This is a genomic window from uncultured Ellagibacter sp. (assembly GCF_934617235.1).
Lineage (GTDB): Bacteria > Actinomycetota > Coriobacteriia > Coriobacteriales > Eggerthellaceae > Ellagibacter.
In genome coordinates, this window is record NZ_CAKTTZ010000015.1 from 1 (window position 1) to 46326 (window position 46326).

The window sequence follows — 46326 nt, forward strand, 5'->3', positions numbered from 1 at the left end:
CCAAGGACGAGGGTCCCGAGGCCGAGAAGTACACCATCAAGATGAACGGCTGCCACAGCTGCCCGATTCACTGCTACTCCGACATGCGCGTCCCGAACTCCAAGGCCAACGGCGGCTATGAGATCACGGGCAACACCTGCGTGCCGAACTTCCCGTTCTCCGTCTACATGACGAAGATCTTGGGCGACCACACGTCGGTCAAATCGGGCACCGAAGACGGCCTCATTTGGGACCAGGTTGTCGGCGGCACGATGGACGATCTGGGCATGTGGTGCAACTACGCGCAGATTTATCGCGACATCGCGCACTGCGTGTCTGCGGGTATCTTCGAGAAGAACCTGCCTGCCGATGAGTACAACATGTTCGACTGGAAGAAGTTCGAGAACAACGATCCGACCATCATGGTCGAGCTGCTCACGCACATCGCCAAGAACGACAACGAGATGTCCTACCTCGGCCATGGCCCGATCGTGTGGTGCAAGCGTTGGAACGACATGGAGTGGTTCGATACCACGGCGAGCTGTCTTATCAACTACCGCGGCTGGCCGGTTCACCACGCCATCGAGTCTTACGGCCAGGTCGGCGGCCTGCTGAACATGATCTTCAACCGCGACCCGATGATCCACTCGCATCAGAACATGCTGCAGTGCGGCCTCCCGCATGAGCTTAAGCAGGAAATCGCAGCCGAGCTGTGGGGCGGCGAGGACGCGCTTGACGCCGAGAAGAACTACACGCCCGTCAACGACCACAAGATCAACTTCTGCTGGTGGTCCATCGTCACCGACGTGCTGCATGACTCGCTCACGCTGTGCAACTGGGTGTGGCCGATGGCGCAGAGCCCGTCGAAGAGCCGTAACTACCGCGGCGACCTCGACCTCGAGGCGAAGTTCTACAAGGCAGCCACCGGCAAGGACGTCACCACCGACGACTTGTACAAGGCTGCTGCGAAGATAATCACGCTGCAGCGCGCTAACACCGCCCGCGGCATGAAGGACGCGAATGGCAACATGGGTTGCAACGACTTCCGCAACATCCATGACGTCATGACCCAGTGGCCGTTCACGAAGGACCCGGACAAGCAGCCCTTCACCGAAGGCACCGATAAGATGGAGAAGGAAGACTTCCAGAAGGGCCTCACGATGCTCTACGAGAAGTTCGGTTGGGACAGCCAGCTTGGTTGCCCGACGGCCGACTGCCTCGAGTACTATGGCATGAGCGACGTTGAGGAAGACCTCAAGAACCTGAACCTCCTTCCGTAAGCGATGCGACGAAAGTGGCGGCTTAGGGGCATCCTGACCTGAGCCGCCGTAAACCTCCCTTTATGAGTCGCATCCGACATACGGGGTAGCCCTACCCGCAAGAAGAGTCCCTGATGGGGCTCTTCTTGTTGTTGGGGTAAGATGTGGATATCGGGGCGGATCTTTGCTTGTCCGCCCTTTCCCGCTACGATCGAAGGCGAAACCACGAAGGCATCCGAGAGGCGAACGAATGAAGACCATCGACGTTGTAGCAGCCATCATCGAAAAAGATGGCGAAATCCTCGCAACCCAGCGAGGCTACGGGGAATTCGAAGGCGGCTGGGAATTCCCGGGCGGCAAAGTCGAGGCAGGCGAAGCCCCTGAGCAGGCGATTGTCCGAGAAATCAAGGAAGAGCTCAACGCCGACATTGCGGTCGGGAGCTTTCTTGTGCAGGTCGAACATGACTATCCCGCGTTCCACCTGAGCATGAAATGCTACCTCTGCACGCTCAAGGACCCGTCGTTCGAGCTGCTCGAACATCATGCCGCAAAGTGGCTCGACCTCGAGCACATCGAAAGCGTGGACTGGCTTCCCGCCGATGTGAAGGTGGTTTCCGCCTTGGAGAAGCGCGGCGAGCTCTAATCGCTGGCGCCGCCGAAAGGCTTCGACCGTCAAAATCCCAAAGCGCTTCAACCGCCAGGCTCCCGACGCGCTTTAACCGTCGAGGTTACTGATCAGGTAATCATACAAATCGGCACGAACAGGCTGTTCGAGAGCGTACGCGATCTCGACGACGTTCGTTTTGCCATCCTCCATCGTAGTCGCCTCGAATTCGCCCGTCGGGTGCATCTGACCTAAGAAATAGAATTCCTTGCCATCGCATTTACGCAGGCCACGGCCGAGTTGCTGCACGAAAACGATGGCGGACTCGGTCCTTCGCAACATGACGATCTGGTTGAGCGAGGGGATGTCGACGCCTTCGTTCACGATGTCGACGGAAAAGATGTAGTCGATCGACCCTTGTTCGAGTTCGCGGATGGCACGGTCGCGCTCCTCGATTGAAGACGCGCCGCTGATCGCCCTCGAGGGAAGGCCCCGCTCGCAAAATGCCTGCGCGAAATACGAAGCCTCGTCGTTGCGGCTGCAAAAGACCAGCCCACGGCGGCACGACTTCTGGATTACGAAAGGGAGGATAAGATCCCCCCATTATCGACGATCGCCCAGCGGAATGGGGCAACAACCCCGGCACCGATCGCCCGATTTTCGAGGTTGCGCAAAACGTCTGGTCCCCCATGTCTGCACGAGGGCCGAGCGGGGAAAAGAGACATCGAGCGCGCGGCGGCTAGCACGATATCGCCAGCCGCCGCGCAGTTGCTACACGTTCGAGAGGCGCTCCACCGATCGATATTCCGCCAAGGATTCGGCAAGCGTGCGGTCCATGTAGAGCGTCGAGAAGAAGTAGACATCGCCATTCGAGGCTTCGCAACGCTCAATGTCGGGGTACTCGCCCGACTTCTGGAGCTCGGCCCACGTGTCTTCGACTTTGCTCGCACTCATGTGGAAGGGAGGGTTAGCCAGGTCTTCCGCTGCGAAAGGACGCGGATAGACGCGCCCATCCTCACGCACGCAATCGACAAACGTTGCCAGTGGATTGTCCTCGGCTGCCAGAAAAGCCCAGTGCGCGTAGTTCTTCGTCATGAGGTCGGAGTCGTACAGGTAATAGCTGTGCTGCCCCACCAGCGTGACGATGTGCTCGCAGTGGATTTCCTTCTTCACCGGCGCCGCATCCTCGTCGGGAACCAGCACATATTCCCCTTCAAGTTCCACAAGCTTGTATCCTTCGGGAAGCTTCAAGCTGGAGAAGAGCCCGTCGTCTGCCGCGGCGTCGGGCTTCTCGGATGCGGATGCGCCCTCGGCAGGCGCGTCGGAAGCAGCCTCGCTCACATGGGGCGCAGGGGATTCCATGGCGTCGGTTCGCGCGGAAGCCCGAGCGCCCTCCGCGACTTCCACCTGGGCTTCAGAAGCATGCGAGGAAGGATCAGGGGCAGCCGCGTTCTTCGCGCCGAGAGCTGCAACCGCGCTTATATCGTCCGTTACCGCATCGCCCGAAGCCGCCTTTGCCTCGGAAGTCTCGCGCGCAGCTTTCTCCACAGCCGCCTTCTCATCTTCCTCAATCTGCCTTAAGCGGCGATTGGGGATCTTCGGGGGAACGCCCACAGCGCGCGTGGCAGAACGAACCGAGTTCGCCTTGCGCGCCCGCTCGGCCTTTTCCGCCGCGATTTCGTCTTTATGGTCGCGACGATAGTTCTCGAGGTACTCGTAGACGAGCATCTCAAACTCGTCAGCAGTCATATGGCCAGGGACTAACCCCAGGTCAACCCACCTGCTCGGCACGACAAGCTGGCTGTCGGACGATTGGCGGCGAACGTCGTCGAACACGTCGGCAAGAGCGTTGTTCTCGGCAAGCTCGCGCTCTTCGGGCGTCGGCCCTGCCTGCTGTGCCTGGGCTGCGCCGTCGGCATTGTCGGCAGACTCGCCCTCGCCCAGTGCGCCCGAAGCGTCGCCCAAGTCGGCTGCGCCCAAGCCAGCTGCGGCCGCATCAGGGGCACCTGTCGAGGCAACGCCGGGGGCACCGGCCTCGACCGCGGCAGAAGCACCGGCGTCGGCTGCGTCACCATCGACAAGCGCGCCTTCCCCGCAAGAAGTCACATCGACGCCTTCGCCGCCCGCCTTTTCCGTCAACGTTTCCTGCAAGGCTTCTTCCCTCGTCGGCACAGAGGCCTTCTGCACTTCTTCAGCAGCCATTACGCATTCGCCGCCTTCGCGCGCGCTTCGTCGACCATCATGTCGAGGCGCGTGCTGCGCAGCGAGCAATGCTCGCACAAAAGGCACGTCGGGGAGCTTGTGTCGCACGGCAGCTTCTCGTCAAGTTCGGCGAGCGTCACGCCGCTGCGGTAATACCAGTCGCCCACCAGGCCGCGCACGCCTTCGACCGCGAACATCGTGGTGTGCGCCTTGTCGTAGGGCACGCCGTCGACGGCGATCTTCACGTCGTCGGGCGTGATCGCAAGCGCCTCCGAGAACGTCTTGCCTTCGATCATCGTGCAGATGACGCTTGCGCAGGCGGTCATGGCAAGGCATCCGCGCGTCTTGAACCCGGCACGCAGGAAGCGCGGCTCGCCGCCATCCTCCGGCTCGCCGACGACAGCGAACAGCCGCAACGCCACCTCGCCGCGCTTCGACTTGCCCACCATAGATTCCGCATTAAAACCCTCCGGCTTGCCGGAGTTAGCGAAATTGGCAACGATCGACAGCAACGTGTCGGAATAGCCCGCGACGCCTTCGTCGAGATTCGTTTGGTACACATCGGCCGTGCGAATCAGCGCGCGCTCGGTCGGCTCATGGTAAATGTCTCGTCCGTCCCCCATAGCTTCCCCTCTCCCTCGAGCCGAAAATCTTGATTTACGGATAATCGTATCAAGACTCCGAATCGAAACAAATTGATGCTATCATGATGCCAGTTTTTGGGAAGGGGACATACCCTCTTTGGGGATAAAATGCAATCGTGCCTGTTCACAGGCTACCATGAAAGCAGGGGATAACATGGTTGGAAAGACGAACGCTTCGTCGCCTTCCTCTTCGTGCGCCCTCAAACAAAAGACTCCTTCCGAACAATCTAGCGCCTCCGCAGTCGAAAAATCGGAGAGCCTCGGCGCCGTGATTGTCCGTCACAAACCGCTCGCTTGGTCGATACTGGGCCTCGCCCTTTGCCGCGCAGGACTTATCGTCGGCAGTTACGACAGCTATCGGCACAGCGACGAGGGCATCTTATCGGACGGCGTCATGCTCGTCGCGCTTGCGTTTTTGGCCGTACTGCTGATTTTGATTGCCATCACGAAATGCCACCTCTCTCGGCGCGTTGTGAGAAGGATCGCGTTCGTCTCGATTCTCCTCGAGGCGTTTTCCCTCGTCATGATAGGTATGCTTGATCTGAAACCACCCGAAGCGGCGGCGGATGCGGGAGCAAGCTACTTCCTCGCAAGCACGCTCTGCACGCTCGGCGGTCTCTCCTGCATGTCGTATTGGTTGCGCCGCGCACGCGATTGCACCGCCATAACCGCAGTCATTTACGCATTTGGGGCGCTGTTTGTAAGCGAGCTGCTCATCTTCGCCTCGATATTCATGTCGAAGGGCGTCTCCTGTTTTTACGCCGTAGTGCTTGTGCTGCTGCAGTTTCCCTGCATAACGCTCGCCCGAAAGAAGCCCCTTGCCTGCGACATCAAGACGATTTCCAGCGAGAACGACTTCTTCAGTTTCACCAAGAACACGATGACGTCGAAGCTTTTCCTCGCAACGATGTCGGTGAGCATCGGCGTGCTCGCATGCGCCGACGGTTTCCTGCGCGGCTACCCCGACGGATCGTCAATCGCATTTCGAGCGACAACACGATTCGCCGATCTTGTGCTTATCCTTGCGCTTTGCGTCGCGATTATCGTGTTCACCTGCAAGCACCATCACCGCATCATGACCGTGGGCATCTTCGTCGCCATGGAAGCGCTCGCCTGCATCGCGCTTCTGTGCTACTCGGCTTGGCCCGACGCACTCGATATCGGCGCCATCTTCACGACCAACCTGAATGCGCTGCTCGTCGCCTTCTCGTGGTACATCATTCTCGCGTTCATGAGCTACGGCTGGCGCTGCCCGTACTATTATGCGATCGCTGGATGGATCGTCTGGCTCGGATGTCGAGGCGTCGCCCGCATCACGCTTATCAACGTAACGGCGGTGTCGCAGAACGACCTGCTGATGCTTGCCGCTGTGTTCACGATGATTGTGCTATCGACCCAGGTTGCATTCGTCAGTCTCCTGAACGTGCGCAAATTCGAGGCCACCCCCGAAGAGGAGCTGGCGCATCATCAGGAGGTCGCGCAGGCCAGCCCCGTCACGAAGATTCTGGGCCTCGACGAGCACCCCGAAAGCCTGGCCGACGTGCGACAGGTCACCATGCGCCACAACGCTGAAGAGGTCGGCAAACAGTTCCTGCTTTCCGAGCGAGAGATCGAGGTGCTTTCGCTTTACGCGCTTGGCTGGACGCAAAAGCGCGTGGCCGAAGAGCTGTTCATCAGCCCTGGGACCGCTCATGCCCACATCAAGCGCATCTACGCGAAAACCGGCTTGCATTCGCGCCAGGAAATCCTCGACTACATGGAGAAATACACGTCCTAGAATTTTCGCCCGGGGTCGGGGCCTGGACGCGGGGCGATGCCGCGGCCTGGGATCGCGGCCCGAAGTCGGGGTCTGCAAGAGCAACGGCCACCCCGATTCAGGATTGAGACGAGAGGTCGGGGCCCAGGAAGCGTCCGCTGCCGCCGCCCGACGTCTTGAATCGAGGCCTTCTCCTGGGAAGCATCGCGATATCGCGGCCCGAACCAGCGCTCTAGGGAGCACAACCCAAGTTCGTGGTCATTTGAGCGAGTTGTGCGACGTTTTTTCGCCCGATGGAGCCCTTTACAGCCGCTCGGAACACCTCCTGGAAATAAAACCCCAGGTCAGAGATAGACAGGTTTGAATTATTCTCAAAAAAGGCAGCGCATAACTCGTTCTTTTGACCACCAACTAAGGGTTCTACCCCACGAGAGCAACAGATTGCAGCGTCCTACGCACCTCGAGGCCGGGTATGTCGAGCACGCCCATGTCCCGATGCGTTCGACTCAACCCTACGACGCCAGCATCCCGAAGCATCGCAGCACAGCAAGCGAACTCAAGCGCGCGTCCGAAGCAAGCGAGCGCAATAAAAAGGCGGCTCGCAACGATTGGCCGCAAGCCGCCCCCGAAAGAAAGCCCGAACGCGCACTACTTGTATTCCTCCATGAGTGCCTTGAACGCAGGCATGGAGCGCTTGATGACGTCGGCGGACACGCAGTAGCTGATGCGCACCCAACCATGGGATTTGAAGCACGTGGCAGGCACAAGCAAAAGCTCGTGAGCCTTCGCCTTCTCGCAAAACGCCTCGTCATCGGGCTCGAGTGCGCGAACCCACAGGTAAAACGCCCCGTCAGGCTCGACAAACTCGTACCCCAACTCGGAGAGGCCCTTCGTAAGCAGCTCGCGGTTCGCGCGATACGCCTCGACGTCGGAGGGCTCGTTTACGCACTTCTCCATCACGCGCTGGAACAACACCGCCGTGCAGATGAAACCGAGCGCACGCCCCGCGCCGCTCACCGCCGTGTAGACTTCCTTCGCGTTGTCCATCAGGTTGGACACGTAGATGTAGCCGATGCGCTCGCCAGGAAGCGACAGCGACTTCGAGTACGAATAGCAAACGATGGTGTGCTTGTAGAGTGTGGGAACGTAAGGAACCTCAGCACCGTAGGTGATTTCGCGATATGGCTCGTCGCTGATCAGGTAAATCGGGTGCCCGTATTCCTCTTCCTTGCGAGAGAGCAGCGCGGCAAGCGCCTCGAGGTTCTCGCGCGTGTAGACAGCGCCCACGGGGTTGTTCGGCGAGTTGATGATGATGCCCGCGGTCTTCGGCGTGAAGGCGGTGTCGATGGCGTCGATGTCCATCTGGAAATCGGGCTCATGCGCCGGCACCTCGATCGTCGTGCAGCCGGCGGTCTCGGCCCACACGGCATACTCGGGGAAGTACGGGGCGATCACCATGATCTCGTCACCGGGATTGGTAATCGCATAGATGCTGATGGCAAGGCCAGCGGCGGCGCCAGCGGTGAGATAGACCTGGTCAGCCGTGGCTTCGATACCGAAGCGGCGGCTGATGTTGTCGGCCACAGCCTGACGCGGGCCGGCGGCGCCGGGAGACGGCGTGTAACCGTGGAGCGCGCAAGGCGGTTCCTTGATGAGCTCGGCGATGGACTCGGCCACGGCGTCTGGCGCTGGAACACTCGGGTTTCCGATGGAAAAGTCGAACACGTTCTCCTCGCCAATTTCTGCCTTGCGCTTAAGGCCGTAAGCGAAAAGCTCGCGGATTTTGTTGGGTGCGGAGCCGAGTTCGGTTGCGCGTTGGTTGAGCATGGAGGGCCTTTCTAACTACGCCTTAACGACATGGACGTCGCAGCGGACGGTGCGAATAAGGTACTTCGAGACGCTGCCGACGAATGCGTACTGCATATTGGACAGACCGCGTTCGCCGCAGATGACAAGATCGGGCTTGAACGGCTCGATGAGCTGCTCGGTCAGCGTATCGGTGATGCGGCCGGCACGAACCTGCAAATCGACCGACTTGATATCGGGGTTCTTCCTCGCTTCGGCCAGGATATCGGCAAGGTCGGCCTCGAGCTGTTGCTTGCGCGACTCGCACAGGGCATCGAAGTCGGCGCCGTTCGCCTCAAACGGAACGGAGTCGACAACGTGGCCGAAGAGCAGGTCGGCGTTATTGGCAGCGGCGATCGCAACAGCGCGGCGCGCGACGATATCCTGCGTAGATCCGCCGTCGAGCGATGCGAACACGCGCGGGAACAAGTGAATGGCAGACATGGCAGTCCCCTTTCGTTAGAGCCTTGAATCTAGTGGCCATTGTACGACTAAATGGCGTCTATCACAGAAAAGTTTCCCTAGCGAAATAATCGGGTTGGGACGTCGGAGCAATTGAGAATGCTGAGCGCACTCCTCTACCTGTCCAGCAGCCAGTCGATGACGTTTATTATGGCGATTCCCTCTTCGGTCACGCCGCATCGAAGATGATCGGCCGTCAAGATAACCTTCGGCCATGAATCGGCAATCGAGCGGAGGGGGGTTATCTCCCGTTCATATATCCCCTGATCGACAAGCGATTCCGTCACCTGGATATACATGCGCTTCTGTGCTCGTTCGGCAACGAAGTCAACTTCTCCAACGCGAAGCGAACCAACCGAAACCCTCCATCCGCGCCGCAGGAGCTCGTTGTGAACGACATTTTCGATCTGAAAACCAATATCGCCCGAGACAAATCCACTTGTCAGGTTTCGCAATCCCGTATCCACCGGGTAGAACTTACGCTGCGGACGCAAAATATCCTTACCCGACAGCCCGACCTGCTCGCATTCGTGAAGAATCAAGGCGTCGATCAACGCACGAAGGTACGACTCAACCGTTTCCACCCGAGTCTTGCGGCCGTAACTTGTCAGCGTATTCGCGATCTTATTCGCGGAGAAGAGAGAGCCCGAGGTTGTGAACACGTAACGAACGAGCTTCGAAAGCAAATCCACATCGCCTATTTTCGTGCGTTCCACCACGTCATTGAGAATAATCGTCTCATACACCGTCCGCAGCAGCTGGGCAATACGATCCTGGTCTTGGTCCTTCAGGTGGAACAAAGCCGGCATGCCCCCGTAACGCAAGTATTCGGCAAACGCCGAGTCCTCATTCGGAAAATGCACGTCGTAATAGGAAGAGAAGGAAAAGAACTCGGAAAACGAGAGGGGCTGCACCCTCATCTCCACATAGCGCCCCCCGATAAGCGTCGCAAGATCGGAAGAGAGGACATAGGCATTTGACCCCGTAATATACACATCGGTATTCGGCCTTGTGTGCAGCTGGCGAACAACGCGCTCCCAACCGTCTACGTCCTGAATCTCATCGAGAAGCACATAGAACGGCTTTTGGGGATCGCTTTTTTCAAGGGCCTCCGATATCTCGCCCACCAGCCATTCGGCGTTCGGATTCGCCGGCAGGCCGAATAAGTCCATGCGCCGATAGAACACGTTGCCCGCCCCGACACCGCTATCGAGTAGGTCGCCTTGGAGCCACTGCAGCAACGTTGACTTGCCGCAGTGACGAACGCCCATGAGAACCTTGATGTCCTCAGTATCGCGGAGCGATTTGAGCTCGTTTTCATAAGTGGGACGGGGTGCATATTCCATGATTCATATCTTCCGTTAAAATCTCTATTGCAACCGAGATTTTGTCTCCCCGCTAGGACGTGATGAGCAGAACGAGGCCGACCAGAAGCAACAAGACATAGGTGAGCTTGAGGAATTTCTCCTGGCTGATGCGCTTCTGGATGACCTGCCCTAGGATATTCGCCACGATGGCGATGGGGATACAGATGCCCACGGTGAGCACCACATCGCCCGTGAAATGCCCCTGCGTGAAGGCGAGCAGAGCATACAGGAAGTTCAGGATGGCCCACAGCGCGGAAAGCGTGGCGCGGAACTGCTGCTTGTCCTTCATCTTCTGCACGGCGTAGATGACAAGAAACGCCCCACCCGACACGAACATGCCCTGGATGAGCCCGGCCGCCGCGACGATGATCGCAAGCAGCCATTTCGGCAGGAACCGCTGCTCTTTGGACAGCAGATTGCGAATGCCGATGAACACGATGATTGCCCCGTAGATGCGCAGGAGCACCGGCAGGGGAAGCACCGTGTCAAGCCAGATGCCAAGCGCCAGGAAAGGAAGCATGCCGCAGGTCATTTTGACGAGCTCGCGCCAGTTGATGTACTTGAAGTTGAGCACGGCGAGCATGCCGCACGCGAAAAAGCCCATGGCGTTCAAGACGGCAACGGAGCTCGAAAGCCCCATCACGTGCGTGCCGACGGGCATCGCGAAGATGTTCCCCGCGAACCCCGTGACCGCTTGTATCGTATAGGCAACAAAGAACGCTGCTGCGAAAAGCACTTTCTCCATGTATGTTAAAATCCTTTGAAACTTCTCGGGCCTGCGACGGAAATGCCCTACATTTCCGTTGAGCAAGGCAATTGCGCTCATGGCGTGCATGGGCGTCGCCTAGGGTAGCGCATTGTCCGAACGCCTGATGTTAACAAATATGAACTATGCGCCAAACGCTGAGAAAAGCAGGGAATATGGCAGGTTTCAACATAACCGTGGCCGGTGATTCGGCCATCAACCTCGAGTTCGGCAACGTCATCTCGGAGAAAACGAACGGCATCATCCGCGCCGCCGCGCAAACGCTCGAGGCGGACCCGATCGACGGCGTGATCGAGCTCGTCCCCACGTTCTGCTCGCTCATGGTGGTCTACAACCCGTGCGTCGTCGGATACGACGAGCTCACCAGCCAAGTTCGCGGAAAGCTGCGCGGGCTTGTGGCAACTTCGGGCGGCATCCATCGCGTGGTGAAGATACCCGTCTGCTACGGAGGAGACTTCGGCCCTGACCTGGCCGATGTGGCCGAGCATGCAGGGATGAGCGCCGAAGAGGTCATCGCCATCCACTCGGGGCATGATTACCTCATCGACATGCTCGGCTTCCTGCCGGGCTTCGCCTACCTGGGCGGACTCGACGAGCGGCTCCACACGCCACGCCTCGCCACGCCGCGCACGCGCATCGAGTCGGGCGCCGTGGGAATCGGCGGCGCGCAAACGGGCATTTACCCGCTTGCCTCCCCCGGCGGCTGGCGCATCATCGGCCGCACCCCCGTGCGTCCCTACGACCCCGACCGCGAGACCCCCATTCTCTACGCCGCAGGCGACTACCTGCGCTTCGTTCCCGTCACGCCGCAAGAGTTCAGCCTGATAGAAGCACAGGTCGAAGCGGGAACCTACGAATGCGAGATCATCAAGGGACGAACAGCAGCCCCGCAGGCGGCGGGCTCGGCCGCATGGAGCGAAGGCTGCGAAGCTTCTGAGCGCAATGCGAGCGAGCACGCCGCCGCCCCACGGGTCGAAACCAACAACAGCCAGGCGAGCGCGCCGTCCGCGGGACGGAGCGAAGGCTGCGAAGCTTCTGAGCGAAGCTCGACCGCGGGGCCAGCCGTCCCGCAGGTGGACACCACCCCGCAGGTCAATCAAGAAGAGGAAGACGAGGACGCGCTATGGGTGTAACCGTCAACAAACCCGGCATCTGCACCACCGTCCAAGACCTCGGCCGCCGAGGGTATCTCGGCAGCGGGTTCTCGCCCTCGGGCGTGATGGACAAGCGGGCAGCACGCATCGCGAACCTGCTCGTCGACAACAACGAGAACGCGCCCGTTCTCGAGTTCTGCCTGGCGGGACCCACGCTGCGCTTCACCACCAACACATGCATCGCGCTCACGGGCGGCAACTTCTCGCCCACCGTAGACGACGCCGCCATCCCGATGTACGCCGCAATCATGGTGCATCGAGGGTCGGTGCTCGAATTCGGCGCGCCAAAGAGCGGCGTGTACGGCTACCTTGCCATTGCGGGCGGATCAATCGCGGCCCCAAAGGTCATGGGCAGCGCATCGACCAACCTGAAGTGCGGCATCGGAGGCTGGGAAGGCCGCGCGCTGTCGGCGGGCGACTACCTGCCCTTCGTCACCAAAAACGTGGAATTCCTGGACAATCTAGGCTCGCACGCACTCAAGGATGACGACTTCTACGAATTCTCGTCGGATGAAGTCGTGCTGCGCGTGGTGCCGGGCCCACAGGAGGGAATGTTCACTGAACAGGGTGTAAACACGTTTTACAACGAAACGTACACCACCACCGCGAAATGCGACCGCATGGGATTCCGCCTCGAGGGTCCCGAAATTGAGACAGTCAACGGGTCGGACATCATCTCCGATGGCATCGCGCTCGGCGCCGTGCAGGTTCCCAACCACGGACGCCCGATCATCATGCTCGCCGACCGCCAAACAACGGGCGGCTACGCCAAAATCGGCACGGTAGCCTCGGTCGATATCCCCAAGCTCGTACAATGCAAACCGGGGCGGGCGATTCGATTCAAGCCGATCAGCGTTCAAGAGGCTCAGGCCGCATGCCGCAGGGAGGCGCAGGAGATGAGATCGCTCGCGAAAGTGGTGAAACGCCCCTGCTACGGAGGGGTTTCCCCAAGAAGAACCGCGCGACGCCTCACGCCGATTCTGGAGGCGCAAGCTAAGAAAAGCGCTGGAAACAAGCTTTGGATAGAATTTGAAGACGGACAAAACGCCGCACGCGTCGGCGATCGGGCATAGGAGGAGCGAAATGGGCAAGGCAAACGACGAGAAAAAGCAGGTCAACATGGACGAATCGACCGCCGCACGCGAGGAGAGGGACCGCGATATCCGCGCCCTCATGGCGCTCATGGAAGAGGGCGACCTCTCGGCGCTGCGCTTCGACGACGGTAACGTGAAAATCGAGCTCGAGCGCAACCACGGCCCGTTCTCGCAAACCGCGCTTCCCCTCATGGCCGAGCGCGTGGGCAGGCTGCTCGACGCACGAAGCGAGCACGACGACGTGACCGCCGGCGCCCAGAGCATTCCCGTTGCCGGCAACGACAACTCAGTCGCGCTGGTGAAAAGCCCGCTCGTAGGCACGTTCTACGTTTCCCCCTCGCCTGACGAGGAGCCGTTCGTGAAGGTGGGCCAGGAAGTGCTCACCGGCCAGACGCTCGCCATCGTGGAGGCCATGAAGATGATGAACGAGATCACCGCGCCCGCGCCCGGCATCGTGACCGAAGTGCTCGCGGCGAACGGCACGCAAGTCGAATACGACCAGGTGCTCTTCCGCATCGCCACCCAGACGAACGCGTAAGGGGCCGCGATGTTCGAGAAAGTTCTCATCGCAAACCGTGGCGAAATCGCCGTGCGCGTGATCCGCGCCTGCCGCGCCATGGGGATCAAGACCGTCGCCGTGTACTCCACGGCCGACCGACAATCGCTCCATACCTACCTCGCCGACGAAGCCGTATGCATCGGCCCTGCTCAGGCGCGTGATTCCTACCTGAATATCCCCGCCATCATCACGGCGGCGAAGGGGACGGGCGCCGACGCCATCCATCCAGGCTACGGCTTTCTTTCCGAGAACTCCACGTTCGCGAAGATGTGCCGCGACAATGACATCGCCTTCATCGGGCCCACGCCCGAAGTGATCGACCGCATGGGCAACAAAAGCCAGGCCCGCCGCACCATGATGGACGCGGGCGTACCCGTAGTCCCTGGTACGAAAAAGGGACTCCACGACGTGGGCGATGCACTTGAGCAGGCCAGAAAGATCGGCTGGCCCATCATGATCAAGGCGTCGTCAGGCGGCGGCGGCAAGGGCATGCGCGTGTCGGAATCCGAGGAGGACTTCGCCGACATGTTCAGCATCGCGCAACGCGAAAGCGTGAACGCCTTCGCCGACAACACGATGTACCTCGAACGCGCCGTGCAGAACCCACGCCACGTGGAAGTGCAAATCATCGCCGACAACCACGGCAACGTGGTGGCGCTCGGCGAGCGCGACTGCTCGGTGCAGCGCAACCACCAGAAGATGATCGAGGAGAGCCCCTCCCCCGCGCTTGACGAGGAGCTGCGCGCCCGCATGATGGACGACGCCGTGAAGGCCGCGCGCGCCGTGGGCTACACCTCTGCAGGCACGATCGAGTTTCTCCTCGACGACGACCGCAACTACTACTTCATGGAGATGAACACCCGCATCCAGGTCGAACACTGCGTGACGGAGATGGTCACGCACACCGATCTCGTGGGCGAGATGATCCGTGTGGCGGCGGGCGAGACGCTCTCGTTTACCCAAGACGACATCCAGCTGCACGGACACGCCATCGAGTGCCGTATCAACGCCGAGATGCCAGAGAAGAATTTCATGCCCTCACCTGGCACGATATCACAAACCCACCTGCCGGGCGGCAACGGCGTGCGCGTGGACACCGCCGCCTACGACGGCTTCGAGATCACGCCGTATTACGACTCGATGATCGCGAAGGTCATCGTACTCGGCCGCGACCGCACCGAGGCGATCGCCAAAATGCGCACGGCCCTCGAAGAGATGGTCGTCGTCGGCGTGCGGACCAACCTCGATTTCCAATACTCCATCTTGGAGAACGAAACCTTCTGCGCAGGCGAGGCGAACACAAGCTTCATCGAGCGCTTCCTCGCAGGCGAGGTTTAACCAGGGGCTTGAGCCTTCGAGGCTTCAATCTATAGCATTGTTGAGACGTTGGGGTAGTGCGAATCCGCGAGAAGCGCACTACCCTAAATTATGAAGGAAAGGCGGAACTCATGACTATCGAAATGCCGGCACCCGCAAAACCGGAAGGCGTCGACGCCGCGGTTTGGGAAAAGATGCTCTCCGCCACGCCCGTCGAGGCGCGCCACCTCATCCGCGAGGGCAGCTTCACCGCGCCCACGAGCGGACTTTGCCCTGGGTACGCGCAGGCGAATCTCATCGTGCTGCCGAAAGAGCAGGCTTACGACTTCTTGCTGTTCGCCCAGCGCAACCCCAAGCCCTGCCCGCTTTTGGAAGTGACCGAGACCGGCGCGCGCGAGGCCACCATCTGCGCCACCGACTGCGACATCGCCACCGACTTCCCGCGCTACCGCATCTACGAGTACGGCAAGCTGGTCGACGAGGTCACGGACGTGTCGTCGTACTGGCGCGATGACCTGGTGTCGTTCGTCATCGGGTGCTCGTTCTCGTTCGAAAGCGAGCTCATCGAAGCCGGCATCGAGATGCGCCACAACACCCAGGGCCGCAACGTGTCGATGTACCTGACCAACGTCGCATGCACGCCCGCAGGGTCGATGTCGGGCAACACCGTCATGTCGATGCGCCCCATCCCCTACGACCAGGTGGTGAAAGCGGTGCAAATCTCGGGCGCCATCCCCAAGGTGCACGGCGCTCCGCTGCACATCGGCGACCCGTCGGTCATCGGCATCGAGGACATCTCGAAGCCCGACTTCGGTGACCCGGTCGACATCCGCGAGGGCGAGGTGCCCGTCTTTTGGGCATGCGGTGTAACGCCCCAGGCCGTGGTCATGAACTCCAAGCCGCCCTTTGCCATCACGCATGCGCCCGGATGCATGCTGATAACCGACACAAAGAACGTCGACCTCAAGGGATAGGAGGCCCCCATGCGCTGTCCACGCCGATTACCTAAAATGATGCTCGCCGCAATCCTCGCGGTGGGAATCGCCTTCCCCGCACCTGCGCTCGCCTTTGCCGACGATGCCGCCGATGCCGGCAAATCGGCTGGTGAAAGCGCTGTGGGCGCAACCGCAATCAGCGAGGGCGCGACACAAGGCAACGACCCTGCGCTCTTCGACGAGCTTGCCGAGGGCGTGGACTACCGAGGCCTTCTCGTGACCCTCGATGAGGACTCGAAGATCAACCTTCTTTCCGCAGAAGGTGGGGAAAGCGAGCTCGCGCAAGGGCTCGCCGACGCAGGCCTCGATGTCACCAATCAGATCGAATCCGCGGACGGATCGACGCTCGCCGTTGCCGATGTGGCTGACGGCCTGCGCGCGTCGGAGGCTGTTGCCGCCGCTCAGGAAGTCCCCGGCGTCGTCTCCGTGCAGCCGAACTTCGTGTACAGGCTGGTAGACGAGGTGCCCGCCAGCGCGCTGGACGAAAGCGCCGCAAGCATCGCCGACGAGCAGGCCGAAGGCGACGAGGACATCTCGGCGCAGGCACTTGGCATGCCGAACGACGATTACGTTTACACCCGCGATCCGAACGAACCCTTCAACCAATACTGGCTCTACACCACGCGCATCACAAGGGCGTGGAACCTCGCGCACACGGACAACACCGTCACCGTGGCCACACTCGACACGGGCGTGGATTTCGACCATGCGGATCTGGAAGACAACCTGCTTATGGACTACGCGTGGGATGCGTACAACGACAAGCCACTGACCGCGAGCGTGCCCAACGGCGACCGAATCGGACACGGCACGATGGTTGCGGGAATCATCTCTGCCAGGGCGAACAACGGGATCGGCTTGGCGGGCGCCTCATTCAACGCGACCATTCTCCCCGTGAAGGTCTTCAACGACACAGGCACCCCGGAGGCGACTACCGCGTCTGTTCTTTCCGGCTACAAATACGTGGTTGACCTGGCAACATCGAAGACCGTTCCCAACCTGCGCGTGATCAACGCGAGCTTCGGCTCCTACAACACCTACTCTTCAAGCGGCTATTGCCTGAAAGACGAGGCTCTTCGCAAAGCCATCGTCTCGGCGAAAAACGCCGGCATCGTCACGGTATGCTCTGGCGGCAACGGCAAAGACGGCGAGCCGCGAACCGACAACATCTACCCCGCCGATTTCGACGAATGCGTAGCGGTAACGGCGCTCAATACCGACAACACGAACTGCTACTGGTCCGACTACAACAAGAAGAAAAACATCAGCGCCCCCGGTTTGCTGATCACCACGACCAATACCACGGGGGGCTACTCCAAGGCCAGCGGCACCTCGATGGCGGCGCCGATTGTCTCGGGCGTTTTCGCGCTCCTATTCGCCGCCGAGCCTGTCGCTACAGTTGACGACGCCTGCAGGGCGATATACCTCACGGCAACCCCTATTCAGGATCCGGTAAACGACCGCACGAAAACAAGCGGCAGCAAGGGAGTCGTCGACGCCGAGAAGGCCGTCAATTACCTCTGGGGGCTCGGCAGAACCGCATATCCCGATGTGTCTCCTGGCGACTGGTTCTTCGATGCCGCGTACTTCATGAAGGCACGCGGCGCCATGACCGGCGACGGCGCGACGGGCATGTTCGACCCCTATAAGCCCATGACTCGCGCGATGATTGCCCAGGTAATCTACAAGGACAACGCGCCGTACGCTGTCTCACCCAGCTGCAACAAGCCCGACGTCGATCAAAACGAGTGGTATACGAGAGCCATTAACTGGTGCGTCGATCAAGGGATTATGACGGGATACGACGACGGGTCGAACCTCTTCGGGACCAACGACACGATCACCCGCGAGCAGATGTGCAAGGTGATTTTCGGCCTCAGTTATTCGAATTTGGCGGACGCGAGCCGGGAGAAGTACGACAAGCTCCTGGGAACCGAACAGACGAGCACCTGGGCAGTACCGTACGTCATCTGGGCTGTCGACAGAGGCGTCATCAACGGCATCGACAACCATGACGGAACGTATTCCCTCGACCCGCAAGGGGAACTTTCCCGCTGCCAGGCCGCACAGGTTTTCGCAAACGCCTTCAATGCTGGAATCTTGTAGGATAATCGAGACAAGCAACTGAAACGATGCGGCCCCGCAGGCGCCTTGCCGCGGGGCCGCATCTCTTAAGGGAAAGGAACGGCATGGCGCGCGTGGACTTGAACAGCGATTTGGGAGAAAGCTTCGGCCGATACACCTTAGGACTCGACGAGCAGGTGATTCCCCTGGTGACAAGCGTGAACGTGGCATGCGGCATGCATGCGGGCGACCCTGTGGTCATGCGCCGCACCGTGAAGCTCGCCGCCGAAGCGGGAATCGCCGTCGGCGCGCACCCAGGATACCCCGACCTGCAAGGGTTCGGGCGCCGCAACATGGCGCTCTCCCCCGACGAGGGATATGCCTATGTGCTGTACCAAGTGGGCGCGCTCGCGGCGTTCTGCCGCGCCGAAGGGGTTGAGCTCGCGCACGTGAAGCCTCATGGGCAGCTGTACAACCGCGCAGCAGTCGATGCGCCGTTCGCGCAGGCCGTCGCGCAGGCAGTGGCCGATTTCAACCCCGACATCACCCTGGTGGCGCTCGCAGGCGGCGAGCTCGCACGCGCAGGGAAGGCCGCGGGGCTTCATGTGGCGCAGGAATTCTTCGCCGACCGCAACTACACCGACGAGGGCACGCTCGTGTCGCGCACCCAGGACAACGCCACCATCACCGATGAGGAATTCGCCGTGGCGCGCGTCGTGCGCGTCATCCAGGAGGGCTCCATCGAGAGCGTCACGGGGAAAACGATCGACATCGCCGCGGACACCATCTGCGTGCATGGCGACAACGCCCACGCACTCGAGTTCGCCCGCGACATCCGTCGGGCGCTCACGGAGGCGGGCATCGAGATGCGCCCGGCAAGCGAGCGATAAGCGCGCCGAAAGGGGATTTTTTTCAACCTTGCGCACCTTGTTAACCTAGCTGTAAAACTCGCAATCACTACATTCTGCTAAAGTGGCTCGAGTACTCTTCATATCCGCTTGCCAGCGATTCCGAAAACGAGTCGCGGCAAGCGAACGAGACTCCCATGAAAGGAGTGGAAAATGGCAAGTTCGCTCAAGCAAAAGTTCAAGAACATCGGCCCTGGCGCACTTGTAGCAGCTGGCTTCGTCGGCCCCGGCACAGTTACCACGTGTACGGTTTCCGGTGCAAGCTATGGCTACACGATGCTGTGGTGCCTCCTGTTCGCCACCGTTGCGACCATCATCTTCCAGGAAATGGCTTCGCGCATCGGCATCGCTACCCAGGAAGGTCTGGGTGAGAACATCCGCGATCGCATTTCAAATCCGGTGCTTAAATGGATTGCAATCGTGATTGTTATCATCGCGATCTTCATCGGCAACACCGCGTATGAAACCGGCAATATCACGGGCGGCATCCTGGGCATCCAGGCGGTCTTCAACGTGCCGATGATCCCCATCGTCATCGTGCTCGGCATCCTCGCCTTCGCCTGCATGTGGGTCGGTTCCTACAAGCTGGTCGAGAAGATTCTCACGTGCATCGTCGTGCTCATGGGCGTTGTGTTCTTCGTGACTGCACTGTTCTCCCCCGTCGACTGGGGTGCGGTTGCCGCAGGCCTGTTCACGCCGCAGCTGCCAGCTGGCCAGGAAGCCTCCAAGGGCATCCTCACCGCCGTCGGCCTCATCGGCACCACGATCGTGCCGTACAACTTGTTCCTGCATGCCTCCGGCGCCGCTGAGCGCTTCAAGGATCCCGAGCAGATCTCCGATGCGCGCTTCGACACCGTGCTTTCCATCGGCCTTGGCGGCATCATCTCGATGGCCATCCTCATCTGCGCTGCCGCGAACATTTACGGCAACACCGGCATCACCGTTTCCAACGGCAAGGACATGGCAATGGCACTCGAGCCGCTGCTCGGCTCCTGGGCGACCTTCATGATCGGCGTCGGCCTGCTGGCTGCCGGCTTCTCCTCCGCCATCACGGCCCCGCTTTCCGCTGCTTACGCGGTGAACGGCGTGCTCGGCTGGGGCAAGACCCTCAAGGACATCAAGTTCAAGATCATCTGGATGATCGTGCTCGTGCTCGGCTGCGTCATGGCCGTCACGCTCGGCAAGAGCCCCACTCAGCTCATCTTGGTCGCACAGGCGGCAAATGCCATCCTGCTTCCGATTATGGCATTCTTCGTGATGTACGTCGCCAACGGCAAGAGTCTCGGCAAATGGCGCAATCATGCATTCGCGAACATCTGCGGCGTGGTGTTCATCGTGATCACGCTGTTCATGTGCTACCGCAACATGTCGAGCTTCATGACCTCGCTTGCCGCCCTGCTCGGCCTTTCGTAAGAACTTAAAGGCTGCAAGGAACGCGTTCGGCGCGAAACCACGCTCGACGCGCACCGCCGCGCAACAACTGAAGGGCTCCCGTCCACAAAACGGGAGCCCTTCTTTTTCGCCTGTTAACGCGCATGACTCGAGCTGCAGCGGGCCCTTCCAACCAGCAAAGCTCGCGGCATGCGCAAGCCTCCACTTGCGAAAATGTGAGCAGCTCGCGATTCCAATTCGGCAGCCTTCAGGCTCTTCAGAGCAAGATCCGCGCGAGACTTAACTTGCGCCCTCTATCGCTGGCGAACCTGCTTGCGAATCGCGTCCGCAATGACGAGGACCGCGCCAGTCCAGATGCACGCGAAGCATACCGCATGGGCGCTTGTGAACGGCTCACCGAGCACGAGCACGCCCGAAAGAAGGCTGAGGGTCGGGCTGATGTACTGAATGAACCCGATAAGCGAGAGCGGGGTCTTGTTCGCCGCAGTCGCAAACAGAATGAGCGGCACAGCGGTAACCGGACCGGTAAGCACCAAAAGGAGGCGCGTCTGCCATGCCGCAAGCGACATGTCCGGCGAGAAAAACGCGCTTTTACCAGCCACAGCAACCGCAACGAGAGCCACGATCGCAAAAGGCAGCGCAACGATTCCCTCGACCGCAATGGTAGGGACTGCCGGATAACCGCCGCGCTTCTTCACCGCTCCGTATATGCCGAACGTAAAGGCGAGGGACAGAGCTATCCAGGGAAAACTGCCATAGCTTACGGCGAAATAAATGACACCCGCCGCCGAGAGCGCCGTAGCCGCGACCTGTAGGGGCGTCAAACGCTCGCGGAACACCACGAGCCCCAGGACAATCGACACAAGCGGGTTGATATAGTAACCCAGCGATGCCTCCACCACATTGTTCGTCACCATAGCAACGATGTAGAGGCTCCAGTTCACCATGACAAGCAACCCCGAGGGGATGAGAAAACGCCGTGCGCGAGCGTCTCGCAGCAAGGCGATAAAATCGACTTTCAGGATGAATTTGCACGCGATAACGGTGAGGACAAGCGACCATGCGATTCGCTGTCCGATAAGCTCAACCGGGTCGACATCGTTGAGGAGGGCCCAAAACAGAGGGCACGAACCCCAGATAAGATAGCATCCCACCGCAGCAAGCGGCGCGCCGCGCGCCACGTCCGTCTGTTGCGTCTCAGCTTCAGTATCCATCTCGTTCGTCCTTCTTGGCGCGCCTTCCCTAACACCCCCAGCACCTCGGGATAGGCAGCTTTGTCCCAGCGAATCAAGCTCAGCGGACTCACTTCGACTCGACAACTTTGGCACGGCCACTTAGACGTCCGTCTTGGCACAATTATTTTAGCACGCAAAAGAAAACGGCGGCCTGCGCGAACTTTCGTCGCCCAAGCCGCCGCGCCTCGCCCTTTAGCGGATATGACCCAGGAAGTCCTTCGTGCGGTCGCTCTTGGGGTGATCGAACACCTCGTTGGGCGTACCCTGCTCGACGATAACGCCGCCATCCATGAAGATGACGCGGTCGGCCACGTCGCGGGCGAAGCCCATCTCGTGCGTGACCACGATCATCGTCATGCCGCCACGCGCGAGCTCCTTCATGACGCCCAAGACGTCGCGCACGAGCTCGGGGTCGAGTGCGCTCGTCGCCTCGTCGAACAGCATGACATGCGGGTCCATCGCAAGCGCACGGGCAATAGCCACGCGCTGCTGCTGGCCGCCAGAGAGCTGGCTCGGCTTGTAGTCGACGCGCTCGGCAAGCCCCACCTTCGTGAGCTGCTCGACCGCGATTTTGGCCGCTTCCTCCTTGGAGCGCTTGAGCACCTTCTGCTGTGCAAGCATGACGTTGCCCTTGGCAGTGAGATGCGGAAACAGGTTGAAGCTCTGGAACACCATGCCGACCTTCGCGCGTACGGCGTTGATGTCGGTGCCCTTGGCTGTGATCTCGGTGTCCTCGAAGAACACCTGGCCGCTCGTGGGCTGTTCGAGCAGGTTCACGCAGCGCAGAAGCGTGGATTTGCCGGAACCCGAAGGCCCTAAGATGACCACCACTTCGCCGCGCTTCACTTCCAGGTCGACGCCGCGCAAAACCACGAGGTCATCGTAGCTTTTATGCAGGTCGCAGATGCGGATGATGGGCTTGCCGTCGTCCGCCGCCTGCCCGTTGGCCGCCACGCGCGCCACACCCTCGTCCGCTCCGTCGGCAGTTTCGTTCGTCAGGTTCTTCATAGTCTCAGTCATTGCGCACACCCCTTACAGACTCGACATCTGCTCGGGCGTGATGCCCGTTCCCTCAACCGCATCGGGCCGTTTGGCAGCCGCAGCGTCGCCTGTCGCTCGCGCCTCGGCGGCAGCAGTGCCCGCGCCCGAGCCGAGCGCGCCCGCAGCCTCGCCAGTGCCGACCGCATGTTTCTTGTTCTTGCGCTTCTTCTTGCCGCCCTTGCCAGTGTCGTTGCTGGCCAGGCGCGACTCAAGGTTGCCTACCACCTTCGCAAGCGGCAGCGTGATGATCAGGTAGAAGCACGCGGCCACAACGTAGGGCGTGATGGAGCCCGTCGATGCGACGATCGTCTTCGCGTTCATGACGATTTCCATCGTGCCCACGGCGGCGAGCATGGACGTGTCCTTATACAGCAGGATGAATTCGCTCGTCATCGTTGGGATCACGCGGCGCACGGTCTGCGGGATGATGACGAAGAGCATCGTCTGCGCCCCGTTCATGCCGAGCGAGCGAGCAGCTTCGAACTGCCCCTTGCTGATCGACTGGATGCCCGCGCGGAAGATCTCGCACAGATACGCGCTCGAGTTCATCGCAAGCACAATCACGCCGAGCGGAAACGTGGGAATCTGGATACCCGCAAGCGGCAGGCCGAAGAAGGCGATGTAGATCTGCAGGAACAACGGCGTGCCGCGCACCACGTTCACGTAGGCGGTGGCGATGCCGCGCAGCACGCGCAACTTCGACATGCGCATGAGCGACAGCAGAAGGCCGAACGGGATGGCGAGCGGGAACGCGCAGGCCACGATGCCGATTGCCATCAAGAAGCCCCAGAAGACCACCGGCAGGCTCGACACGAACACCGACGGGTTCAAGAACAGCTTCAGGAAAAGCACACTGTTCCACGACTTCACCCAATCCTGCTGGGCGAGCGAATCGGAAAGCGACTCGAAGAAGGAATGGGATTTCACGGTGATTGCAGGCAGCGTGTCCATGGCGACCTCGGTGCCGTCCGCGAGCGTGTACGCGCCCGCGATCTGCATGTCGCCGCCCATTTCGGAGAACTTCACCTTGTAGATTTCCACACGGAAGTACCCGCCCGCTTGAGCCGGTTCGGAAAACTTAACTGTGAGCTTGCCGTCTTTGTAGTCGGCGGAGACATCGAGGTTCGTGCGCGTCATCAGGTCGTCGCCGGTGAGCATCGTCGCGCGCGTGTCGCCCGGCTCGCACGTTGTGCCCTCGGGCAAGGTGAACGTGACGCCCGCAATCTGCTCGTCGGGGTCGGCCTGGCCTTCCCAGGTGATGCGCGTCTCCACGCCGCCGAGCACGTCCGACGAGCCGCTGACGTTGGGTTTCGCCGTGCATTTGGCGGTATCGAGCGCATACGCGTTCGTCGGGGCGACGGCGACCTGCGCCGCACCGGCGAACACGAGCGCGAACGAGACGAGCAGTGCGCAAAACGCAGTGCGCACAGTATTCGCTTTCAAGTTCTGCATGTGCATGTACGTTCCTCTACGATTAAAAGGCCCTCCCCGCCAACGCGAAGAGGGCCTCATCCAGTTCACAGCCCTAGCGGCTTATTACAATGATAAAGGCCATGCAATTTTAGCACGTCCACAACCTGCGTTTTGGTATTTCCGATAACTCCAAAGGCTATTACAAAACCTATCCCTACGCCCTTTAAACGCCCTCGAGTGTTCGTAGCGAATTTTCTTTGCCAGGCAGCGCTCTATGCGTCTGATCTACACGCCCCGTCGCTCGGCTTGACGGCGCAACTCCTGTTGAGCCATCGAAAGATATTCTACGGGCACGCTTTTCGTCAACCAAACGCCATTTTGAGCTTAGTCTACATTTCGCAATATGCCAAGAACGCCTCTAGGGAAGCGCTGATTAATTCGCGGCCGACGGCGCGCCGCACGCCGCCCAATCCATCCCCCGACCTGCGGGAACGGCCTTGACTTGAGATAATATTCCCAGGTCAAAGCGATAAAACGGGAGGCGCGCCATGGACCGACAGACCACCATCGCCGATACCGAGGACTCCTCGCTCAGGCGCTCGACCAAGCGCGAGGCGTTCCTGGAGGCCATGGACGCGGCGATTCCCTGGGGCGAGCTGGTCGCCGCCGCCGTCGAGCCCTTCTACTATCCCGGCAAGCGCGGCCGCAGGCCCATGGGGGTCGAGAAGATGCTCAGGATGTACTTCCTGCAGCTGTGGTTCTGCTACACCGACTCGGGATACACCGACGTCGTCAAGAGGCCCGAGGTGGCCGGGGGCCCGGCGCTCGCCGAGGTGGAGTGGGTCGTCGCCGAGAAGCCGTCCAGGATCAGGGGCATGAGGGGCCTGGCTTGGGGGTTTGCTGGAACTAAATGCAAAGATCGCGGAAGGTCAGCGAAGGGTGGGAGACCAAGGAAGGCCTTAAAGAGGAAACTGCGGGCATAAGGCAACGCCGGCGTGCGGCAGTTCCAGAGCCGCCTCCTTGTGGATCCGCCCTGTTAATGGCATGCCGCTAATTCGCATCATCTATCATGCCGTAGATACCGCGCGTCGCCACGCAATCCATAAGTGCCATCTTCTCGGGAGGTGTCAACATGCCCTCTTCTGCCCATTGGATGACCATACTCGCGATTGCCTGCGCAGTGAAGCGGACGAAAAAATCGAGCGTCTCGGGGTCAAAGGTTTTCTCATCACCCATATAACCCTCGATAAGTAGTCGCCAGCTGTCGAGATTTCGTGCCTGCATGTAATCACGAAGCGAATTCTGCCCGCGGAAGCGTACTGCCTGACAATAGAAATCCCTGTCGGCATACATCTTTTGAAGGCATTCATAGGTGATGCCGGACCAGTTATCCGTATGGTTCCTGATGAAGTCTTGCAAAGGGACGATGACGTCGTTCTCGAAGGTCCAATTGATCAGGTCATAGATATCGAGATAGTGATTATAGAACGTTCCTCGGCTCACCCCGCAGGCATTTGAAATATCGGATACCGTTACGGACTCCAATGGCTTCTCGAGAATCAGGCTCTTAAGGGTGTTGGACAGCTCCCTTTTAACAAGATCATTGCGTTTCATGGAAAACACCCTTTCCCCAAAACCTGTCTAAGTATAAAACGAACAGGGGCATTAAGCTCGCCATCATCTTGAACATCAGGATAGGTGATGTTCAAACATTTAACAAACCCTACGCACCGTTCAGTTTTCGGACAGTCAGAGAGAGCTGTATAGGTTCTAAACAGGGTATCCCCATTGGTTATGGTACTTCGTGAGCGCTCGGCGTAAGTTCAATTCAGCAAAGGACGCAAGGGTGCCCATTTGACATCAGATTTTCGAAATACGTCGAAATATGCGTCCAAGGACCTGAAGGAGGCCACCATGGAAGACTACGCTAGCAAGACCATCGTTATCACAGGAGGTACCTCGGGACTCGGGCTTGCCCTTGCTCGCATCCTGGGGAAGCGCGGAGCACACATTGTCATCACGGGCCGACGAACCGAGAAAGGCGATGCCGCCGTTGCCACGCTAAGCGAAGAAAACATCGAGGCAAAATTCATCCAGCAAGACGTCACCTCCGAAGAGGATTGGAACAAGCTTGCCTTCACGGTGAAGCAGGAATACGGAAAGGTTGACTACCTGTTCAACAATGCGGGTGTGATGCTACAGCCCAATGCGCTTATGAAGACAACGCTGGAAGACTGGCACTGGATTGTCGACACGAACTTCTGGGGCTCCCTGTACGGCCTTCGCATCTTCGGGGGCCTCATGTTCACACAACCGGAAGGCGGCCGCATTGTGACGACGGCTTCCACTGCAGGCGTATCGGCGTTTTCCGGGTGGGCACCCTATTCAGTCACCAAGACCGCGCTTGTGCGTCTGGTGGAAAACTACCAGACCGAGGCTGCAAAGTTCGGTTTGGAGAAGGTGAAGTACAACATCTCCTTGCCGGGTGTCTTCGAGTCCGATATTGCCAACAGCACGCTGCACCGCGGCGAACGCTACAACAACATCGGCAGCAATGGCGAGGAAATGCCCCAATCTGTCGCGCACACCGAAGCCGGTGACCGTCTCGGCATGCTTACGGCCGAGGAGACAGCACTAATTATTCTCGATCAGATTGACGAAGGTCGATTCTACCTGCTTCCCCATGCCGATCTCACCGAGCGTGTGGTCAGTTTGGAAGCTGAAGCTCTCAACAACAATGGTCAGCCCTGCGACCAAGCCATCGTCGACTTCGCATTTTATGCCGAGAAGCTGGCTGCTCAGGGAATCACGGGAGGCGGCGACAATGTCAGCCGTCTGACCATGAGCAACTAAACCTCAGACAGCAAGGAAGATCATGAGTTAGGAGTACCCATGTCGTATTTTCTTAATGACGAGCTGGAGCTTCTCCAGGAAAGTGCACGCGAGTTTGCCGAGCAGTACGTTGCCCCAGCCGTTGCCGGTATGGAGGAAAGCAACGAATTCCCTCGTGACCTGTATTTGAAGGCGGGAGAACTCGGATTTTTGAGTCTTATCGTTCCCGAGCAGATTGGTGGCGCGGGGATGGGTCTCACGGCAGTAGGCGTAGTTGCCGAAGAAATCGCAAAAGTATCCCCAGCATTTGCCATCAGCTTCTATGTTGACAGCTGCATGGTAAGTTATCTCATGGAGTCGCCGAACAGGGAGGTACTCCTGAAGAAATACCTTCCCGGTCTGATGACGGGATGGACCGTGATGGCAGCGGGAATCACGCCGCCACAAGGATCCACGAATATCCCCGAGTGGCCTGTGCTTGCCAAGCGCGATGGGGACGATTGGATTTTGAACGGCAGCAAGCTGTACGTGACCAACTGCGGAAAAGCCGATCTGGTGGCCTTTGTCGGGCTAACCGAAGATGGAGAGATGCGCTGCTTTATCGTAGAGACCTCCGACCCCGGGGTCGATGACGACCACATCGAGAGCAAGCTCGGACTGGCTGGCAACGGTTCCGGATCTTACTTCCTCACCGATGTTCGCGTCTCCGATGAGTACAGCTTCCCGAAGAACCCACTTGAGGGAATGGGGCCTGGCAACGCGCTTTGCGCAGCGGTCGCCCTCGGATGCGCGGAAGGCGCACTTGCCCGCACGATGGACTTCGTGAAGGAACGCAGTCACAAGGGCAAACCGGTCGGCGCTCGTCAGGTGGTTTCTCATCGTATCGCGCGGATGTGGGGAGCTATCGAGCAATCTCGTGCCCTTATCTTCGAAGCACTCGGCATGGCCGATCGTGTCATTGCCGGAGTGAACCGCTCGGAGGGACCGAAAGCAAAGATGCTCACCAACACGGCGAAATATACCGCATGCGAAATGGCCGTGGATGTGACGAAGCAATGCGTGTGGCTTCATGGTGGGCTCGGTGTTGTGGAGGAGACCGGCATCGCCCGTTATCTGCGCGATGCCGAGACGCTCTGCGTGGCAGACGGAACTCCCGACCTCCATGTGGAGTCGGTGGCATTCTTACTTGGAATGCCGGATGCCCAACTTACCGTTTAGCAACTCACTTCTACGATGAAACGGAGAGAAGCTTTCCATAGCTTTTCTCCGTTTCCCCCAGAGAGCATTGAGACAAACGTCATAGATGGCATGCCCTCACTCTCTGGGGGAATACAGAAAAGCGGATAGGAGCAGGTACTGTCGTGAATATTCTCGTTGCATATAAAGTGGTTCCCGACGACCAAGATATTCAAGTTAGGAAGGACCATTCGCTGGACATGTCGAAGGCAAAGAGCGTCGTGTCAGCCTACGACTTGAATGCCATTGAGGCAGCTGCACAACTGGCTGAGGCTAATCCCGGTTCCACGGTGACCGCTATAACCACAGGTCCCGCCTCAATCGACGACTCAAAGCTCAAGAAGAACGTGCTTGCTCGCGGAGTGAACGAGCTGCACATGGTTGCCGACGACGCCTGTCTAAATATGGACAGTGCTCAAACATCCGAGGTGCTCGCCGCGATGCTAGCCGACTTGTCCTGGGATGTCGTAATTTGCGGCGATGGGTCGGCAGACGAGTACGCCCAGCAGGTGGACGTGCAACTCGCAGCACGTCTTGGCGTCCCGTCCGTCAATGCAGTGACCTCTATCGCGGTCGAGGGAGACGCTCTTATCGTCGAGCGAACGCTTGAAGATGCGATTGAAGAAGTTCGTGTCCCTCTTCCCTCAGTCGTGGCCGTCACTCCTGATATAGCCGAACCACGCATCCCCGGCATGAAGGATATCCTTGCCGCTGGCAAGAAGCCCATGGAAGTCAGTCTCTCCCCCATCGCTCCCAAAGCTGCCATAGAAGTTGTTTCTTGCTCGGCATTCGAGGCTAAGGAGCGGACGTGCGAAGTACTTGATGCTTCGGAATCCGGCGCAATCGAGCAATTTGCCGCTGCTCTCAAGGCTGCATTGTAGCCCGTGACTCCAATTTTGGTTCACGTTTCGATCAAAGGAGAACGTTTCATGAAAGCACTGGTAATCGCAGAAAACGGAGACGCCGCGCGATTCCTTGCCGCTGGCGCACGCTCACTAGCCGACCAAGTCGTGCTCGCCTTTCTGGGAGATGCTCCGCTGGGGATTGCCGACAAGGCCTATTCCATCAAGGTTCCGGAAAACGCCGTGGTTGATGATGCCTACCTCACTGTCAAGAGCAGATATGACATCGAGTCGCCTGACGTGGTACTCGCCGAACCAACACGCCATGTTAAAAGCGTAGTCGGGCGTCTGGCGGCTTATGCCGATACAGCCGTTATCACAGATGCCACCGCATTCGCAGGGGAAGCTGCCAAGAGTCTATACTTCGGTGGTGTGGGTGAGCGCGTTCGCAAGAATTCCGGCCCTATCGGCTTCTATACGATGGATCCCAATCTTTTCCAAGATGCCGATATCTCAGGAACCGATGTGGTCGAGGAGCTTGCCTGGATAACACCGGAGCGTTCGCTTACGCTCGTTTCCTCCCGCAAACGCGATAAGAGTGGAGAAGACCTCTCCAAGGCCGATGTCGTGGTCGCCGCTGGGCGCGGTTTTGCAGAGGAATCCGATCTTGAGCTTGCTCGCAATTTGGCCGACAAGCTGGGAGGCGCCCTTGCTTGCTCGCGACCGCTCACGGAAGGCGTGAGCTGGTTGCCAAGCGACACCTATATTGGCGTATCGGGTCTCATGCTCGCCCCAAAAATTTACGTAGCCTGTGGCATATCCGGACAGATGCAGCACATGGTCGGCTGCAATCGATCAGGCACCATATTTGCCATCAACAAGGACAAGAATGCACCTATTTTCAAACAATGCGACCTTGGCTTAGTCGGAGATGTGAAGAACGTGATTCCTGCCATCGTGGCAGCGCTCTAGGATGCAGCAATTGTCCGGAGCCTTCATGCATCACATGAATGACCGAGTTTGGAGATGGGAAAGGAGTCTAAGGTGTCCGATGCCGATTTCGATATCATTGTTGTAGGAAGCGGATGCGCCGGGGCCGTTGCTGCCTATGTTGCCGCTAACGCTGGCAAGTCGGTCCTTGTCATCGAGCGGGGAAACTATGCAGGGGCCAAGAATATGACGGGCGGACGCATTTACGCGCACTCCTTGAAGGCGGTTTATCCCTGTTTCGAGAACGAGGCGCCTATCGAGCGCAAGATCACGCATGAACGCATCGCTATGGCCGATGCCGAGTCATCCATGACAATTGACTTCACTTCTCCGGAACTCGCCCGCGAGGGCGCCGATTCCTATAGCGTGTTGCGCGGTCCCTTTGACCAATGGCTTGCCGAGAAGGCCGAGGAAGCGGGTGCGGAATACATCTACGGAATCGCTGTTGAGGAGCTCGTAAAGGACGATGCTGGCAAAGTTATAGGCGTGCGTGCCGGCGACGATGAGATTACCGCGAGCGTGGTGATAGTCGCAGAGGGCGTGAACTCACTTCTTTCGGAGCGATTCCTTGGAAACGCACGACCCAAGCCACATCAAATGGCGATCGGCATAAAGGAGACGTTCGAACTACCCGCTTCCGTTATTGACGACCGGTTCCTCTTGTCCGAAGGCGAGGGTGCGGCCATGCTCTTCGTAGGCGCACCCACTCACGGCAAGGTGGGTGGGGGTTTCCTATACACGAACAAGGAGTCCATCTCGCTTGGGCTGGTGGCTACCATATCCACAGCAGCGGAAGCTACTAATAACACCCCCGTTTACCAGATGCTCGAGGATTTCAAGACTCATCCTTCTGTCGCTCCTATTTTGCGCGGCGCGAAGTTGGTTGAACACTCGGGTCACATGGTTCCTGAAGGTGGATACGACATGATTCCCACCTACGTGTTCGATGGCGCGCTTTTGGTCGGTGAGGCTGCAGGGCTATGTATGAATATGGGATACCAGGTACGTGGTATGGATTTCGCCGTGGCAAGCGGACGCATGGCTGCAGAGGCGGCAATCGATGCGCTGGCCGCAGGGGATACGAGTGCCACGGGACTTGCTGGCTACAAAGAACGTATGGAGAACTCCTTCGTAATCAAGGATCTCGAAACCTTCCGGCGCTGGCCCCGTGTGATGGAGGATTGGGATGCCATGTTTAGCGATTATCCAACCATGGTGCGAGACATCTTGAATGCCATGTTCTGCGTGGATGGACAGCCCCAGGAACATTTGATCAAGCGCATTGTACCCATATTGAAAAAACGGGGATTGTTCAAACTCGGTCGCGAAATGAGGGGAGCGCTGAAGGTTCTATGAGCGAGATCATTTCCATTACGGTCAACATTGATGAGCTCCTTGCCGTGAACAAATACGAGGTAGATGAGGACCATGCTCATATCGAGTTGGTCGATGCCCCCGATATCGAGGAATTCAAGAAGCTTGTGCGGGTGTGCCCGGCGGCGCTCTACAAGATTGACGAGAACGGCAATCCCAGCTTTGACTATGCAGGGTGTTTGGAATGCGGTACTTGCCGCATAGTCTGTGAAGATAGCATTATCAAAAGATGGGAAAACCCACACCCGACGATGGGCATCGAATATCGCTACGGATAGATATTCCAGGAACGAACATTGGCGGACCGTATGCGCGTACATGTGCATGTTGCCGAAGAACGGTATGAGCTTGCGATGCGCAGGGATATCGCGAACTTCCTGTTCGACAACCTCGCGCAGTTGCATGCCTACGACACGGTCAAGGTCTACTACGACAACGGCCAGCACACCATCGCGAAATCGCTTCACCGCGCGATCGAGTACGCGACCATACAGCCACCGCCACGGACGAGAAGCTCTTCGGCAAGTGGTCCGATTTCAAGAAGGACATACTGAAGAGATGCGCAAAAAGTTTTCCTAGCGAAACGTCGATTGCTCGGTGCTTGCTGCGGGATTTCGCCGACACATGGACAGTTTGGAGAACTCGCCGATATTCAGCATGCCGAATGCCCCTTTCCCTGTTACTCACCTACTGTCAGGCCTAACCTTAGGAGAGAGCCAAGGGGGTGCCTTTCGGTTCTTCGACATGCCTTTCTATGATGTACTGGCGCAGCACGTCGGTCGCCCAGCGGCGGAACGAAGTCGACCTCCTTGCCGTAAAACTTGCCCACATGCACGCTCCATCCTTCGTAGAATAGCTGGAGATAAACGGCGTTCTCGAACAGTCGGCCGGTATCCGTGACCCTGTAGCCGGCCATCCAGGTCCTAAAGCCGGTGTCGACGATGTACTCCTTCGGGTTTGTCTTGAGGATCGCCTTGCCGTGTAGGTCGTAACGCGTGGCGCGGTAGAACAGGAAAGCCTCCTCGAGGTATCTGTCGCGGCTTTTCAATCTGTTGCCCTTCAAGAAATGCTCCTAAAACTCAAATCCAGTTTCACTTTTGGGAGTACCATAACTCCGCGACACAAAAGGAGCCAAGAGCCCACCTCAAGACGCATCAGCCAGAAGGCTTGCGTTTCTGTCAGAAGGTGCGGCAGCTTGCGCGATCCTCGTCGACCGGCAAATGCGAAGCCGCAAAAGCGGGAGCATGGAGCGCACTGCGGCGCTTCATTTCGCTAGATCGGCTTGATAGGATGGCGAATCACGGTTTTGAGCTTCTCCGGCGCGCACCTGCTCTGGTACGGCAGCGACCAGTACGGCGTGGCGGACCACCCGCGCTCGAAGGGCATCCCCGTGCACGTGTACCCCGCAAAGGGGCGCGGAAGCCTCTGCCGTCACGATGGCGGAGGCGATCGTTAGTGGGCGGGCATGCAAGCGGGCTGTTTCCGGGGGCTATTGACGAAGTCGAAGGGATCCCAAACGCGAAACCGCTACCATCGAGATCAAGATGTTTCCAGGAATCGCTGATTGCGGAAGCTCAGTCGGAGGGATTAAGCATCAGCCCTGATAATGTCCTCGGAATTGCAAAGAGCGCCGATGGAAAGATCATCTGGATCGAAACGGGAACCACAGGCGTTAGAGGCAGCGGCCTCGCTCACATAATCGAGGAGCACGGAAAGCAGTTTAGCAAGAAAGGCATCGACGGCTCAGCTCTTCCCGATTATCTTCTCCGCGCCGTTACAACTGGTGAGATAGTCGGCATGCAAGATACTCGGCCGATTTACGAGTTTGCATATAATGGAATCCGCCAACGTGTTGCAATCACCGTATCCCGCAACGGATACATCGTCGGAGACGATCCGAAATCCTTGCCTAAGGAGAAGAAAAATGAAGACAATTAAGATTCGAATGGAATATGAGTGCTACCCAGTCTGGCTTTACGATAGCGAGGGCTTCGTTGAAGATACCGCACTTCCATTAGAGTTGGCGAATGACCAAGAGCTTGATGAGAAGTTCAAGTCACTCCAGTCGCAATTCGATGCAACCTACGTCGACACCCCAACTGCTTTTTTCAACAAAGGATTCACGTCACCAAAAGAGGAGAAAAATTTTAAAGACGACCTGAAGGCTGCCGTGATTGAGCTTATGGAGAAATGTCCAAGCATCTATTCAATAGAAGTCTCCCCCGAGCTTATCGACTAAGTTGAACAGGGGACACATGCTCGCAAGGACCGTCTTGAACGGTAAGTCCCCAGCGAACACCGAACCGCCCCCCATCTCCTGAACATTGAAGAGATGGGGGGCTTTTTATAGCGAACTTCTCTGGGACCCTGCAGCTATCAATCGAAACCGCATGCACCCGATCCCCCCGCCCTGTCAAACGCGCGACAAATCAAAATCGAGGAGGTCGGCGAGTGCGCCGGCAAAAGAAAAGCCCTATCCCGCCCTCGAGCTTTCTCGCTTCTCGGCGAGCCGCTCTCGGGCGGGATAGGGCGTCAACGGCGGTTCTCGGACGCTAGGGGCGCTAGCAGCACGCGAGCTCTCGCCCGTTGCGGGCGCTCAGCGAGCGGCGTGCGTCAGAAGCAGTTTACCCGAGCCACTTGGCAGCGAGCTGCTCGACGGTGCCGTCATCCTGAAGCTTCTTGATGGCCTCGTTGATGGCCTTGGTGAGCTCCGGATTGTCCTTGTTCACGGCAACGGCGTACTCTTCGCCGGTCGCAACCTCGAGGACGACCTGCGCATCGCTGTAAGCCTCGGAGAGCATCTTCTTCACGACAGCGGCGTTCGTGCACACGGCAGTCGCCTGACCAGCCTGCATGGCGGCGAAGCTATCGGTGGAGTTGCCGTAGGGCTGGATAGTCGCGTTCGGGAAGTTCTCGCGGCAGTAGGTCTCGCCGGTGGTGCCGGACTGCACGGCGATGATGACGCCGGCCTTGTTCAGCTCTTCCTTGGCGTTGTCCTTGGTGATCGCGCCGTCCTTCATAACGGCAACAGCCTGGTCATCGACGTAGTAGGTGTCGGTGAAGTCGGCGAGTTCCGCACGCTCGGGCTCAACGGTCATGCCAGCGAGCACAACGTCGAACTTGCCGCCGGCAGCAAGGCCGGTGAGCAGCGTGTCGAACTGGTTGTTGACGACTTCGAACTTGAGGCCGAGCTCGTCGGCAACAGCCTTGCACAGGTCGACATCAAAGCCGACAGCCTCGCCGTTCTCGAGATTCTCGAACGGAGGATAGTCAGCGGAGGTGCCCATCGTGAGCGTGCCATCCTTGACAAGCGTGTAGCTCGTTTCGGCCTTGGCGGAATCATCCTTCTTGGTGTCGTTGCCCGCAGTGCTGTTCGAGGAGCATCCGAACAGGGCAAGCGAAGCGGCGAGCACGCCAGCGGCGAGCACCACGCCCAGCTTCTTCATTTTCATCTTCCTTCCCCTTTCCATTCTCAAAGCAAGATGAGATATCACGTTCACTATAAAGGCTTGCAAACCCTTTGTCGAACAAGAAAAGGCCAGATGCTGTTACATCTTTGTTACAGGCGTGGATAATCGGGGTACGGCGCCGCCGCGCACTCCCAGCCGCGCACGCCCCGCTGCCAGCAGCCGATCGCGACAGCTCCGCAGCGCGACAGCAGCGAGCACCCCACCGTTCGCACTACCCGCCTGCGCCGCATGCCGCACCACCAGCAGCAGCTCGCGCCCCCGCCTCGCGACAGACCTGTCTCCCGCGCGGCCTTACTCGAAGTGCTCGACGGCAGTCTTCAAGTTGTCGATAATGCCGATCTGCTGCGGGCACATCGATTCGCACAGGCCGCACTCAATGCAGTCGGACGCGCGACCGGGCTTCGCCTGCCAGCTGTACAGGTCGCTCACAAACTTGTTGTTCTCGACCTGCGCCTCGAGGTTCAAAAGCCCCATGATCTCGGGGATGGCGACCTCCTGCGGGCACCCCTTCACGCAATAGCGGCAGTTCGTGCAGGGAATCGCCGCGATCGACTCGAGGATTTCGCGCGTCTGGGCAAGCGCCTCAGTTTCCGCCGGGGAAAACGGCTCGTTCGCTTTGAAGTCGGCGATGTTTTGGCGAACCTGGTCGATCGTCGACATGCCAGAGAGCACCGTGAGCACGCCTGGCAGGTTGTAGCAGAAGCGATATGCCCAGGACGCGAGGCTTTTCTCGGGGCTGCAGGCGACCAGCGGCGCCGCGACGCGATCTGCCAGGTTGACGAGCATCCCGCCGCGGGCGGGCTCCATGATGATGACGGGGACGCCATGCTCGGCGGCCACTTCCATGCAGCGACGCGACTGCGTGACCGGGCTTTCCCAATCGAGGTAGTTCACCTGCAACTGCACAAACTCCATCTCGGGGTGGTCGGTGAGCACGCGATCGAGTGTCTCGGGGCCGTCGTGCATGGAGAAGCCGACGTGGCGAATCAGGCCGTCCTGCTTAGCCTTCTGCGCGAAATCCCACATCCCCCAGTCGTCGAAGACCTTCGTGCGCTTTCCGCCCACGTTGTGAAGCAGGTAGAAATCAACGTAATCGGTACCCAGACGCTCAAGCGACGTGGGCAGATTCGACTTCGCCGTCTTCTCGTCGGGACACGCCCAAGCAAGGCACTTCGTGGCGATGGTGAAAGACTCGCGCGGGTGGCGAGCGACGAGCGCCTTCCCGAGGGCCTTCTCGGATGCGCCGTTATGGTAGACGAACGCGGTGTCGAAGTAGTTTCCGCCGCCAGCCAAATAAGCGTCGACCATCTGCTCGACATGCTCGATATCGATTGCAGTGGGGTCTTTCGGATCGGTTTGCGGCAGACGCATGCAGCCGAAGCCGAGCTTCGACACGCGCGCAAAATCTGAGTTCATAGGTGCTCCTCTCTCTGGGATGCACCCATGATAAAACCTCGAGCTCACCTGAGGTCAAGAAAGGGCCGCGGGAACGCGGCAATTGCGCAGAAAAATGGCCCCAACCTGCCAGAAATCGAGCGAAGTTCATCAAATTGGCGGCCTTCATCGCGTCAGTTAGCAATTGGCAACGCCAAATGAAATGGAGACCTTAGGAAAACACCTGGTCGGAAGCAAGCCGCCAAATTCCTCCCCCAAGCGACAGGGGAAAATGAGCGACCCGTTGATGAACTTCGCCCGATTTCTGGCAGGACCCCCTGTATTTTTGGTCACAGGAGGTCCAAACACCCAACCGCAGGCGCACAGACACCCGCTATTCGGAGTCAAGCGCTCGCGCGAGAATCTGCATGCGCGCTTCGACGTCCTCGATAATGCGGCTGCAATCCTTCAGCTCGCCGTAGGAATCGATGCCCTCGATCTCGCGCTTCGCCTTGTACTTCAGGTCATGTTCGAGGCTCGCCCAGAAGTCCATGGCCACGGTGCGCAGCTGAATCTCGACCGGTACCATCTGCTTGGAATCGAGGAAGTACACGGGGATGCGGACGATCACGTGCAGACTGCGGTACCCGTTGGGCTTGGGGTTGGCGATATAATCCTTCACCGTGACAATTTCCAGGTCATCCTGGCGCTGCAACAGGTCGAACAGGTTGTACACGTCGCTGATATAAGAGCAGATCACGCGGATGCCCGCGATGTCCATGATGTACTTCTCGATGTTCTCGAGCGTGCGTTCCTTGCCGTAGCGACCGATCTTCTCGATGATGCTCTCGGGGGTTTTCACACGCGACTCGACATGATGGATGGGCGTGCGGTCTTTGCGCAGGTTCAGGTCCTGGTCGAGAATCTCGAAGCGGACGACCATCTCGCGCAGCGCGGCTCGGTAACGCTGGCTTAGCTCGCGAAGCTTCGTGCCCGCCTCTCGTACGAACTCGATATCATCCTCCGACATGTCCTTGCCAATGGTAAGCGACCACGTGTCCCTGTGGTCTTGCTCGCTCAAAAGCTGCGCGGCGCTCGTCATCTTATTTCCCCTTCACTTCGCCCCAGAGCTTGTTTTGCTCCGAGGTCGAGAAATCTTGCATACGTTTTCCCTGTTGGGAGGCGATTTCCTCCATCGCTGCCCAACGGGCGCGGAATTTCGCGTTCGAGGCGCGAAGAGCACTTTCGGCGTCGATCCCCATGCGCCTGCCCACATTGACCAGGGCGAAAAGCACATCGCCGAACTCCATCTCCGTCGCTTCGGCGAGACGGGCCGCCTGCTCTTCATCGAGATCGTACTCACCTGCCACGGAAGTGTCGATCTTGCCGTTCGCAGCATGCGGGGCAGAAGCGTACGCCTCGATGAGCTCGGCTTTCTCCTCGGCGACCTTTCCCCACACGTCTTCGATGGAGTCCCATTCGAAGCCTACGGCCGCGGCCTTGCGAGAAATCTTCTGCGCCTCCATAAGCGCAGGGAACGTGCGCGGCACGCCGTCGAGCAAACCCTCGGGTTTACTCGCGCCCGTGCCGTCAGCGTCGCCTGCCGCCTGCCGCTCTGCAAGTTTCACCTGATCCCAGACGTCAAGCACTTCACTCGCGTTGGACGCCTCGACGCTTCCGAACACATGCGGATGACGGCGCACCATCTTGGCGTTCACATCGGCGCACACATCGTCGATCGAGAACTCCCCCTCATCGGCGGCGATCTGGCTTTGAAGCACCACCTGCAAAAGCACGTCGCCAAGCTCTTCGCGCAGATGGGAGGTATCTTCCTCCTCGATCGCGCACACCGCCTCGTAGGCTTCCTCTATCATATTGTGAGAAATCGATGCATGCGTCTGCTCACGATCCCACGGACAGCCGTCCGGGGCCCGGAGAGCCGAGATAGTGGCGACGAACTGGTTGAATGCTGGATGATCGGTCGGATTCCCGTATCGGTCGAGTGCGCCATCGGGAGCCTGGGCGCCCGCTTCGGCAGCGTTTTCTTCGTTTGACACTGTTCCCCTTTTCCTATTTGAGAATACGAGTATACCCGCATTCCCGACGCAATCCCATACCGTCACCGATTCCGTTGAGGAATCGCTAAACTGCGCAATAACCCGCACGCGTTCGCTTCGTCCACCACCTGGGTGCAAGGCGCTATACTACGAAAGTCGGCCACGAGGAAAGCGATCCAATGATAGAACCAACACGTGCAGCATTTCTGCTGATAGACATGCAAAATGGCTTCATCGACCCCACGAGCGCCCTGTGCGTTGCGGGCGCTGCGGACACGGTGCCCGCCTGCGCCCACGCCCTCGATTTTGCGCGCTCGATCGGGATGAGCATCTTCCATATCCGCCGGATTTACAGCGCAGACGGGGCGAACGTGGAACCCGTGCGCTATCGCCAATGGCGCGATGGAGGACGCCCCCTTTCCTCCGCAAGCGAAGACGAAAGCTCGCTCAACTGGCCCGATTTGCTAACGCCCGCAGACGGCGATCGCGTGATGGTGAAGCCGCGCTTTTCGGCGTTCTTCGACACGCAGCTCGACGACGTGCTCTCGCGCGAGGGCATAAGCACCGTGGTACTTGCGGGCACCACGACTCCGAACTGCGTGCGTTCGACCTGCTACGACGCGCTTTCCCTGAACTACAACGTCGTCATCCTGGAAGACGCCACCTCCTCGCGCACGCCCGAGGTGCAGCGCGCGAACATCGAGGACATGGCGTATATCGGCGCGCACATCATGAGCGTGGCGGAATTCCTCGAACACGGGCTCTCCCAAGTGCAGGATATCGCGGGCGACACGGCGCGCGAGATCGAGGCAGAATACTACGCAGCCGGCAAGGCGGAAGGCCAAGCCGACCAAACGACGGGTGCGGCGGCACCTTGCGGCGCTCCCACGCCGGGGCACCACTCCCGCACGCTCGGCTCCCGCCCGTTGACGCCAACGGGCACAAGCGCGCCTTCCGCGATGAATGCCTCAGCGAGCGCGCTCGAGCTCCCCACGATGCACGCCCCAAGGGGAATCTAAGCTGCCATGATCGTGAGAATCAGCACGCTCGAGGATGATCGCCTCGACGCCTACGCGCGGCTTACCGAGGCACAGCTGCGCAACAAGCTCGAACCCGAAAAGGGTATCTTCATCGCCGAGTCGGGGAAGGTGATCGAGCGGGCCCTCGCAGGAGGGATGGAACCGTTGTCGCTGCTCATGGAGGAGAAATGGCTGCCTTCCATGGCCGACATCATCGCACGCGTCGAGCAGATCGACCCCGCTATCCCCGTGTTTGTCGCCCCTCATGACGAGCTGCAGAAACTCTGCGGCTTCGAGCTGACACGCGGCGCCTTGGGGGCCTTTCGCCGACCGCGCCCGCTAAGCGTCGCCGAAGCGTGCGAAGGTGCGCACGTCGTCGCGGTATTAGAAGACATCACGAACCACACGAACGTCGGCGCAATCTTCCGCTCGGCAGCAGCACTTGGGGTCGATGCCGTGCTCATCACACCAGCATGCTACGACCCGCTCTATCGGCGCGCCGTGCGCGTGTCGATGGGCACCGTGTTCCAGATTCCCTGGGCACGCATCGGGGAAGACTCCCGCAATTGGGCACAAACCGGCATCCCGCTGCTCCACGAGCTCGGCTTCACCACGGCAGCGCTCGCGCTCTCCGACAACTCGGTGAGCTTGCGCGACGAGCGCCTGAAATCGTGCGGGAAAATCGCGCTCGTATTGGGCACGGAAGGCGACGGCTTGGCCGAAAGCACCATCGCACGCTGCGATTACACGGTGAAGATTCCCATGTATCACCAGGTAGATTCCTTGAATGTCGCCGCAGCAAGCGCTGTTGCCTTCTGGGAGTTGGTGGTTCCGGCGGTCTAACGACCGCCGGAACAGGCCGAGGATGCGCGAGGCTCTGGCGGCACAGCTGGCGTTCCAAGGATTTCTCGCGTACCGAAGTACGTTTTGAACTCTTTTCACGCCAGCTGCACTCGCCAGAGCCTCGCTCGCTGGCTTAAGGGCGAAATGGGAGACAAAGCACTCCCCTCGCTGACTTTGGGGCAGGATGCGCGACGGCAAATCGCCCGCCCAATTCCCTTACTTGTCGATTTCCTCGCGCGGATCGTGCAGGTCGTTGGGGGGGACGCGTACTTCGTCCCATCCCATTTCCTTGAGCGCCTGGGCCGTGCGCCACGGCGGCGTGACGTCGTCGTATTGCGCGCAGTAGTTGAGCGCCTCGACGAGCGTGATGTTGTGCATGAGGTCGGCCATCGTGTCCACATCGGGAATGGGCGGCAGGTAAAGCGCGGGAAGCCCCAGCTTGCGCGCCTTGTCGATATAAGCAGGAAGCACGGTGAGGCCCTCTTGGTTGTAGAACACGCCCGAGTGGTCGAAGTCGGTCTCGCGCGTCCAGCCGATCACCGACACGCCCATCTCCTGGTCAGGAGCAAGCACGATGCCGCCGCCCGCAACCCCGTCGAGCTTGTGGAGCGCGCCAAACCCTGCGCGCACGTCGGCCTTGGTAAGCGCGGGCATGTCAGCACCCATGGAAAGGATGCAATCGGCGCCGCGTTCCCACGTTTTCTCGAACGCCTGGTTGTAATGCTCGTCGAAGCTGGCGCCCTCATCGCAAAGAAATACCAGCTCGCGCGGCCATTCGCCCGCATCGGAGAACAGCTTGCGCATCACCTCGACGTTCTTTTCGGGCGTCGTCGAGATGATCATCTCGTACTCGTCGCGAACCACTTCCTCGCCTGCGGCTAGGGCCGCCTGCGCCCGCTCGGCACTTTCGCGCTCCAAATCGGCCATCGCCGCGCAGCAGATTTCCACCACGTCGAACAGCATGCAGTGGTAGAGCCCCGAAGCAACTTCGGGTTGGAAGACACCGTCTTTCAGCACGGTCAGGCGGGTTTTCACCAAACCCGGAATCGGCGGCTTGCTGAACAAAAGGAGCGCGTTTTTGCGCACGCGCTCCTTTTTCATGCCGCCCTGCTCGCTTTTCGATTCGCTCACAGAACGCTCCTTGTTTCTAATGTCGCTTACTTGGCGATAAGCACCGGCACCGATGAGCCGTGCAGCACCTTGTGGCTGACACTGCCCATGTATTCCTTCATGCCCGAAAGCCCGCGGTTGCCGATGACGACGAGGTCGTATTCGCCCTGGTCAATCAGCTTCACAATCTCGGTAGCGGGGTTCGTTCCCGTGATGAGCATCGGGTTCAAACGATCGGCTGCATCCTCATGCTCGCCAACCAGCCTCTCGAGCAGCGCCTTCCCGTCGTTCATCATCATTTCCAGGATGGAACGGAAACTCGACATCTGCGAATCATCGAGCAAGGGGATGGGCACCACGTACACCAAGTCGATGACAGCATCGGGGTTGTTCTCGGTTACGCTGATTGCAAGCTCCAACGCCTTGCGACCACCGTCAGTTGCATCCACCGCAGCGAGCACTTTGTTCATAGACATAACGCGCTCCTTTCTCCCCGCACCTTCGGGCACCGGGTTGCCGTTGCAAACTGTAGATCACTGGAAAAGAGTATAACACCACGCGGAGAACCACTGTCGAAGAGCTTCGCTAGAGAAACTCGACCTCGATGATGTCGCCTGCCGCAGGGGGCTTAATGCCGGGGCCCATGCCCATCATGGTGAAGGCGTTCGCTCCCCATGCCGTCTTCGACCCAGGGCGACCGTCGATCGGCGTCGCCTCGAGCACGCCGTCGGCGCTCGGCGCCACGCGGAGGGGGCGGATGCCGAAGAATTCAGGCTCTCCCGGCGCATGGTCGGGATGTTCGCGCGGACGAACTTCACCAGCAGGCTTGCCGTTCTTCGCACCCGAACCGTGCTTCGACGCGGGGAAGGCTTCCGTCAAGCGCGCCGCCGTCTTCGGCACGATGGGATCAAGCCCCAGGAACTTGCGCATGAGCGGGCGCAGGTAGAAGTCGAGGGTGAACGACGCGCCGCCCGAAGGACCGGAGATGCCCACGATGGGCACCCCATCGACGACGGCATAGGAGCTGTGGTGCCCGGGGCCGTGGTTCGTCTGGTGGCAGATCATTCGTCCCATCTCTTCCATGACCTCGCACGACCAGTCATCCGAGCCCTTCGAGGAGCCCGCGTTCAGAACGACGATGTCGGCAACTTCGCATGCGCGCTTGATGGCTGCCTCGATTTCGGGGCGCTCGTCGCACACGATGTCGAAGGGAACGAACTGTCCGCCCCATGCTTCCACCTTCGCGTGCACGAGGATGCTGTTCGTCTCGAAGTTGCGCCCGCGCGCCGCGAACTGGTCCACGCGCGTCGGATCGAGCGGAATACCTGCGGGAACGAGCTCGTTGCCCGTAGGAATGAAGGCCACGCGGGGCTTGCGGACCACAGGAACCACGGCATTGTCGCCCGTGCCCATACGCGCCGCGACATCGGGGGTGACGACCGTGCCGGCAGTCGCGAGGACATCGCCGCGCTTCATGGTCGAGCCCGCAGGACGCGTGCCCGCGCCCTCCTTCGATGGCGCAGCGTCGATGGTCACATGCTGCTGGTCTTCCGACACCTGCACATGCTCGATGACGATGGCGGTGTCGAACCCTTCGGGCATCGCGACGCCCGTGTTCGCGAACTGCCAATCCACCCCGCGGACCCATGCACTCGTGTCGGGCAACTCGCCTTCCGCAAGGTTCTCGAAGTCGGACCAGTGCAGGGCAATCGAGTCCATCGCGCACGTGAGCGCGGAGGGCATATCGCAACGAGAGACCACGTCATAGGCGAGCACGCGCCCCACCGAGTCGGCGAGCGCCACCTGCTCGCAGCACTTGCGGGCAACCTCGCTGCTATGCAAATCCTCGCCCGCGGAAACATTCGCCCAGCCAAAACCCGTAGGCGCCGCGTCCATGGCCTCGAGCATCGACGAGACCGCCTGCTCGCGGGAAAGCTGGATATGCTGGGAATGATCTCTCATAGTTCCTCCTGTTCACGTGCCGCAGCACAAGCTTGCGACGTTTATCGCGTACGCTCTATTATAGTGAATGACGAATAGAATCGGGCAAAAAGAAAGCCCGCCGAGAAATACACTTCCCGACGGGCCGTTTTCCCATATAGTGGCGATTTAAGGTCAAGTCTGGACAAAAACGCCAGTTCAGAGGTCGATTTCTAAATCTTGTACATGTACTGGAAGACGTCCTCGCGCTGGATGATGATCTGCACGCCGAGGTCTTCTCCTACTGCCTTGAGCTTGTCCTGCACCGTGTCGAAGTCGGCCTTTTCCGTATCGAGCGTGGTGAGCATCGTCATCGAGAAGATGTCGTTCAAGATCGTCTGGCTGATGTCGTCGATGTTCGCACCGCATTCCGCAAGCGCCACCGCCACCGCCGCGACGATGCCGCTGCGGTCCTTGCCCAGAACAGAGATAACGCACTTCATAGTTGCACCTTTCGTCCGTTTCATGCGACACCCATACTACCTGATTCGCTTGGTGTTTGCGTTGCGCGCCACGCAACTGCGCACAAAGAGGATGTACCCGAGGAAGCCTAGCGAACGTCGCGCAAGATAAGCGACATGGCCTCGCTGCGGGAAGCGCGCGAAGCCGGCGTCGAGCCTGCGAACACGCCGCGCACCGCACTCGTGACCGTGCGGCTGCCCGGTTTCTTCACGCCGCGCATGCTCATGCACATGTGTTCAGCCTCGAGCACCACGATGACGCCCTGCGGGCGAAGCTGTTCGACCAGGGTGTCGGCGATCTGCCCAGTCAGGCGTTCCTGCACCTGAGGGCGTTTCGCGAACACCTCGACGAGGCGCGCGAGCTTCGAAAGCCCGCACACGCGGCCGTCCTCGGCGGGGATATAGCCGATGTGCGCCTTGCCGAAGAAGGGCACGAGATGATGCTCGCACATGGAATAGAAGGAGATGTCGCGCACGAGAACCATCTCGTTGCAGTGCTCGTCAAAGGTCTTCTCGAAGTGAACGGCCGGATCTTGCGCCAGGCCCGCGAACACCTCTTCGTACATACGAGCCACGCGAGCAGGGGTTTCGCGCAGCCCTTCGCGATTGGGGTCCTCGCCGACGCCTTCGAGAATGAGGCGCACGCCTTCTTCGATTTTACGGGTATCCATATGCCGCTAATCCTCCAGTGCTATGTCAATGCCCACCGGGCAATGGTCGCTTCCGAATACTTCATTGTAAATGCTCGCGTCCTCCACCTTGTCGGCGATTCCATCGCTCACCAAAAAGTAATCGATGCGCCACCCCGCGTTGTTCTTTCGCGCGTTGAAACGGTAGCTCCACCACGAGTACGCGCCCGTCGTATCGGGATGGAGCGCGCGGAAGGTGTCGGTGAAGCCCGCGGCGAGCAAAGTGGAGAATTTGCCGCGCTCCTCGTCGGAGAAGCCCGCATTACCCCTGTTCGGACCTGGGTTCTTCAAGTCGATCTCGTTGTGGGCCACGTTGAAGTCGCCGCACATGACGACAGGTTTCGGCGAGGATGTCTCCCCCGCCTCCGTGCAAGGAAGCACTTCTTTGGGCATATGTCCCGCCCCAAGCGGATGGCGCGGAGTGTCCTTCGGGGCCTCGGGCGCCAGCACGACCAGGCCGTCGGCATCGGCGCGCTCGACGGGGACATCGCCGGGAAGCACGCCCTCCTCAAGGCCTTTGCAGAAGTCGCGGAACGCATCGTCCCATTCCATGCGATGCCCGATGCGGGCGAGCTCGTTTTGCGCGTTCGGCGTATAGACGTCGACGAACCAGAATTCCGGAAACTCAAGCGCGACGATGCGGCCCTCGGTGTCGAGGTATTCCGAGCCCAGCCCGTGGAGCACCTGCAGGGGCGCACGCTTGGTGAAGACTGCCGTCCCCGAGTAGCCCTTTCGCTCGGCGTAGCTCCAAAACTCCAGGTACTGCGGGAGATCGAGCGTCGCCTGCCCCGCCTGGAGCTTCGTTTCCTGCAAGGCGAACACGTCGGCATCGAACTCGGCGACTATGTCCTCGAAGCCTTTTTTCATGACAGCGCGAAGGCCGTTCACATTCCACGAGATCAGTCTCATCGATTCACCTTTCCAAGCAAAGAGCAACCCGCTGGCACGCTGGCTGCGATTGAGGTGGATGCATCGGTCGCAGCCCGAGCGGACGCGCATTCCGCAATCGAAACTGGCACGCCTTCCGTAGTCGCAGCCGACGTGCCTTCCGCAGTCGCAGCGGGCACACCTTCCATAGTCGCAACAGTATAGCGCGTGCCCGCTTTCCGAGATTTCGAAAAAACGAGAGATTTGCGCTTGTCATTTATTGGCATACGTCTTATACTTGAAAAGGTCTGAAACACACTGAGCGAACGCCCGCTGCCTCCTTATCCGGGCGTTCGCTCGCCTTCCGCTTCCCCCATTGCGCTATCATTGGCCTATCTACTTGACTCGGAAGGGGCTCGATGGCGCGTTTGCTCATTGTCGAAGACGATGTCGCTCTCAGGGAGAATCTTGTGCGCATGCTGCAGCTCAAGGGCCACGAATGCCTTTGCTGCGAGTCGTTTGAGAACGCCGCGGGCGAAGCTTTGGCTGCCGCCCCCGACTGTATCCTGCTCGACCTTTCGCTTCCCGGCGCGTACGGGCATGAGATTTGCCGCTCGATTCGCCAGGAAAGCAACGTCCCCATTATCGTGCTGACTTCTTCGGACAGCGAGTTCGACGAGGTCATGAGCATGAGCGTCGGGGCAGATGACTACGTGGTCAAGCCGTATCGCCCCGCTGTGCTGCTCGCACGCATCGACCGCGCCCTTGCCCGCAGCGGCTCTGCCGATTCAGCACGCAGACAAATCGAGCGCGGCGGCGTGTCGCTCGACCTTGTGCGAGCAGAGGTCGCATATCGCGGCAAGAGCGTAGAACTGTCGCGCAACGAGCTTCTGATTCTGCGCGTCCTTATGGAAAACGCCAGCTCCATTATCTCGCGCAGTGAGTTGATGGACGAGCTGTGGCAAACCGACGCCTTCGTCGACGACAACACGCTTACGGTGAACGTGAATCGCCTGCGCCGCAGCCTGCAGTCCGCAGGTGTGCCCGACGATTTCATCACCACCCGCCGCGGCCTGGGGTATGTGATTCGATGAACGGCCCCGTTCGGGAAAAATCCGCAGAAGAG

47 protein-coding genes are annotated in these 46326 nt (G+C 59.5%); 25 read left to right on the forward strand and 22 right to left on the reverse strand.

What is annotated here, in order from left to right:
• A partial coding sequence (locus Q0G85_RS04315) for an aldehyde ferredoxin oxidoreductase C-terminal domain-containing protein (protein ID WP_297155059.1) occupies positions 1-1259 on the forward strand: 1259 nt, incomplete at its 5' end.
• A 229-nt stretch (positions 1260-1488) separates the two neighbouring features.
• On the forward strand, positions 1489-1881 hold the full coding sequence (locus Q0G85_RS04320) for a (deoxy)nucleoside triphosphate pyrophosphohydrolase (protein WP_297155061.1): 393 nt from the start codon (positions 1489-1491) through the stop codon (positions 1879-1881).
• 72 nt (positions 1882-1953) lie between these two features.
• Here the strand turns inward: Q0G85_RS04320 and Q0G85_RS04325 are convergent, their stop codons facing one another.
• From Q0G85_RS04325 to Q0G85_RS04335, 3 genes are all read right to left on the reverse strand, one after another.
• Positions 1954-2433 carry a DUF3427 domain-containing protein gene (locus Q0G85_RS04325; protein ID WP_367116865.1) on the reverse strand — a complete coding sequence of 160 codons (480 nt, stop codon included), beginning with the start codon at positions 2431-2433 and terminating at the stop codon, positions 1954-1956.
• Positions 2434-2613: 180 nt separating this feature from the next.
• The gene (locus Q0G85_RS04330) at positions 2614-4044 is read right to left on the reverse strand and encodes a hypothetical protein (protein ID WP_297155063.1); all 1431 of its coding nucleotides are present in this window, start codon (positions 4042-4044) and stop codon (positions 2614-2616) included.
• Positions 4044-4667 (reverse strand): iron-sulfur cluster assembly scaffold protein, encoded by a 624-nt coding sequence (locus Q0G85_RS04335; RefSeq protein WP_297155065.1) that lies wholly within the window; start codon positions 4665-4667, stop codon positions 4044-4046. The genes Q0G85_RS04330 and Q0G85_RS04335 overlap by 1 nt, the downstream gene beginning before the upstream one ends.
• Before the next feature lie 157 nt (positions 4668-4824).
• Between Q0G85_RS04335 and Q0G85_RS04340 the strand changes: the two genes are divergently transcribed.
• Positions 4825-6465, forward strand: coding sequence for a LuxR C-terminal-related transcriptional regulator (locus tag Q0G85_RS04340; protein WP_297155067.1), 1641 nt, complete (start codon positions 4825-4827; stop codon positions 6463-6465).
• A 627-nt stretch (positions 6466-7092) separates the two neighbouring features.
• Here the strand turns inward: Q0G85_RS04340 and Q0G85_RS04345 are convergent.
• From Q0G85_RS04345 to Q0G85_RS04360, 4 genes are all read right to left on the reverse strand, one after another.
• Positions 7093-8271, reverse strand: coding sequence for a pyridoxal phosphate-dependent aminotransferase (locus tag Q0G85_RS04345; RefSeq protein ID WP_297155069.1), 1179 nt, complete (start codon positions 8269-8271; stop codon positions 7093-7095).
• Between the two features lie 15 nt (positions 8272-8286).
• Complete coding sequence (locus tag Q0G85_RS04350; protein ID WP_297155070.1) at positions 8287-8733, reverse strand: universal stress protein; 447 nt, start codon at positions 8731-8733, stop codon at positions 8287-8289.
• Positions 8734-8867: 134 nt separating this feature from the next.
• Complete coding sequence (locus Q0G85_RS04355; protein WP_297155072.1) at positions 8868-10097, reverse strand: ATP-binding protein; 1230 nt, start codon at positions 10095-10097, stop codon at positions 8868-8870.
• Positions 10098-10149: 52 nt separating this feature from the next.
• A complete protein-coding gene (locus Q0G85_RS04360; protein WP_297155074.1) occupies positions 10150-10863 on the reverse strand; it encodes a sulfite exporter TauE/SafE family protein in 714 nt (237 codons plus the stop codon).
• Positions 10864-11039: 176 nt separating this feature from the next.
• On the opposite strand from Q0G85_RS04360, the gene pxpB reads away from it, so the two are divergent.
• The 8 genes from pxpB (at position 11040) to Q0G85_RS04400 (ending at position 20388) form a co-directional block, all read left to right on the forward strand.
• A complete protein-coding gene (gene pxpB / locus Q0G85_RS04365; protein WP_297155076.1) occupies positions 11040-12017 on the forward strand; it encodes a 5-oxoprolinase subunit PxpB in 978 nt (325 codons plus the stop codon).
• A complete protein-coding gene (locus Q0G85_RS04370) occupies positions 12008-13111 on the forward strand; it encodes a biotin-dependent carboxyltransferase family protein (protein ID WP_297155079.1) in 1104 nt (367 codons plus the stop codon). The genes pxpB and Q0G85_RS04370 overlap by 10 nt, the downstream gene beginning before the upstream one ends.
• A gap of 10 nt (positions 13112-13121) precedes the next feature.
• Positions 13122-13670, forward strand: a complete 549-nt coding sequence (gene accB / locus Q0G85_RS04375; protein WP_297155081.1) for an acetyl-CoA carboxylase biotin carboxyl carrier protein — start codon at positions 13122-13124, stop codon at positions 13668-13670.
• A gap of 9 nt (positions 13671-13679) precedes the next feature.
• Entirely contained in the window at positions 13680-15029 is a 1350-nt protein-coding gene (gene accC, locus Q0G85_RS04380; protein WP_297155084.1) for an acetyl-CoA carboxylase biotin carboxylase subunit, read from the forward strand.
• A gap of 110 nt (positions 15030-15139) precedes the next feature.
• The gene (locus Q0G85_RS04385) at positions 15140-15982 is read left to right on the forward strand and encodes a putative hydro-lyase (RefSeq protein ID WP_297155086.1); all 843 of its coding nucleotides are present in this window, start codon (positions 15140-15142) and stop codon (positions 15980-15982) included.
• 9 nt (positions 15983-15991) lie between these two features.
• A complete protein-coding gene (locus Q0G85_RS04390; RefSeq protein WP_297155088.1) occupies positions 15992-18109 on the forward strand; it encodes a S8 family serine peptidase in 2118 nt (705 codons plus the stop codon).
• 83 nt (positions 18110-18192) lie between these two features.
• Positions 18193-18957, forward strand: a complete 765-nt coding sequence (locus tag Q0G85_RS04395; protein ID WP_297155090.1) for a LamB/YcsF family protein — start codon at positions 18193-18195, stop codon at positions 18955-18957.
• A gap of 171 nt (positions 18958-19128) precedes the next feature.
• Positions 19129-20388 (forward strand): Nramp family divalent metal transporter, encoded by a 1260-nt coding sequence (locus Q0G85_RS04400; protein ID WP_297155092.1) that lies wholly within the window; start codon positions 19129-19131, stop codon positions 20386-20388.
• A 272-nt stretch (positions 20389-20660) separates the two neighbouring features.
• Here Q0G85_RS04400 and rarD read toward each other — a convergent pair whose 3' ends face one another.
• From rarD to Q0G85_RS04415, 3 genes are all read right to left on the reverse strand, one after another.
• Positions 20661-21581 carry an EamA family transporter RarD gene (rarD, locus tag Q0G85_RS04405; RefSeq protein ID WP_297155095.1) on the reverse strand — a complete coding sequence of 307 codons (921 nt, stop codon included), beginning with the start codon at positions 21579-21581 and terminating at the stop codon, positions 20661-20663.
• Between the two features lie 213 nt (positions 21582-21794).
• Positions 21795-22517, reverse strand: a complete 723-nt coding sequence (locus tag Q0G85_RS04410) for an amino acid ABC transporter ATP-binding protein (protein ID WP_367116866.1) — start codon at positions 22515-22517, stop codon at positions 21795-21797.
• Between the two features lie 117 nt (positions 22518-22634).
• Positions 22635-24095, reverse strand: a complete 1461-nt coding sequence (locus Q0G85_RS04415; protein ID WP_297155100.1) for an amino acid ABC transporter permease — start codon at positions 24093-24095, stop codon at positions 22635-22637.
• Between the two features lie 509 nt (positions 24096-24604).
• Here Q0G85_RS04415 and Q0G85_RS04420 point away from each other — a divergent pair.
• Positions 24605-25039 (forward strand): hypothetical protein, encoded by a 435-nt coding sequence (locus Q0G85_RS04420; protein WP_297155104.1) that lies wholly within the window; start codon positions 24605-24607, stop codon positions 25037-25039.
• A 67-nt stretch (positions 25040-25106) separates the two neighbouring features.
• On the opposite strand, the gene Q0G85_RS04425 is transcribed toward Q0G85_RS04420, so the two are convergent.
• A complete protein-coding gene (locus Q0G85_RS04425; RefSeq protein ID WP_297155105.1) occupies positions 25107-25670 on the reverse strand; it encodes a TetR/AcrR family transcriptional regulator in 564 nt (187 codons plus the stop codon).
• 300 nt (positions 25671-25970) lie between these two features.
• Between Q0G85_RS04425 and Q0G85_RS04430 the strand changes: the two genes are divergently transcribed.
• The 7 genes from Q0G85_RS04430 (at position 25971) to Q0G85_RS04460 (ending at position 31884) form a co-directional block, all read left to right on the forward strand.
• Entirely contained in the window at positions 25971-26909 is a 939-nt protein-coding gene (locus Q0G85_RS04430; RefSeq protein WP_297155106.1) for an SDR family oxidoreductase, read from the forward strand.
• A gap of 39 nt (positions 26910-26948) precedes the next feature.
• Positions 26949-28106, forward strand: a complete 1158-nt coding sequence (locus Q0G85_RS04435; RefSeq protein WP_297155109.1) for an acyl-CoA dehydrogenase family protein — start codon at positions 26949-26951, stop codon at positions 28104-28106.
• A 143-nt stretch (positions 28107-28249) separates the two neighbouring features.
• Positions 28250-29005, forward strand: a complete 756-nt coding sequence (locus Q0G85_RS04440; protein WP_297155111.1) for an electron transfer flavoprotein — start codon at positions 28250-28252, stop codon at positions 29003-29005.
• A gap of 48 nt (positions 29006-29053) precedes the next feature.
• Positions 29054-29938 (forward strand): electron transfer flavoprotein subunit alpha/FixB family protein, encoded by an 885-nt coding sequence (locus tag Q0G85_RS04445; protein WP_297155113.1) that lies wholly within the window; start codon positions 29054-29056, stop codon positions 29936-29938.
• A 54-nt stretch (positions 29939-29992) separates the two neighbouring features.
• Positions 29993-31312 (forward strand): FAD-dependent oxidoreductase, encoded by a 1320-nt coding sequence (locus tag Q0G85_RS04450; RefSeq protein ID WP_297155115.1) that lies wholly within the window; start codon positions 29993-29995, stop codon positions 31310-31312.
• The gene (locus tag Q0G85_RS04455; RefSeq protein ID WP_297155117.1) at positions 31309-31608 is read left to right on the forward strand and encodes a 4Fe-4S dicluster domain-containing protein; all 300 of its coding nucleotides are present in this window, start codon (positions 31309-31311) and stop codon (positions 31606-31608) included. The genes Q0G85_RS04450 and Q0G85_RS04455 overlap by 4 nt, the downstream gene beginning before the upstream one ends.
• A gap of 30 nt (positions 31609-31638) precedes the next feature.
• Positions 31639-31884 carry a hypothetical protein gene (locus Q0G85_RS04460; RefSeq protein ID WP_297155119.1) on the forward strand — a complete coding sequence of 82 codons (246 nt, stop codon included), beginning with the start codon at positions 31639-31641 and terminating at the stop codon, positions 31882-31884.
• A gap of 125 nt (positions 31885-32009) precedes the next feature.
• Here Q0G85_RS04460 and Q0G85_RS04465 read toward each other — a convergent pair whose 3' ends face one another.
• On the reverse strand, positions 32010-32393 hold the full coding sequence (locus Q0G85_RS04465; RefSeq protein ID WP_297155121.1) for a DUF4143 domain-containing protein: 384 nt from the start codon (positions 32391-32393) through the stop codon (positions 32010-32012).
• Between the two features lie 219 nt (positions 32394-32612).
• On the opposite strand from Q0G85_RS04465, the gene Q0G85_RS04470 reads away from it, so the two are divergent.
• The 3 genes from Q0G85_RS04470 to Q0G85_RS04480 are packed head-to-tail and all read left to right on the forward strand — an operon-like array spanning position 32613 to position 33569.
• The gene (locus Q0G85_RS04470) at positions 32613-32786 is read left to right on the forward strand and encodes a hypothetical protein (RefSeq protein ID WP_297155123.1); all 174 of its coding nucleotides are present in this window, start codon (positions 32613-32615) and stop codon (positions 32784-32786) included.
• Complete coding sequence (locus tag Q0G85_RS04475; protein WP_297155125.1) at positions 32786-33268, forward strand: hypothetical protein; 483 nt, start codon at positions 32786-32788, stop codon at positions 33266-33268. Before Q0G85_RS04470 ends, Q0G85_RS04475 begins: the two co-directional genes overlap by 1 nt.
• Positions 33255-33569: a hypothetical protein gene (locus Q0G85_RS04480; protein WP_297155126.1), complete on the forward strand. Its 315-nt coding sequence runs from the start codon at positions 33255-33257 to the stop codon at positions 33567-33569. The genes Q0G85_RS04475 and Q0G85_RS04480 overlap by 14 nt, the downstream gene beginning before the upstream one ends.
• 385 nt (positions 33570-33954) lie before the next feature.
• Here the strand turns inward: Q0G85_RS04480 and Q0G85_RS04485 are convergent, their stop codons facing one another.
• The 4 genes from Q0G85_RS04485 to mazG form a co-directional block, all read right to left on the reverse strand.
• A complete protein-coding gene (locus Q0G85_RS04485; protein ID WP_297155129.1) occupies positions 33955-34782 on the reverse strand; it encodes an ABC transporter substrate-binding protein in 828 nt (275 codons plus the stop codon).
• Positions 34783-35091: 309 nt separating this feature from the next.
• A complete protein-coding gene (locus Q0G85_RS04490) occupies positions 35092-36216 on the reverse strand; it encodes an aldo/keto reductase (protein ID WP_297155131.1) in 1125 nt (374 codons plus the stop codon).
• Positions 36217-36568: 352 nt separating this feature from the next.
• Positions 36569-37276, reverse strand: coding sequence for a GTP pyrophosphokinase family protein (locus Q0G85_RS04495; RefSeq protein WP_297155133.1), 708 nt, complete (start codon positions 37274-37276; stop codon positions 36569-36571).
• 1 nt (position 37277) lies between these two features.
• On the reverse strand, positions 37278-38231 hold the full coding sequence (gene mazG, locus Q0G85_RS04500; RefSeq protein WP_297155134.1) for a nucleoside triphosphate pyrophosphohydrolase: 954 nt from the start codon (positions 38229-38231) through the stop codon (positions 37278-37280).
• A 179-nt stretch (positions 38232-38410) separates the two neighbouring features.
• Here mazG and Q0G85_RS04505 point away from each other — a divergent pair, with 179 nt between their 5' ends.
• Both Q0G85_RS04505 and Q0G85_RS04510 read left to right on the forward strand, forming a co-directional pair.
• On the forward strand, positions 38411-39250 hold the full coding sequence (locus Q0G85_RS04505; protein ID WP_297155136.1) for a cysteine hydrolase family protein: 840 nt from the start codon (positions 38411-38413) through the stop codon (positions 39248-39250).
• A gap of 6 nt (positions 39251-39256) precedes the next feature.
• Complete coding sequence (locus Q0G85_RS04510; protein ID WP_297155138.1) at positions 39257-40093, forward strand: RNA methyltransferase; 837 nt, start codon at positions 39257-39259, stop codon at positions 40091-40093.
• A gap of 216 nt (positions 40094-40309) precedes the next feature.
• On the opposite strand, the gene Q0G85_RS04515 is transcribed toward Q0G85_RS04510, so the two are convergent.
• From Q0G85_RS04515 to Q0G85_RS04540, 6 genes are all read right to left on the reverse strand, one after another.
• Positions 40310-41224, reverse strand: coding sequence for a DUF2064 domain-containing protein (locus tag Q0G85_RS04515; protein WP_297155140.1), 915 nt, complete (start codon positions 41222-41224; stop codon positions 40310-40312).
• Between the two features lie 26 nt (positions 41225-41250).
• Positions 41251-41679 (reverse strand): universal stress protein, encoded by a 429-nt coding sequence (locus tag Q0G85_RS04520; RefSeq protein WP_297155144.1) that lies wholly within the window; start codon positions 41677-41679, stop codon positions 41251-41253.
• Positions 41680-41788: 109 nt separating this feature from the next.
• On the reverse strand, positions 41789-43165 hold the full coding sequence (locus Q0G85_RS04525) for a molybdopterin-binding protein (RefSeq protein WP_297155146.1): 1377 nt from the start codon (positions 43163-43165) through the stop codon (positions 41789-41791).
• 191 nt (positions 43166-43356) lie between these two features.
• Positions 43357-43626 (reverse strand): ACT domain-containing protein, encoded by a 270-nt coding sequence (locus tag Q0G85_RS04530; protein WP_158050176.1) that lies wholly within the window; start codon positions 43624-43626, stop codon positions 43357-43359.
• Positions 43627-43733: 107 nt separating this feature from the next.
• Entirely contained in the window at positions 43734-44315 is a 582-nt protein-coding gene (gene folE / locus Q0G85_RS04535; protein ID WP_297155148.1) for a GTP cyclohydrolase I FolE, read from the reverse strand.
• Between the two features lie 6 nt (positions 44316-44321).
• On the reverse strand, positions 44322-45242 hold the full coding sequence (locus Q0G85_RS04540) for an exodeoxyribonuclease III (RefSeq protein WP_297155150.1): 921 nt from the start codon (positions 45240-45242) through the stop codon (positions 44322-44324).
• Between the two features lie 377 nt (positions 45243-45619).
• On the opposite strand from Q0G85_RS04540, the gene Q0G85_RS04545 reads away from it, so the two are divergent.
• On the forward strand, positions 45620-46294 hold the full coding sequence (locus tag Q0G85_RS04545; protein WP_297155151.1) for a response regulator transcription factor: 675 nt from the start codon (positions 45620-45622) through the stop codon (positions 46292-46294).
• Positions 46295-46326 lie beyond the last annotated feature (32 nt).

Excerpts from the sequence above, each read along its gene's own strand:
- Q0G85_RS04320 (WP_297155061.1), top strand. The coding sequence starts at position 1,489 with ATGAAGACCATCGACGTTGTAGCAGCCATCATCGAAAAAGATGGCGAA.
- Q0G85_RS04330 (WP_297155063.1), bottom strand. The coding sequence starts at position 4,044 with ATGGCTGCTGAAGAAGTGCAGAAGGCCTCTGTGCCGACGAGGGAAGAA.
- Q0G85_RS04335 (WP_297155065.1), bottom strand. The coding sequence starts at position 4,667 with ATGGGGGACGGACGAGACATTTACCATGAGCCGACCGAGCGCGCGCTG.
- Q0G85_RS04340 (WP_297155067.1), top strand. The coding sequence starts at position 4,825 with ATGAAAGCAGGGGATAACATGGTTGGAAAGACGAACGCTTCGTCGCCT.
- Q0G85_RS04345 (WP_297155069.1), bottom strand. The coding sequence starts at position 8,271 with ATGCTCAACCAACGCGCAACCGAACTCGGCTCCGCACCCAACAAAATC.
- Q0G85_RS04350 (WP_297155070.1), bottom strand. The coding sequence starts at position 8,733 with ATGTCTGCCATTCACTTGTTCCCGCGCGTGTTCGCATCGCTCGACGGC.
- Q0G85_RS04355 (WP_297155072.1), bottom strand. The coding sequence starts at position 10,097 with ATGGAATATGCACCCCGTCCCACTTATGAAAACGAGCTCAAATCGCTC.
- Q0G85_RS04360 (WP_297155074.1), bottom strand. The coding sequence starts at position 10,863 with ATGGAGAAAGTGCTTTTCGCAGCAGCGTTCTTTGTTGCCTATACGATA.
- pxpB (WP_297155076.1), top strand. The coding sequence starts at position 11,040 with ATGGCAGGTTTCAACATAACCGTGGCCGGTGATTCGGCCATCAACCTC.
- Q0G85_RS04370 (WP_297155079.1), top strand. The coding sequence starts at position 12,008 with ATGGGTGTAACCGTCAACAAACCCGGCATCTGCACCACCGTCCAAGAC.
- accB (WP_297155081.1), top strand. The coding sequence starts at position 13,122 with ATGGGCAAGGCAAACGACGAGAAAAAGCAGGTCAACATGGACGAATCG.
- accC (WP_297155084.1), top strand. The coding sequence starts at position 13,680 with ATGTTCGAGAAAGTTCTCATCGCAAACCGTGGCGAAATCGCCGTGCGC.
- Q0G85_RS04385 (WP_297155086.1), top strand. The coding sequence starts at position 15,140 with ATGACTATCGAAATGCCGGCACCCGCAAAACCGGAAGGCGTCGACGCC.
- Q0G85_RS04390 (WP_297155088.1), top strand. The coding sequence starts at position 15,992 with ATGCGCTGTCCACGCCGATTACCTAAAATGATGCTCGCCGCAATCCTC.
- Q0G85_RS04395 (WP_297155090.1), top strand. The coding sequence starts at position 18,193 with ATGGCGCGCGTGGACTTGAACAGCGATTTGGGAGAAAGCTTCGGCCGA.
- Q0G85_RS04400 (WP_297155092.1), top strand. The coding sequence starts at position 19,129 with ATGGCAAGTTCGCTCAAGCAAAAGTTCAAGAACATCGGCCCTGGCGCA.
- rarD (WP_297155095.1), bottom strand. The coding sequence starts at position 21,581 with ATGGATACTGAAGCTGAGACGCAACAGACGGACGTGGCGCGCGGCGCG.
- Q0G85_RS04415 (WP_297155100.1), bottom strand. The coding sequence starts at position 24,095 with ATGCAGAACTTGAAAGCGAATACTGTGCGCACTGCGTTTTGCGCACTG.
- Q0G85_RS04420 (WP_297155104.1), top strand. The coding sequence starts at position 24,605 with ATGGACCGACAGACCACCATCGCCGATACCGAGGACTCCTCGCTCAGG.
- Q0G85_RS04425 (WP_297155105.1), bottom strand. The coding sequence starts at position 25,670 with ATGAAACGCAATGATCTTGTTAAAAGGGAGCTGTCCAACACCCTTAAG.
- Q0G85_RS04430 (WP_297155106.1), top strand. The coding sequence starts at position 25,971 with ATGGAAGACTACGCTAGCAAGACCATCGTTATCACAGGAGGTACCTCG.
- Q0G85_RS04435 (WP_297155109.1), top strand. The coding sequence starts at position 26,949 with ATGTCGTATTTTCTTAATGACGAGCTGGAGCTTCTCCAGGAAAGTGCA.
- Q0G85_RS04445 (WP_297155113.1), top strand. The coding sequence starts at position 29,054 with ATGAAAGCACTGGTAATCGCAGAAAACGGAGACGCCGCGCGATTCCTT.
- Q0G85_RS04450 (WP_297155115.1), top strand. The coding sequence starts at position 29,993 with ATGGGAAAGGAGTCTAAGGTGTCCGATGCCGATTTCGATATCATTGTT.
- Q0G85_RS04455 (WP_297155117.1), top strand. The coding sequence starts at position 31,309 with ATGAGCGAGATCATTTCCATTACGGTCAACATTGATGAGCTCCTTGCC.
- Q0G85_RS04460 (WP_297155119.1), top strand. The coding sequence starts at position 31,639 with ATGCGCGTACATGTGCATGTTGCCGAAGAACGGTATGAGCTTGCGATG.
- Q0G85_RS04480 (WP_297155126.1), top strand. The coding sequence starts at position 33,255 with ATGAAGACAATTAAGATTCGAATGGAATATGAGTGCTACCCAGTCTGG.
- Q0G85_RS04485 (WP_297155129.1), bottom strand. The coding sequence starts at position 34,782 with ATGAAAATGAAGAAGCTGGGCGTGGTGCTCGCCGCTGGCGTGCTCGCC.
- Q0G85_RS04490 (WP_297155131.1), bottom strand. The coding sequence starts at position 36,216 with ATGAACTCAGATTTTGCGCGCGTGTCGAAGCTCGGCTTCGGCTGCATG.
- Q0G85_RS04495 (WP_297155133.1), bottom strand. The coding sequence starts at position 37,276 with ATGACGAGCGCCGCGCAGCTTTTGAGCGAGCAAGACCACAGGGACACG.
- Q0G85_RS04505 (WP_297155136.1), top strand. The coding sequence starts at position 38,411 with ATGATAGAACCAACACGTGCAGCATTTCTGCTGATAGACATGCAAAAT.
- Q0G85_RS04510 (WP_297155138.1), top strand. The coding sequence starts at position 39,257 with ATGATCGTGAGAATCAGCACGCTCGAGGATGATCGCCTCGACGCCTAC.
- Q0G85_RS04520 (WP_297155144.1), bottom strand. The coding sequence starts at position 41,679 with ATGTCTATGAACAAAGTGCTCGCTGCGGTGGATGCAACTGACGGTGGT.
- Q0G85_RS04525 (WP_297155146.1), bottom strand. The coding sequence starts at position 43,165 with ATGAGAGATCATTCCCAGCATATCCAGCTTTCCCGCGAGCAGGCGGTC.
- Q0G85_RS04530 (WP_158050176.1), bottom strand. The coding sequence starts at position 43,626 with ATGAAGTGCGTTATCTCTGTTCTGGGCAAGGACCGCAGCGGCATCGTC.
- folE (WP_297155148.1), bottom strand. The coding sequence starts at position 44,315 with ATGGATACCCGTAAAATCGAAGAAGGCGTGCGCCTCATTCTCGAAGGC.
- Q0G85_RS04540 (WP_297155150.1), bottom strand. The coding sequence starts at position 45,242 with ATGAGACTGATCTCGTGGAATGTGAACGGCCTTCGCGCTGTCATGAAA.
- Q0G85_RS04545 (WP_297155151.1), top strand. The coding sequence starts at position 45,620 with ATGGCGCGTTTGCTCATTGTCGAAGACGATGTCGCTCTCAGGGAGAAT.